The sequence below is a fragment of the Desulfosalsimonas propionicica genome, from assembly GCF_013761005.1.
GTDB classification, from domain to species: domain Bacteria; phylum Desulfobacterota; class Desulfobacteria; order Desulfobacterales; family Desulfosalsimonadaceae; genus Desulfosalsimonas; species Desulfosalsimonas propionicica.
The window spans coordinates 1-54,758 of record NZ_JACDUS010000016.1 but is presented as its reverse complement, the minus strand read 5'-3'; the positions used below and the strand labels follow the sequence as shown (position 1 = coordinate 54,758).

The 54,758-nt window shown below is 52.1% G+C and carries 57 protein-coding genes, 3 tRNA genes and 1 riboswitch; of the genes, 33 read left to right on the top strand and 27 right to left on the bottom strand.

Features of this window, described 5'->3' with window-relative positions; all coding sequences use genetic code 11:
• Positions 1–43: 43 nt before the first annotated feature.
• Positions 44–568, bottom strand: coding sequence for a hypothetical protein (locus HNR65_RS16990; protein WP_181552724.1), 525 nt, complete (start codon positions 566–568; stop codon positions 44–46).
• Positions 569–995: 427 nt separating this feature from the next.
• On the opposite strand from HNR65_RS16990, the gene HNR65_RS16985 reads away from it, so the two are divergent.
• The 6 genes from HNR65_RS16985 (at position 996) to HNR65_RS16960 (ending at position 9,041) form a co-directional block, all read left to right on the top strand.
• Complete coding sequence (locus HNR65_RS16985) at positions 996–1,403, top strand: hypothetical protein (RefSeq protein WP_181552723.1); 408 nt, start codon at positions 996–998, stop codon at positions 1,401–1,403.
• Positions 1,404–2,011: 608 nt separating this feature from the next.
• Entirely contained in the window at positions 2,012–4,765 is a 2,754-nt protein-coding gene (locus HNR65_RS16980; RefSeq protein WP_181552722.1) for a UPF0182 family membrane protein, read from the top strand.
• Between the two features lie 30 nt (positions 4,766–4,795).
• Complete coding sequence (locus tag HNR65_RS16975) at positions 4,796–5,932, top strand: epoxide hydrolase family protein (protein ID WP_181552721.1); 1,137 nt, start codon at positions 4,796–4,798, stop codon at positions 5,930–5,932.
• Positions 5,933–6,244: 312 nt separating this feature from the next.
• Positions 6,245–6,348: riboswitch (cyclic di-GMP riboswitch) on the top strand.
• Positions 6,349–6,577: 229 nt separating this feature from the next.
• The gene (locus HNR65_RS16970; protein ID WP_181552720.1) at positions 6,578–6,964 is read left to right on the top strand and encodes a cache domain-containing protein; all 387 of its coding nucleotides are present in this window, start codon (positions 6,578–6,580) and stop codon (positions 6,962–6,964) included.
• A 204-nt stretch (positions 6,965–7,168) separates the two neighbouring features.
• A complete protein-coding gene (locus HNR65_RS16965) occupies positions 7,169–8,692 on the top strand; it encodes a DUF2867 domain-containing protein (RefSeq protein ID WP_181552719.1) in 1,524 nt (507 codons plus the stop codon).
• A 112-nt stretch (positions 8,693–8,804) separates the two neighbouring features.
• Positions 8,805–9,041 carry a MoaD/ThiS family protein gene (locus HNR65_RS16960; RefSeq protein WP_181552718.1) on the top strand — a complete coding sequence of 79 codons (237 nt, stop codon included), beginning with the start codon at positions 8,805–8,807 and terminating at the stop codon, positions 9,039–9,041.
• Positions 9,042–9,144: 103 nt separating this feature from the next.
• On the opposite strand, the gene HNR65_RS16955 is transcribed toward HNR65_RS16960, so the two are convergent.
• From HNR65_RS16955 to HNR65_RS16940, 4 genes are all read right to left on the bottom strand, one after another.
• Positions 9,145–9,627, bottom strand: a complete 483-nt coding sequence (locus HNR65_RS16955) for a universal stress protein (RefSeq protein ID WP_181552717.1) — start codon at positions 9,625–9,627, stop codon at positions 9,145–9,147.
• Between the two features lie 430 nt (positions 9,628–10,057).
• Positions 10,058–10,414 (bottom strand): hypothetical protein, encoded by a 357-nt coding sequence (locus HNR65_RS16950; protein WP_181552716.1) that lies wholly within the window; start codon positions 10,412–10,414, stop codon positions 10,058–10,060.
• A gap of 473 nt (positions 10,415–10,887) precedes the next feature.
• Positions 10,888–11,649 (bottom strand): protein-L-isoaspartate(D-aspartate) O-methyltransferase, encoded by a 762-nt coding sequence (locus HNR65_RS16945; RefSeq protein WP_232364819.1) that lies wholly within the window; start codon positions 11,647–11,649, stop codon positions 10,888–10,890.
• A gap of 41 nt (positions 11,650–11,690) precedes the next feature.
• The gene (locus tag HNR65_RS16940) at positions 11,691–12,134 is read right to left on the bottom strand and encodes an ApeP family dehydratase (RefSeq protein ID WP_181552715.1); all 444 of its coding nucleotides are present in this window, start codon (positions 12,132–12,134) and stop codon (positions 11,691–11,693) included.
• A 240-nt stretch (positions 12,135–12,374) separates the two neighbouring features.
• Here HNR65_RS16940 and HNR65_RS16935 point away from each other — a divergent pair, with 240 nt between their 5' ends.
• The 7 genes from HNR65_RS16935 to HNR65_RS16905 are packed head-to-tail and all read left to right on the top strand — an operon-like array spanning position 12,375 to position 18,478.
• Complete coding sequence (locus HNR65_RS16935; RefSeq protein ID WP_181552714.1) at positions 12,375–12,803, top strand: DarG family dialkylresorcinol biosynthesis protein; 429 nt, start codon at positions 12,375–12,377, stop codon at positions 12,801–12,803.
• A 41-nt stretch (positions 12,804–12,844) separates the two neighbouring features.
• Complete coding sequence (darH, locus tag HNR65_RS16930) at positions 12,845–13,846, top strand: BtrH-related acyltransferase DarH (RefSeq protein WP_181552713.1); 1,002 nt, start codon at positions 12,845–12,847, stop codon at positions 13,844–13,846.
• 29 nt (positions 13,847–13,875) lie between these two features.
• Entirely contained in the window at positions 13,876–14,595 is a 720-nt protein-coding gene (locus HNR65_RS16925) for an ABC transporter ATP-binding protein (RefSeq protein ID WP_220128432.1), read from the top strand.
• Entirely contained in the window at positions 14,592–15,875 is a 1,284-nt protein-coding gene (locus tag HNR65_RS16920) for an ABC transporter permease (RefSeq protein WP_181552712.1), read from the top strand. The genes HNR65_RS16925 and HNR65_RS16920 overlap by 4 nt, the downstream gene beginning before the upstream one ends.
• 25 nt (positions 15,876–15,900) lie before the next feature.
• The gene (locus HNR65_RS16915; protein ID WP_220128431.1) at positions 15,901–16,173 is read left to right on the top strand and encodes a phosphopantetheine-binding protein; all 273 of its coding nucleotides are present in this window, start codon (positions 15,901–15,903) and stop codon (positions 16,171–16,173) included.
• Positions 16,170–17,378 (top strand): beta-ketoacyl-[acyl-carrier-protein] synthase family protein, encoded by a 1,209-nt coding sequence (locus tag HNR65_RS16910; protein WP_181552711.1) that lies wholly within the window; start codon positions 16,170–16,172, stop codon positions 17,376–17,378. The genes HNR65_RS16915 and HNR65_RS16910 overlap by 4 nt, the downstream gene beginning before the upstream one ends.
• Positions 17,372–18,478 carry a beta-ketoacyl synthase chain length factor gene (locus HNR65_RS16905; protein WP_181552710.1) on the top strand — a complete coding sequence of 369 codons (1,107 nt, stop codon included), beginning with the start codon at positions 17,372–17,374 and terminating at the stop codon, positions 18,476–18,478. The genes HNR65_RS16910 and HNR65_RS16905 overlap by 7 nt, the downstream gene beginning before the upstream one ends.
• Before the next feature lie 128 nt (positions 18,479–18,606).
• Here the strand turns inward: HNR65_RS16905 and HNR65_RS16900 are convergent, their stop codons facing one another.
• A complete protein-coding gene (locus tag HNR65_RS16900) occupies positions 18,607–20,760 on the bottom strand; it encodes a monovalent cation:proton antiporter family protein (protein WP_181552709.1) in 2,154 nt (717 codons plus the stop codon).
• A 522-nt stretch (positions 20,761–21,282) separates the two neighbouring features.
• Here HNR65_RS16900 and HNR65_RS16895 point away from each other — a divergent pair.
• Positions 21,283–21,438 (top strand): hypothetical protein, encoded by a 156-nt coding sequence (locus HNR65_RS16895; RefSeq protein WP_181552708.1) that lies wholly within the window; start codon positions 21,283–21,285, stop codon positions 21,436–21,438.
• Positions 21,439–21,478: 40 nt separating this feature from the next.
• On the opposite strand, the gene HNR65_RS16890 is transcribed toward HNR65_RS16895, so the two are convergent.
• Positions 21,479–21,661, bottom strand: a complete 183-nt coding sequence (locus HNR65_RS16890) for a hypothetical protein (RefSeq protein ID WP_181552707.1) — start codon at positions 21,659–21,661, stop codon at positions 21,479–21,481.
• Positions 21,662–21,786: 125 nt separating this feature from the next.
• Here HNR65_RS16890 and HNR65_RS16885 point away from each other — a divergent pair, with 125 nt between their 5' ends.
• The 11 genes from HNR65_RS16885 to HNR65_RS16835 all read left to right on the top strand — a co-directional run bounded on the left by HNR65_RS16885 (position 21,787) and on the right by HNR65_RS16835 (position 32,215).
• Positions 21,787–23,799 (top strand): PAS domain-containing hybrid sensor histidine kinase/response regulator, encoded by a 2,013-nt coding sequence (locus HNR65_RS16885; RefSeq protein WP_181552706.1) that lies wholly within the window; start codon positions 21,787–21,789, stop codon positions 23,797–23,799.
• 324 nt (positions 23,800–24,123) lie between these two features.
• Positions 24,124–25,290 (top strand): tyrosine-type recombinase/integrase, encoded by a 1,167-nt coding sequence (locus HNR65_RS16880; protein WP_181552705.1) that lies wholly within the window; start codon positions 24,124–24,126, stop codon positions 25,288–25,290.
• Positions 25,268–25,945, top strand: a complete 678-nt coding sequence (locus tag HNR65_RS16875; protein WP_181552704.1) for a hypothetical protein — start codon at positions 25,268–25,270, stop codon at positions 25,943–25,945. Before HNR65_RS16880 ends, HNR65_RS16875 begins: the two co-directional genes overlap by 23 nt.
• Positions 25,946–26,033: 88 nt before the next feature.
• A complete protein-coding gene (locus tag HNR65_RS16870) occupies positions 26,034–26,234 on the top strand; it encodes a helix-turn-helix transcriptional regulator (protein ID WP_181552703.1) in 201 nt (66 codons plus the stop codon).
• 3 nt (positions 26,235–26,237) lie between these two features.
• A complete protein-coding gene (locus HNR65_RS16865) occupies positions 26,238–28,712 on the top strand; it encodes a DUF3987 domain-containing protein (protein WP_181552702.1) in 2,475 nt (824 codons plus the stop codon).
• On the top strand, positions 28,709–29,350 hold the full coding sequence (locus tag HNR65_RS17875; RefSeq protein ID WP_220128430.1) for a ParB N-terminal domain-containing protein: 642 nt from the start codon (positions 28,709–28,711) through the stop codon (positions 29,348–29,350). Before HNR65_RS16865 ends, HNR65_RS17875 begins: the two co-directional genes overlap by 4 nt.
• 71 nt (positions 29,351–29,421) lie before the next feature.
• Positions 29,422–29,721: a hypothetical protein gene (locus HNR65_RS16855; RefSeq protein WP_181552701.1), complete on the top strand. Its 300-nt coding sequence runs from the start codon at positions 29,422–29,424 to the stop codon at positions 29,719–29,721.
• Positions 29,708–29,884 (top strand): hypothetical protein, encoded by a 177-nt coding sequence (locus HNR65_RS16850; RefSeq protein ID WP_181552700.1) that lies wholly within the window; start codon positions 29,708–29,710, stop codon positions 29,882–29,884. The genes HNR65_RS16855 and HNR65_RS16850 overlap by 14 nt, the downstream gene beginning before the upstream one ends.
• 420 nt (positions 29,885–30,304) lie before the next feature.
• A complete protein-coding gene (locus tag HNR65_RS16845) occupies positions 30,305–31,408 on the top strand; it encodes a phage major capsid protein (RefSeq protein ID WP_181552699.1) in 1,104 nt (367 codons plus the stop codon).
• Positions 31,409–31,647: 239 nt separating this feature from the next.
• The gene (locus tag HNR65_RS16840) at positions 31,648–31,953 is read left to right on the top strand and encodes a P27 family phage terminase small subunit (RefSeq protein ID WP_181552698.1); all 306 of its coding nucleotides are present in this window, start codon (positions 31,648–31,650) and stop codon (positions 31,951–31,953) included.
• Between the two features lie 7 nt (positions 31,954–31,960).
• Positions 31,961–32,215 (top strand): hypothetical protein, encoded by a 255-nt coding sequence (locus tag HNR65_RS16835; RefSeq protein ID WP_181552697.1) that lies wholly within the window; start codon positions 31,961–31,963, stop codon positions 32,213–32,215.
• Between the two features lie 595 nt (positions 32,216–32,810).
• Here the strand turns inward: HNR65_RS16835 and HNR65_RS16830 are convergent.
• A tRNA-Arg gene (locus tag HNR65_RS16830) sits at positions 32,811–32,887 on the bottom strand.
• A 20-nt stretch (positions 32,888–32,907) separates the two neighbouring features.
• A tRNA-His gene (locus HNR65_RS16825) sits at positions 32,908–32,983 on the bottom strand.
• Positions 32,984–33,308: 325 nt separating this feature from the next.
• On the opposite strand from HNR65_RS16825, the gene HNR65_RS16820 reads away from it, so the two are divergent.
• Both HNR65_RS16820 and selB read left to right on the top strand, forming a co-directional pair.
• The gene (locus tag HNR65_RS16820) at positions 33,309–33,482 is read left to right on the top strand and encodes a hypothetical protein (RefSeq protein ID WP_181552696.1); all 174 of its coding nucleotides are present in this window, start codon (positions 33,309–33,311) and stop codon (positions 33,480–33,482) included.
• A gap of 13 nt (positions 33,483–33,495) precedes the next feature.
• Positions 33,496–35,418 (top strand): selenocysteine-specific translation elongation factor, encoded by a 1,923-nt coding sequence (gene selB / locus HNR65_RS16815; RefSeq protein ID WP_181552695.1) that lies wholly within the window; start codon positions 33,496–33,498, stop codon positions 35,416–35,418.
• 35 nt (positions 35,419–35,453) lie between these two features.
• Here the strand turns inward: selB and hemW are convergent, their stop codons facing one another.
• Both hemW and HNR65_RS16805 read right to left on the bottom strand, forming a co-directional pair.
• Positions 35,454–36,593 (bottom strand): radical SAM family heme chaperone HemW, encoded by a 1,140-nt coding sequence (gene hemW / locus HNR65_RS16810; protein ID WP_181552694.1) that lies wholly within the window; start codon positions 36,591–36,593, stop codon positions 35,454–35,456.
• On the bottom strand, positions 36,593–37,759 hold the full coding sequence (locus tag HNR65_RS16805; RefSeq protein ID WP_181552693.1) for a radical SAM protein: 1,167 nt from the start codon (positions 37,757–37,759) through the stop codon (positions 36,593–36,595). Before HNR65_RS16805 ends, hemW begins: the two co-directional genes overlap by 1 nt.
• A gap of 26 nt (positions 37,760–37,785) precedes the next feature.
• Between HNR65_RS16805 and mltG the strand changes: the two genes are divergently transcribed.
• A complete protein-coding gene (gene mltG, locus HNR65_RS16800) occupies positions 37,786–38,796 on the top strand; it encodes an endolytic transglycosylase MltG (protein ID WP_181552692.1) in 1,011 nt (336 codons plus the stop codon).
• Here the strand turns inward: mltG and tsaD are convergent.
• Positions 38,786–39,790, bottom strand: coding sequence for a tRNA (adenosine(37)-N6)-threonylcarbamoyltransferase complex transferase subunit TsaD (tsaD, locus tag HNR65_RS16795; protein WP_181552691.1), 1,005 nt, complete (start codon positions 39,788–39,790; stop codon positions 38,786–38,788). The two genes, mltG and tsaD, sit on opposite strands and share 11 nt — an antisense overlap.
• A 277-nt stretch (positions 39,791–40,067) precedes the next feature.
• Positions 40,068–41,129: a phosphoribosylformylglycinamidine cyclo-ligase gene (gene purM / locus HNR65_RS16790; RefSeq protein ID WP_181552690.1), complete on the bottom strand. Its 1,062-nt coding sequence runs from the start codon at positions 41,127–41,129 to the stop codon at positions 40,068–40,070.
• A gap of 355 nt (positions 41,130–41,484) precedes the next feature.
• On the opposite strand from purM, the gene alaC reads away from it, so the two are divergent.
• The 5 genes from alaC (at position 41,485) to HNR65_RS16765 (ending at position 45,099) form a co-directional block, all read left to right on the top strand.
• On the top strand, positions 41,485–42,651 hold the full coding sequence (gene alaC, locus HNR65_RS16785; RefSeq protein WP_181552689.1) for an alanine transaminase: 1,167 nt from the start codon (positions 41,485–41,487) through the stop codon (positions 42,649–42,651).
• Between the two features lie 10 nt (positions 42,652–42,661).
• Positions 42,662–44,002: a homoserine dehydrogenase gene (locus HNR65_RS16780; RefSeq protein WP_332309043.1), complete on the top strand. Its 1,341-nt coding sequence runs from the start codon at positions 42,662–42,664 to the stop codon at positions 44,000–44,002.
• Between the two features lie 14 nt (positions 44,003–44,016).
• Positions 44,017–44,634, top strand: a complete 618-nt coding sequence (gene thrH, locus HNR65_RS16775) for a bifunctional phosphoserine phosphatase/homoserine phosphotransferase ThrH (protein WP_181552688.1) — start codon at positions 44,017–44,019, stop codon at positions 44,632–44,634.
• Positions 44,635–44,653: 19 nt separating this feature from the next.
• A complete protein-coding gene (locus HNR65_RS16770) occupies positions 44,654–44,983 on the top strand; it encodes a DUF167 domain-containing protein (RefSeq protein ID WP_181552687.1) in 330 nt (109 codons plus the stop codon).
• Between the two features lie 39 nt (positions 44,984–45,022).
• Positions 45,023–45,099: transfer RNA gene (locus tag HNR65_RS16765), tRNA-Met, on the top strand.
• Positions 45,100–45,299: 200 nt separating this feature from the next.
• On the opposite strand, the gene HNR65_RS16760 is transcribed toward HNR65_RS16765, so the two are convergent.
• The 14 genes from HNR65_RS16760 to HNR65_RS18070 form a co-directional block, all read right to left on the bottom strand.
• Entirely contained in the window at positions 45,300–45,743 is a 444-nt protein-coding gene (locus HNR65_RS16760) for a hypothetical protein (protein WP_181552686.1), read from the bottom strand.
• A gap of 11 nt (positions 45,744–45,754) precedes the next feature.
• Positions 45,755–45,958, bottom strand: coding sequence for a hypothetical protein (locus HNR65_RS16755; RefSeq protein ID WP_181552685.1), 204 nt, complete (start codon positions 45,956–45,958; stop codon positions 45,755–45,757).
• Positions 45,959–46,215: 257 nt separating this feature from the next.
• Positions 46,216–46,512 (bottom strand): hypothetical protein, encoded by a 297-nt coding sequence (locus HNR65_RS16750; protein WP_181552684.1) that lies wholly within the window; start codon positions 46,510–46,512, stop codon positions 46,216–46,218.
• A 153-nt stretch (positions 46,513–46,665) separates the two neighbouring features.
• The gene (locus HNR65_RS16745) at positions 46,666–46,920 is read right to left on the bottom strand and encodes a hypothetical protein (protein ID WP_181552683.1); all 255 of its coding nucleotides are present in this window, start codon (positions 46,918–46,920) and stop codon (positions 46,666–46,668) included.
• A gap of 9 nt (positions 46,921–46,929) precedes the next feature.
• A complete protein-coding gene (locus HNR65_RS16740; RefSeq protein WP_181552682.1) occupies positions 46,930–47,256 on the bottom strand; it encodes a P27 family phage terminase small subunit in 327 nt (108 codons plus the stop codon).
• A gap of 235 nt (positions 47,257–47,491) precedes the next feature.
• Positions 47,492–48,664 carry a phage major capsid protein gene (locus HNR65_RS16735; RefSeq protein WP_181552681.1) on the bottom strand — a complete coding sequence of 391 codons (1,173 nt, stop codon included), beginning with the start codon at positions 48,662–48,664 and terminating at the stop codon, positions 47,492–47,494.
• Between the two features lie 416 nt (positions 48,665–49,080).
• On the bottom strand, positions 49,081–49,320 hold the full coding sequence (locus tag HNR65_RS16730) for a hypothetical protein (protein ID WP_181552680.1): 240 nt from the start codon (positions 49,318–49,320) through the stop codon (positions 49,081–49,083).
• A gap of 212 nt (positions 49,321–49,532) precedes the next feature.
• On the bottom strand, positions 49,533–49,709 hold the full coding sequence (locus HNR65_RS16725) for a hypothetical protein (protein ID WP_181552679.1): 177 nt from the start codon (positions 49,707–49,709) through the stop codon (positions 49,533–49,535).
• A complete protein-coding gene (locus HNR65_RS16720) occupies positions 49,696–50,001 on the bottom strand; it encodes a hypothetical protein (protein ID WP_181552678.1) in 306 nt (101 codons plus the stop codon). Before HNR65_RS16720 ends, HNR65_RS16725 begins: the two co-directional genes overlap by 14 nt.
• 58 nt (positions 50,002–50,059) lie before the next feature.
• Positions 50,060–50,341: a J domain-containing protein gene (locus tag HNR65_RS16715; RefSeq protein WP_220128429.1), complete on the bottom strand. Its 282-nt coding sequence runs from the start codon at positions 50,339–50,341 to the stop codon at positions 50,060–50,062.
• Positions 50,338–50,736, bottom strand: coding sequence for a hypothetical protein (locus tag HNR65_RS16710; RefSeq protein WP_181552677.1), 399 nt, complete (start codon positions 50,734–50,736; stop codon positions 50,338–50,340). Before HNR65_RS16710 ends, HNR65_RS16715 begins: the two co-directional genes overlap by 4 nt.
• On the bottom strand, positions 50,721–53,114 hold the full coding sequence (locus tag HNR65_RS16705) for a phage NrS-1 polymerase family protein (RefSeq protein ID WP_181552676.1): 2,394 nt from the start codon (positions 53,112–53,114) through the stop codon (positions 50,721–50,723). The genes HNR65_RS16710 and HNR65_RS16705 overlap by 16 nt, the downstream gene beginning before the upstream one ends.
• A 1-nt stretch (position 53,115) precedes the next feature.
• On the bottom strand, positions 53,116–53,319 hold the full coding sequence (locus HNR65_RS16700) for a helix-turn-helix transcriptional regulator (RefSeq protein WP_220128428.1): 204 nt from the start codon (positions 53,317–53,319) through the stop codon (positions 53,116–53,118).
• Positions 53,320–53,454: 135 nt separating this feature from the next.
• Positions 53,455–54,345, bottom strand: a complete 891-nt coding sequence (locus tag HNR65_RS18070; protein ID WP_220128427.1) for a tyrosine-type recombinase/integrase — start codon at positions 54,343–54,345, stop codon at positions 53,455–53,457.
• Positions 54,346–54,758: the final 413 nt, after the last annotated feature.

The window sequence follows — 54,758 nt, the reverse complement described above, 5'->3', positions numbered from 1 at the left end:
TCTCGGGCCGCCGCCGGTCCGACCGATGTGCTTGAGTCTTCGATCAACTATCTGGGAATTTCAGTCTATCCCGGCATCTACCGGATGACCCAGTTTTTTTTGCAGGTCCGGATTGGCTTTGCATTCCGAAATTGACTGAACCAAAAAAGTGGTCCTTTTTTTCCACCAGGCTTTGCCGGTGCAGTTTGATATTTTCAATGGTGTTACCCATAATATCAGCAATTCCGGACAACAGTCTCATTCGCTCCCGGTTGGAACCCCTTGCGCAATCGCTCCAAATGTCCAGTACCTTTATCAACTGCTTTTTGGATACCGTGAGAACAAAGAGCAGCGTTCCTAAAAGTATTTTGGGGCTAAGATGTTCCCCGATGAGATGCATTGTGCCCGCCGGATCCTGTCCAGCGGATCGAATTTTTCTCAAATAAACATTGATGCCTTCGTCAAAGTCTGATTTCAGATGGTGCCGTAAACAGTTCAAAATCAAGGCTTGCGCAATTTCGAAGAATGCAGCGTACTTAGCCGTACGTGAAATTCTGAGGTTTGCCAGGAATGGGGAGGGATCTCGCATTTTCCATCTCCTGGAACACAGTTGATCAAAAAATGCGCCGATGGGTCTATTGAGGCCTGTTGCAAAAATGAAGCATCAGTCCGGCGACAGAATTGACCATTTTTAAGATCAAAAGCATTTGGGATGTTCTAAACCTATATCCGCAATCTCAATCTGTCAAAAAATGGCTGGTGTACTGATGTTTGCAAAAATATGTAGATATTCGTAGTTATTATCATTTTGTTATGCTCTATGGCATGAACACACAAGATGGAAGAAAAATAAACCCGAAAGCAAAGGAATAGATCCGTATCCAAACACTTCTCGTGATACTGGATGTGGTAATTATTTGGTGTAAACACTTCTGACCAACCTGTCCTTTTTGTCCGAAATTATCCGGGGTCCATCACCATAATCGATATTGCCCGGGGCACGTCCCAGGGGATTTTTGCCGTTTTTGCGTGTGTTACCGGACTCGTTATTTTTCTTCCTGAACAGCGGGAGGTTCCAAAAAATTTTCAACAATTCTGAGCGCTTCAATCGTCTGGACCTTCCTTATAAATCCATACAATCTCCAGCAATCATTGATGGACAATTTTTTGACCATCCGGATACAGGCTTTTTCATCCGTTATGTGCACAAACGCTTTGCTGTTCTCTGTGTTTTCTTCTTTATGAATAATCTTGGAATAGATGATCGATCGTGCAGCCAGGCGTGTTTCGTGCTCAATGTCTGCCTTTCGGGGGTGAAAAATATAAGACAGTGTCAATTGGTCGCCCGGGCTGTAAAGCTGCTGACGCGGCCCGGCGTCTTTTGCTACCAGACGGTCCAGGAAAACCGGCTTCACCCGGTGTGAATGGGACAAAAGTTTAAGGGTCTGGCAAATCATCACCGACACCCATCTTTGGCCATTATGGGGGCCGTCGGTCAAGGCCGTGCGATGTCGTGATCGATTCATCACATCCGGGTCCACCGGTTCTGTTCAGACCTTTTTCGGACCGCGATTTTTCTTTGAGGTTACGGATTTTATTGATGAAACATACTGGGCCGGGCGGGTCCGCGGAATCAATGCCACCGGGCATCGGGTGGAAAAAATGTCTCATAATAAATGTCAACTGGTGTTTGATATGCCTGTTTTGATGGCGCCATATTGGCTTGTCTGCGTTATTGCCGTTCGGCGCATTCGAGATTTGGCAGAAAATCATACCCGGGCTGCGTTGTTTCAATTTTGAACTGAATTGTTTTGAAGTTAAGCCATATTCAGTATTTAAGAGAATCAGGCTATTGAAACCAATGGGAATCAGAGCAGTTAACAATTTTCTATTTTGCGGAATGAGGTTATTTGCAATTGAGATTTGAAGAAAATCGGAAGTAATTTACAAATCTTTGTAAAAAAGTTATGCTTGATGTTATTATTTTGGAATAAATCAAAAAAAACAGCCATAAAACAACGGGTCTTTGCTGATGACAAATTTTTATACAACCGGTGATATGGGGGGAGGCACGCCGCAACGACCGTTTCGTCTGGAAGATATTAATTTTCCCAGGCTTACACGGTTCGTCCGGCTCATATTGCTTGGGCTGGTTGTGCTGGGCGTCTTAATGGGTCTAAACTGGGCGCGGGGATTTTATACTGACTGGCTCTGGTTTTCCAGCCTCGGCCATGAGCAGGTGCTGTTTGTCCGCATAACCACGCAGATATGGCTTTACCTGATTGCAGTGCTGGTTTTTGTCGCTCTGGCGGCGCCCAATTTGTATGCGGCTTACAGAAACACTGCTGATTATCAATGGCGGCAGGGAAAGGAACTGTCCCGGGAAGGCTATAAGAGCGCCCGGCGGCTGATTCTGTGGGTCGGCATACTCGCTATCGTGCTCGGGGCCATATTGCTGGCGGTTTATTTTTCCGCTCACTGGGAGGCTTTTCTGCGGTTTTTTAATGGAGCTTCTTTTAATGAGGCTGACCCGGTTTTCAAGCGTGATCTATCCTTTTACGTCTTTGGACTGCCTGTTTTAAACTTTCTGAGAAGTTGGTTGTTGGGCGTGTTTGTCGTGATCATTCTTTTTGTCGCGGCTTTTTATTACCTCACAGCCAACCTCAAGGGTGAGGCTTTTTCCTTTGAAGGCAGCATGAAAACGCACCTGCTCATACTCGGCTCTTTTATTTTCTTTTTGATTGCCGCAGGCCATTGGCTCGGGAGATACGATCTTTTGTTTTCAAAGACCGGCACGGTTTTCGGAGTCGGTTACACGGACGACAATATTATCATTCCGGCCCGCACGATTTTGACTTTTATTGCAATCGGCGCCGGCGGCACGCTTCTGGCCGCCACCCGTTTCGGAGGATACCGCTTGATTGCCGCAGGTATCGGAGTATGGCTTGCGTTAAGCATTCTGGGCATAGCGGCCCTGCCCGGCATTGTCCAGCGGCTGCAGGTGGAGCCCAGTGAACTGGCCAGGGAAAGGGAGTATATCGCCAAAAACATCGAGTTCACTAGAAAGGCTTACGGGCTTGCAGATATTGCGGCTAAAAGCCATCCTGCACGCGGCGAGGTCCGATCTGAAACAATTGATGAAAACCAGGGCACCATCCAGAATCTGCGATTCTGGGATGAGGGCCCGTTGCTGCAGAGTTATAATCAAATCCAGTTTTTCAGGCTTTATTACGATTTTTTAAGTGTGCAGACCGACCGCTACATGATCGACGGGGATCTTCGCCAGGTAATGCTCTCCACCCGGGAGTTGTCCTCGGAGAAGCTGCCCCCGGAGGCCCAGCGCTGGGTCAACCGCTATCTCCAGTTCACCCATGGCTACGGGGTCGCAATGAGCCCGGTAACAGAAGTGGCACAAGGCGGCCGCCCGAATTTCTTCCTTCGGGATCTGCCCCCCACTGGAAAGGTCAAGCTTGAGCGCCCGGAGATTTATTACGGATTAAAAAGCCTTCCGTTTGCCATTGTCAACAGTGACATGGAAGAATTCAATTATCCCGCACAGGAGGGTCCGGTTTATACCCATTACCAGGGGAAAGGCGGGGTTGAACTAAGCTCTTTTTTCAGGCGGCTTTTGTATGCCTGGCAGTTCAGAGATCTCAATATTTTGATTTCCGGGGAAATCAATGAAGAGAGCCGTATCCAGTACAAGCGAACCGTGGCCGAGCGCTTTACCAAAATCTCCCCGTTTTTAAAGCGCGACGGGGAGGCCTATACAGTGGTGGCAGACGGCCGGCAGTTTTTTATCCAGGATGCATACACCACAACCGCCCGTTATCCCTACTCCACAGCCTGGCAGGGACAGTTCAACTATATGAGAAACAGTGTCAAGGCGGTTGTTGATATGTATAACGGCAATGTGGACTACTACGTTTATGACGAATCGTGTCCCATTATTCAGACATACAGGGAAATATTTCCCGGCCTTTTTAAATCAGCAGATCAAATGCCCGATTTCCTGCAGGATCATGTTCGCTATCCCATGGATCTTTTCAGCGTCCAGACCCGGATGCTGCTCCAGTACCACATGACCGATCCCGTGGTGTTTTACAACAAGGAAGATCAATGGTCGGTACCGCAGCACGCCGCCTCCGGACAGAGCGAAACACTGAGGCCGTATTATATCGTGGCGCGGCTTCCCGGAGAGAAAAAGGAAGAATTTCTTCTGATCCAGCCTTTTACGCCTGACAAGCGCCACAACCTGGTAGGATGGATGGCCGCAAGAATGGACGGCGAAAAGATTTTGTATGAGTTTCCCGCCGGCCGACATGTGGACGGTCCGAGGCAGGTGGAGGCCAGGATCGACAACGATGCGGTGATATCCGAGCAATTCACCCTTTGGGGGCAGGTGGGCTCCGAGGTCATGCGCGGCGATATCCTGGTAATTCCGCTGGGGCAGAGTCTGCTGTATGCCGAACCGGTGTTTTTAAAGCCCGAAGCCCTTGAATTCCCGGAACTGAGGCGCATTATCCTTGCCGACAGCCGCCGGGTGGTTATGCACGCGAGTCTGGAAGACTCTGTTGACGCGCTCGTGGGGAAAAAGGCCACGGTGGCACCCCCTGTTAAGGAAGATGCGAATCTGAAGGAATATAAGGCAGGTATCAAACCGGACGATGAGGCTATTCCCGCCGAAAGGCTGAAATCCGTGCGTAAAGGGCTCCAGGATGCAATCGACAGGCTGCAGGAAGTGGCAGACCAGTTAAACCGTATGGAGCAAGCACGGGAAAAGTAAAAATGGAGTTGAAAACCATGGACAAATGCTATGAGTGAGATTGTTCCCTTTGCCATCGAAGCAAGTCATGCGGAGTTGGAAGATCTGGGAAAAAGGCTTGCACTGACCCGATGGCCGGATAAGGAAACACCTGAGGACTGGTCGCAGGGGATTCCGCTGGAATATATGAAAAAAATCCATGACTATTGGATGAACAATTATAATTGGGGCGCCAGGCAATCCCGGCTTAATCGATGGCCCGGTTTCAAAACAGTTCTTGACGGGCTCGGCATCCATTTTCTGCACATCAGATCCAGGCACGAAGATGCCCTGCCTTTGATTCTGACCCACGGCTGGCCCGGCTCTATTGTCGAATTCCAGAAGGTTATCAAACCCTTGACCGACCCTGAAGCCCATGGCGGTTCGGCAAGGGATGCATTCCACCTGATCTGTCCCACGCTGCCCGGTTTTGGCTTTTCAGATAAACCAACAGCACCCGGCTGGAATATAGAACGCATCGCAACCGCCTGGAATGAATTGATGCTGCGGCTGGGCTATAAGCGTTATGTCGCACAGGGCGGCGACTGGGGCTCGATGGTGACGGCCGCCATTGGAACCCAGAATCTGGGCAACTGTATTGGCCTGCACATGAACATGCCGATGGCGCGCCCTGACCCTGACACCATGGAAAATCTTTCTGAATTGGAACAAGAAGCCATGGCGGCCATGAAGTTCTATAAAAATTACGATTCAGGGTATTCCCAGCAACAAAGCACCCGGCCCCAGACGCTCGGTTACGGCCTTGCCGATTCGCCCGTGGGCCAGGCCGCATGGATTCTGGAAAAATTTTATCAATGGATGGATTGCCAGGGCCATCCGGAAAATATTCTGACGCGGGATGAGCTGCTCGACAATGTCATGATGTACTGGCTGCCCAACGCCGGGACATCTTCTGCGCGTATTTATTGGGAAAGTTTCGGCAATATTGATTTCAACACTATCGAGCTGCCGGTTGGCTGCAGCATTTTTCCAAAGGAAATTTTCAAAATATCCAAACGTTGGGCAAAAAAACGGTTCCCCAACCTGATTTATTTCAATGCACTTGAGAAAGGCGGTCACTTTGCTGCCTTTGAGCAGCCGGAACTGTTCGTCGAGGAAATCAGAACCTGCTTTCGCACCCTGCGCTGACCGTTTTTTCAGTCCCTCCGCATTGCTTTATTTACGGTCAATGTCAAGGACGTCGTCGCTTTTTCCCGTTTGCGTAAACGCCAAAATCTTTGCAGCCGCAGCGGGTTGCACCACGCCGGCGAGGCAGTACTGCCACTCTAAGTCCTGCTGAATTCCTTAAAGCGACAGGCCACATTTTCGCCGCACCATAGGTATGACCACCGATGTCCCTGATGCTTCGATCAACATTGCAGGAATTCCAGATTATCACGGCATCTACCGGATGACCCCAAAAAAATTTGACACGTATATTTTTAAGAATCATATTTATTAATATGATAAAGCCAAACCAATCGTGAGGTTGGGACGGAAAGTTTCGGGTCTTACCGACACCTGTTTTCCTTGGACTTCTTTTTCGAGACAGCCGGGCTGCCATTAATAGTGGTGGTTCGGCTTTTTTTGTTGGAAACCGCTTAAGGGCAGTTACCTGGTGAAAACGCAAACCATATCCAATTAGGTTGTATTCATGAATCCATCCCGACATTTCCCGGATGTACCAGCCAGTTCCTATTACCAAGAACGCAAAGGAGGAGATAGAACCGACGGCACGCGTTATGCGGACAACGAAAGAAAAACCGTTTGGACCCATCAAAAAAGGAGAAGAACATGAAAAGAATCGTCATCGTACTGCTCGTTTTGTTCTGTTGCTTGTGTCTGGCCGGCAATGCACTGGCCGGGGGCAAGGAAGCGGCCAAAAAGAACGTCGCAGAAGTGGTGGCTGCCATCAATGGCGGCAAGGACGCCAAGACGGTCAACGCCAATGATTATGATCCCTACGTCTTTATCCTGGAAGAAAACGGCATGCTGGTGGTGCATCCCTCCCTTGCCGGAAAGAGCCTGAAGGAAGTTGCCCCGCCGGTATATGAAGCGATTGCTGCCGCTGTAAAGGAGGGCAAAGAAACCGCCGACTATATGTGGAAGGACGCTATGAAGCACTCCTACGTCCAGAAAACGAACAACAATCTGATCGTGGGAAGCGGTTACAGCGAATAATGTCCATTAATACAGGTTTGGGACAAAAAAGGGCGCCGGTTCGCGCCCTTTTTTTGAGTCCTTGGGATAATACGAAAGACGCCGGAAAAATGTTGGCAGATTGAAGTTGCGTGTTTTATGTTTTGTAGAGGACTCCTCCGGCTGGAATCTTCGCGCCCGGCAACTGGTGGGAACGCCCGCCGGCCACTGAAGAAAGGTTTCTGAATGAAAAACAAACCGATTCTGGTCACCGGCGGTACTGGCTATGTGGGCGGCCGCCTAATCCCGCGTCTCCTGAAGTCCGGCTACCAAGTGCGGGCCATGGCGCGCTCCCCTGAACGTCTCTTATGTAGGGGCTGGGGGCGGCATCCCTCCCTGAAGGTCGTCGCCGCCGACGCCCTGGACCGGCAGGCCTTCATCGACGCCGCCCGTGGCTGCGGAGCCGCCTATTACCTGATCCATTCCATGAATGCCCACAAGGGAAAGTTCGCCGCAGCGGACCGCACAGCCGCCGAAAACATGGTGGCCGCAGCTGGGGCCAACGATCTGGAGCGCATCATCTATCTCGGCGGACTTGGGGAAAAGAGTCACGAAGCCTTGAGCCGGCATCTCAAATCGCGCCACGAGGTGGAGCAGATCCTCCAGGCCGGGACAGCGCCGGTGACCAATCTGCGGGCTGCCATGATTCTGGGGGCAGGCAGCGCATCATTTGAGATGATGCGCTACCTCGTGGACCGGCTGCCTGTCATGATCACCCCGCGCTGGGTGCAAACGCCCTGCCAGCCCATTTCCATCCGCAATGTTCTGGATTACCTCGAGGGCTGCCTGGAAGCGCCGGGCACGGTGGGAGAGACCTTCGACATCGGGGGGCCAGACGTGGTGACTTACCACGATTTGATCGACATCTACGCCGAGGAGGCCGGCCTCCGCAAGCGGATGATCATGCCGGTGCCGGTACTCACCCCCTGGCTGAGCGCCAAATGGGTTCATCTGGTCACCCCTGTGCCGGCCTCCATAGCCCAGCCCCTGGCTGAGGGACTAAGCATCCCGGTGATCTGCAGCGACAACCGTATTCAGGAGATGATCCCGGTGGAACTGGCGAGCAGCCGCGAGACGATCCGCAAGGCCCTGGAGCGGGTGCGGCAGGAGCAGGTGGATACCTGCTGGTTCGACGGCCGAGGGGAAATGCCCCCGGAATGGACCACCTGCGGGGATGCCGACTATGCAGGCGGCGCCGTGCTGCGCGTAGGTCAGCGGATCATCCTGGCCGCTTCAGCGGAAGCGGTCTGGGAAACGATTCGCCGCATTGGTGGAAGCAGCGGGTATTATTTTGCCCAGCCCCTGTGGCGTCTACGGGGAATGATGGATCGTGCCGTGGGCGGACCCGGGCTGCGCAGGGGGCGCCGTCATCCAGAGGAACTGCGCGTGGGCGACGGTCTCGACTTCTGGCGCGTGGTGGCCGTGGAACCGCCCCGGCGTCTGCTTCTGCTGGCCGAGATGAAGGCCCCCGGGGATGCCCTGCTCGAATTTGTGATCAATCCTCAGGGTCCCGACCGGGTGGCGGTGGACATGGTGTCGCGATTTCTGCCCCGCGGCATTGCCGGACTCGGATACTGGTACGCGCTCCTGCCGGCCCACTGCTGGTTATTCAAAGGCATGCTGCGCGCCGTGGCCCGGCGCACCGGCAATCCGATCCTGGAGGATGTCCACAAGATCCCCGTGGAGGATCCCGTGGTCTGCCGGTTGTGATCTTCTATGGGCAGAAGCGGAACAAAGCAGTGCCCGAACCCCACGGGGAACGGGTTATGCAAAGGCACGGAAAAACCCAGCAAAATCAAACAGGTGCTAAAGGAGAAACCCCATGAAAATTCATCTCAAGTGCTTTGCCACCCTGGCCGAGGGAGATATCTGCGATTTTCGCGACAGCGTTCAAAACGAAATCACTGAGGGCGAAACAGTCAATGCCCTCGTTGAACGGCTCGGGCTCCCCAAAAAAGATGTCAAGGTTATCTTTGTCAACAGCAAGGTGGCCGGCTTCGACACGGTCCTTAAGGACGGCGATCAGGTAGCCCTCTCACCGCCTGTGGGCGGAATGTAGTGCCCACAAACAGACTGCGGATCTGATTCGTGGGCATAGCCCCTGTATCAAGCGCATACAGGCCTACTGAAAAAACAACTGTCTTGACATTAACCGGTTACACTTACCCTTTCGCTTCGGTGGCTCGCACCATAAATACCGGCACGCTTGCGGAGCGAAAGAGTTTCTCCGCCATGCTGCCCATTACCCAACGGGTTATCCCGGAATGGCCATGGGTTGCCATAATAATAAGATCGATATCATTTGAGTCGGCGTAATCAGCCAGGTTTTCCGCAACATCCCCGATCAAGACCTTCGTATGTACAGTGGTTGTTTTTTGCGTGAAATGTTCGGCGACCTTTTCAAGGTAATCTTTGACTGAAGCCTCTCTCTGTTTTTCTTTTTCCCGCCAGCCTTCCTGGACCTGGCGTATAATCTCGCCATCGAAAGTGTTATCCAAAGTTCTAAAATCGGGATTAACAGGTTCCATCCCACGTACTAAAAGAACATCACTGATATTAAATCCTTTGATGAAAGCCTCCACATGGGGCAGCACGCACTCGGCAAGTTGTGAACCATCCAACGGAACCATAATTTTTTTATACATTTTATGCGTTTCCCTTTTTGTTTAAATGAAAAGATCGCTTGGCGGGATTGAATTTTAAAAATATCACCGAATGTTTCGTTTCCTTCATACGTTGCCCATATCTTCCTAAAGACCCCTTTTCTTAATATAACATTTCATCCGATAAATTCAATTTTTCCGCGGCTACAGCGGATATGAACAGATAACACCGAATTATGCCACTGTGCGGTATTGATATTGAGGTTGCGAATTTGACAGACCATTTCGGTTCTAAAAATAATCGCGTCAGCAGCATCGTTTTCCAGAATGATCCACTGACGGGGCCCTTGGCCAGGCGAAATGTCTTTTTCAGCACTGCAGCATCACAGGGATTCACAAACGATGGATCAGAGCTGTTCTTGATGAAATTGAAAAGAATTTTCAGCAGGTTTTTACCGAGTTCCTTTTCTGATTATGGACCGCAGCTTTTCTTTGGAATCAATGTGCCGGTAAAACAGTTGGCCGCCGGGCCCAGAATGGCAGGATTTGATGCTACCGCCTTCCTTAGATGGTCCCGGACATAATAAGGCAAGGTTGAGTGAAAAAGAAAGCGCTTGAAATCGGATTCAACCTTGTGCCTGGATATTTCCCATGCCTCGGCAGCGCGCATGAACTGGTCGTATTCCGAAGTTTCAGTCATCCTGGCCAGAAAAAAAAGCATTTCCTGTTCAGTGGGCTTGCGCGTTGCATTTCTGCGTTTTTCCAGCACGTGAATGGCGATAAGAAAACCTGCCATTGCCGAGGCTGCGATTAAGAATTCAGCATTCATTGCAATCTATCTTTTTCGATTTTCAAGTTTTTAACCAATACCAATAGATAAAACAGGCGTTGTTTCGGAAGTATCAATGGCCAGGAGTCTGTGGCCGGGCGGCTTTGCGACATGTTACAAAGCAATTGGGTTTTGACATGCATCAGGTGTTTTAAATTGGCCGGTCCATGTTTTGCGTGGACACGAACAGAGCTGCGGCGTATGTGGCAAAACCCTGCGATAGCTCATTGCTTTTGCCAAAGGAAAACCTCCGCCTTTCAGGGCTGACAACCATGACCAGGTTAAAACACTGCATGAAAAGCAAGCAGACTCTATATCATAGCAATTGTATTATTTCATGTCCCACTTGAGATTCATTTCGTTTGGGCATCAAGAAAAAACCTTATAAAAATTTTCATCAAATCGATTTGTAAAATTTTAACCCCCTGAAAAATTGAACCGCTCTGCTTATTTCCGTATTTCAGTCCGGGCATTTAGTAGGTTCTGCCCTTTTCGTCCACCATGGGAACAAAACGAACCGGAAGAATTTGCTTTTCAATGAGTTGTCCCTTGTTTTTTTCAAAAAGTACAAGATTCTGATCATAGTTCTGGCCGACCGGAATCACCATGCGCCCGCCACCGGCAAGTTGCTCTTTTAAAGGTTCGGGCACCTTTTCCGGGGAGCAGGTAACCACTATGGCGTCAAAAGGCGCATGCTCGGGCCATCCCTTGAAGCCGTCGCCTGTTTTGACATAAACGTTTTCACAGCCTGTCTCTGACAAGGTTGTGCGTGCCGATTCAGCCAGGGACTCAATAATTTCTATGGTGTAGACCTGCTTAGCAAGTTCTGCGAGTATTGCCGCCTGGTAGCCGGAACCAGTGCCTATTTCCAGAATCCGGTCGTTTTTTTTCGGTTCGATGCTCCGGGTCATCAGGGCAACGATATAAGGCTGGGAAATGGTCTGATCTTCTCCGATGGGAAGGGGGCGGTCCTGGTAAGCATACTTTTTCAGCCTTTCAGGAACAAATCTGTGCCGCGGGACCTTTTCAAATGCGGCAAGGATTTCCGGGTTCTCAATTCCCCTCGCCCTGATTTGCTGCCGGATCATTTTCATCCGCTGCTGCCGGAAATTATCCTTGTTTTCTTTGCTGGAAGCCTTTGTATCGGCACCGAAAGCAGGAGAGCCGTCTGTAATAAAAAAAACAACCGCAAGAGCAGAAATCATCAAGGTCAGAATCGTTGCGGATTTTTTCATGTTCGTCTCACTCGGTTTGTGATCTCAATCGGCCGAACCTGTCAACAGGGACAACAAAATGGGTCCGCACCTAATACTCCAATTTCAACATGGCCCAGCGTCCGCGCCTTTGTTTGAACAGTGCCTTCCAGGACCGTATAATTATCAACGCCGTAGAGGGGTTTTACGATAGTGGTCAGGAGGGTATGAAAGGGGATGCGGCCTGCGTAAAAGTCCGCATTTTTAATTTCTGCCAGAAGCCCGCTGCCGGTGCCGCTGCCGCCCTCACAGGTAGCGGTTTTCCAGGAAAAAAGGGCAGCCGCAGTCTGTGCGACAATTTCGATTATGACCAGGGAATCGACGGATCCTTGCCGGAAAAGAGGCCATTTTTCTGAAACCACAGTTTGGGTGACAGCCTTTTCGAATGTGATATCAACGATTTCATCAATCAGCTGCATTCTGTCCCGGTGGGGAATCAGGGTTTTCACTGAGGGCGGGTATGCCATGGCAGTCCTCTGATGTCTTCAAAATGATTTCAGGCAGTAAAACAAAAAAGTCCAAACCGGTCAATGATAAATAAGAAGCCCTGATTGCCTCAGGCCGTTTATTGCCCTGCTGCGGGCGCTGCGTCCTTTGTTTGGCGCCAAATATCCCTTGACAGACAAGCTTGCCTGAATCTATTTTTATCGGAGTTATAGTAAAAGAATTGCCTGCCAAAGCTTTTATTCTTCGGACGGTGCATTGGGATGAAAAAAGATAAGGTGCCTCAGGACGACGATAATCTGATGGAAGGGCGGAGCAGAGAGCTCTGTTACGCTGTTGATGAAAACGGCCGTTATGTAAGCGTGTTAAGTTCCGGGTGGGAGCCAAAAAATACTGCATTGCTCCAGGCCTGGGAACAGATAGGTGAAGAAGCAAAAAAGGCCTTTGATTCGTTTAAGGCGGGCCGGGTGAGTCCGCTGGGCTTTTACATGGCCAGGGGGATGTTTGACGTCTCCCTTCTTTCCGCGTATACAAAAATTCCAAAGCGCAGGATCAGGTCTCACCTGGTACCGAAGAATTTCCGGCGCCTGGATGCGGAGACCCTCCGCAAGTATGCAGAAGTCCTGGACATTTCAGTGGATGAATTGGTGAAGGGGCCTGAAACGGCCAAAATTTTTCCTGGAGAAAAATAAAGCGGATCTCACCCAGGATTTGCCTCAAAGAAGGGCGACGCATGACAATTGAATTAAAACACAGCCAAACCGCTCATTGTGAGAACGGTGCCGCCATAAACCTTTTGCGATACCACGGCCTCGACATCAGCGAACCCATGGCTTTCGGAATCGGATCCGGCCTGTTTTTTACCTACCTGCCGTTTATCAAGATGATCAACATTCCTGTTACTTCTTTCAGGCCGTTGCCCGGAATGATTTTCAAGCGCCTTGCCAACACCCTGGGCGTGGAAATATTCCGGAAAAAATTCAGGGACCCGCAAGAGTCCATGAAAGCCCTTGACCATGCACTCGACCAGGGCATTCCGGTGGGTCTGCAGGTCGGGGCGTTTCACCTGACCTATTTCCCGAGACCCTACAGGTTTCACTTCAATGTTCATAATATTGTTGTTTACGGCCGGGAAAACGGACACTACCGGATCAGCGATTCGGTCATGGAGGAGCCGGTATCACTTACCTGCGAAGAATTGATGCGTGTGAGATGGTCCCGCGGCGCCTTCGAACCCCGGGGACGGATGTACTTTCCCGTAAAAATCCCCGACCGGATCGATCTGCCTTCTGCCGTGATCAAGGGAATCCGCCGTAACTGCCGGGAAATGCTTACTATTCCTTTCCCTTTTTTCGGGGTCAAGGGTATCCGTTATGTTTCCAGGAAGATAAGGAAATGGCCCAAGAAGCTCGGTGAAAAAAAAGCCGACCTTTACCTGGGAAATTTCATTCGTATGCAGGAGGAAATCGGGACCGGCGGAGCGGGTTTCCGTTTTGTTTACGCCGCTTTTCTTCAGGAGGCTTCTGATGTGCTTGACAAGCCGCGCCTTATGGAACTTTCCCACGAGATGACCGAAGACGGCGACAGATGGCGGGCCATGGCCACCATTGCCGGAAGAATCATCAAAAAACGAAACAGCGGGCATGAAACCTACGAGGCAGTTTCGGCCATTCTTTGGGAAATTGCGGACCGGGAACAACATATCTTTTCCGAGCTTAAAAAAGCCGTTTCATGACCAGCTCCCCGATAATACAGGTTTCCGGATTGCGCAAGGTTTATAAAGGGTCTTTGAAACCGGCTGTGGACCAGCTCAGTTTCGCTGTAGAGGAAGGTGAAATATTCGGGCTTTTAGGTCCCAACGGCGCGGGAAAATCCACGACCCTCATGATGCTTTGCGGTCTTTTAAAAAGCGATGCGGGCAGCATCCGGGTTTTCGGCCTTGATGCCGGGCGCAGCAGCAATGAAATCCGCCGCCGGATCGGCGTCGCACCGCAGGAGATCGCATTGTTTCCGGCCCTGACGGCCTGGGAAAACCTGGTCTATTTCTGCCGGATGTACGGAGTTAAAGGCGCTGCCATACGTCCTGCCGTAAGGGGTTTGCTTGAGGAATTCGGCCTTCTTGAAAAAGCTGATGTACGTGTGCTCCATTATTCCGGAGGCATGAAAAGAAGACTGAACCTGATTGCGGCGCTGCTGCATCGCCCGGGCCTGCTTATTCTCGACGAACCGACATCGGGCGTGGATGTGCAGTCACGCACCATGATTCTCGATTACATGAGGCGGCTTCGGGATAAGGGCGTTACCATCCTCTATTCATCCCATCTGCTGGGAGAAGCAGAGCAGATATGCTCGCAGCTTGCCATTATCGACGAGGGCCGCCTGATCGCCGGAGGAACACTGTCTCAGATGCTGGCCGAAAACAACGAGAGCGAAAGCCTTGAACAGTTATTTCTGAATCTGACGGGAAAGGGCATACGCGATTGAAGGTTCTGGCCACTATCTGGAAAGAATTTCTTCTCCTTGTCCGGGACCCGGGCAGTCTGGCCCTGATTCTTCTTATGCCGCTGATCCTGGTGATCGTCATGACCAGTATTCAATCCAACGCCTTTCGCGCGCTCCGGCAGACCCAAATCGACATTTTGATAGTCGACAAGGACCGTGATGCCTTAAGCGCGGCCATTGAGAGCTTGTTGCAGGATTCGCCCAACATCAACCTGATCCCAAAATCAGAAGGAAAGACTTTGACCCGGGACCAGGCAAGGCAGCTGGTGCAGCGGGGAAAATATCAGGCAGCGGTCATTGTTCCCGAAAACGCAACAGCTTCCCTGCAAAAAAAAATACAAAGCGCAGCTGATAACATTTTTTCCCGCCATGGTTCCGCTTCACAACCTGTGGACAAAAAAGATGACCCCCCGGTGAAGTTGGAGATCCTCTTTGAACCCACGATCAAGGCCGATTACAAGCAGACCGTGGCTGCGACACTGGAAAAACGGATCGCCGGTGTCCAGCTTGAGTGGTTTGTCCGGGCCATGCAGGCGCAGCTCGGCAGCACCGGAAAGCAACCGGAAAGTACAGCCGATTTTTCAGAGATGATACGGGTGGACCAGGCGATTGCTTCCAAAAAAAAGCGCCCGGAAATTGAGCTTAGCGCTGTTCAGCATAACGTGCCGGCCTGGTCCATGTTTGCCATGTTTTTTATCCTGTTTCCCCTGGCGGGAAATTTCATCAAGGAGCGTGAAGACGGCAGTATGCTCCGGCTTCGCCTGATATCCGGCTCCCATACGCCCGTGATTTCGGGAAAGTTTGTCTTTTATCTGTTTGTCTGCCTGGTGCAGCTGGCTTTAATGATCTGTGTCGGTCTTTACCTGATGCCCCTTATCGGTTTTGGCAAACTGGAGCTGGGAACAAACCCGTTGGGCATCGTTCTTACAGGTCTGGCGGTTGCAATGGCTGCCACGGGATATGGCCTGCTCATTGCCGTTTACTTTAAAATGCCCCAGCAGGCCCTTTCTTTCGGCGCCATTTCAGTGGTGATTCTGGCAGCCCTGGGCGGCGTCTGGGTGCCGGTATTCGCCATGCCCGATATTATGCAGCACATCAGTCCCTATTCCCCTCTGAACTGGGGGCTTGAAGCATTCAATGATCTTTTTCTGCGAAGTGCCGGAACATCTATGATACTTCCGGATTTGATAAAACTGACAGTATTTGCGCTTGCCGCGTTAACGGCAAGTATCCTGATTCACAGATTAAGAAATGTGGGTTGATACGCAATAAATAAACAGAAAGACAATGATGCACACGACTATTGAAGATCTGATCCCCCAGCTAAAATCACAGATACTGGAACGCCTGGATATTGATTACATGGATCCGGAGGAACTCGATGAAGAAATGCCCCTGTTTGGTGAAGTCACCGGCCTGGATTCCATTGACGCCCTGGAGCTGACCGTCATGCTGGAGCAACACTACGGCATCAAAATCACGGATTCGAAAGTGGCACGAAAGATCATGGTTAACGTCCGGACCCTCGCGGAATATGTTTACGAGAACGGTCAGATATGAATCGTCGCGTCTTTATAACCGGTTATGGTATTATTACCGCCATTGGCAGCAATGGCCCGGAGAATTTCGCCTCCCTGAGGAATGAAAGAAGCGGATACGGAAGACTTGATTTCCTCCAAACGGTTCATCGTGATGAGATTTACTGCTGTGAAATCAAATTGTCCGACGATGCGTTGTGCCGTTATGCAGGGGTTCCGACAAAAGCGGGTTTTTCCCGCACAACGCTTCTGGGCCTTATTGCGGCACGCGAAGCCATTGATTCCGCGGGGCTTACGGAAGCCGAAACGACCAGTGCGGGTCTTGTTTCGGCTACAACCGCCGGCGGAATCCGGGAGCTTGAAAGCTACTACTACGAGCTGCAGGACCCCGAAAGCACCGGAGACTTTCTTGCGTTTCTTGATACCGGAGATCCCGGGGAACACACGGAACGCATGGCCGATATCCTGAACATGAAAAGGTATCTCGCCACGGTCAGCACGGCCTGTGCGTCAGCTGCCAATTCCATTATTTTCGGTGCACGGCTGATCGCAAACGGGCTGGCCGATATTATGATCTGCGGGGGCAGCGAGGCTTTGAGCAAAGTCACCATCAACGGTTTCAACTCTCTTAAAATTCTGGACAGGGATTTGTGCAAGCCTTTTGATCACAATCGCAACGGCCTGAACCTGGGCGAGGGTGCCGGTTTCCTTGTTCTCGAAGCCGAAGAGCGGCTGGGGCATCCGGGGAAAAAGGCCATTGCCGAACTGTGCGGCTATGCCAGTTTAAATGATGCCTTTCATCAGACCGCTTCTTCCCCGGAGGGGACGGGAACACTTCAGGCGATGCGGAAAGCCCTGGCCATGGGCGGGATAGCCCCGGAAGATGTTGATTATATCAACGCTCACGGCACGGGCACAGAAAACAATGACCTGTCAGAAGGTCTGTCTGTCCGGGCGCTTTTCAAGGATCAAGTGCCGCCGTTTAGTTCCACAAAACCTTACACCGGGCACACCACCTCTGCGGCCGGCAGCGTGGAGGCGGCGTTTTGTCTTATGGGATTTGAGCATGATGCAATATTTCCCAATCTCAACTTCAGCCGGCCCATGGAAGAGCTTGGCATACGGCCGGTAACGGAATTGCGGCCGGGCGCAGGGCTCAGATATATTCTTTCAAACTCGCTTGGTTTCGGAGGGAGCACCACATCGCTGCTCTTTGCAAAATGCTGATCAACGGCAACGGCCCAAATATTTATATCAACGGTGCGGGCGTTATTTCGCCTCAGCAGACATACGACAACGAAGCATTTCTGCCGGAGGTCACCGAGTATGGCGGCAATGTACTGACCTGCATTCAGCCGAATTTCAAAGATTACATCAACCCTTTCCAGATGCGTCGGCTCAGCCGTATGCTGCGCATGGGACTTTCTGCCGCCACTATCTGTCTTCAAAACGCCCGGCTGGAAACACCGGATGCCATTATAACCGCCACGGGTTACGGTTTTCAGGAAGACATGGGAAAATTTTTACTCGAAATTCTGCAGCAGAATGAACAGCAACTCACCCCGACTTATTTTATGCAAAGCACCTATAATGCACTTTCCGGTCTCATCGCCCTGACGGTCAAGTGCATGGGGTATAACAACACTTATGCCGGCAGAGGCTTTGCCTTTGAAACAGCCGTACAAGACGCCATGCTGCTTGTCCGGGAAAAGGAAGCAGAAAATGTTTTGGTCGGTTCTTTTGACCAGGCCCATCACGTCCAGTACAGCGATTATGCCAGGCTGGGATATGTAAAAAAAGAAAAGACAAGCAATCTGAAACTCTTTGAAAGCCGTACACAAGGCACCCTCCAGGGCGAAGGAATGGCGTTTTTCACGGTTTCCGGTCAGGCGTTTCCCCACTCCTGGTGCCTGCTGCAAAGCCTCCACACTGTTTACCGACCCGCGGATTTTCCGTTTTTGTGTGAAGAATTAACCGATTTTCTGCAGGCCAACGGGATCGGGCCGGAAGATATCGATGTTTTTGTAAACGGGGCAAGCGGCGACATTGTCCGGGACAAATGGAGCATGGAACTCCGGAAAAAATTTTTCAGCCATGCCGCTGAAGTGCTTTTTAAACATTTAACAGGCGAATACGCCACGGCATCTTCTTTCGGCGTCTGGCTCGGGGCCAGGATATTGAAAACCCGCACCATCCCCGAGTCCGTCCTGGCCGATCCAGCCACGTCCGGTCGTCCGCTTCGGACAGTTCTTGTCTGCAACCATTTTCTGGACAGAAATTATTCCTTTTTTCTGCTTACGGGTCGAACCCCGTCTATATCAACCTAAAAAACCTTCCTTCCATTTGCCGCCCCGGAATCAAACCGATTCAGGAAAATGAATCCTGGCGCAATCCAGGCATATGCCGTGGCTCCATTCCGCCTGAGAATGTTTTGAAATAAGAGACATCCGAGCCGCTAAACAGGGGCCAGACTCTTGAGTTCTTTGATAGCGCTCGACCTGCCGATAACAATCAGACAATCCCCCCCCTGCAAGTGCTCCGCAGGGTTGATCGTTGTGATCTGATCCTGTCCTCTGCGAATGCCGACCAGGTTTGCGCCGAATTTTTGCCGGAAATGAAGCTCCGCCAAAGATTTGCCTGAAAGGTCCGAATTCTCCGACACCTGGATTTCGGCTATTTCAAATCGGTCTGTGTCTTCTGCATCTCTTTGCGCTTCAAGTTGATTGAGCATGGTTTCAGCCTCCTTCAAGCCCTCTGGATCTCCCATGAGGAGCAGCCGATCGGCCGGGAAAACACTGAAATCCGGCTTCGGCTCGTAAAAGGTGCGCCCTCCCCGACTGACCGCCAGGACAGATATGCCTGAAGCCGATAACGGAAGTTCTCGTATGGTTCGCCCGGCGGCCGAGGCATCCGAACGAATACGCAACTCGAGAAACGAGACAGGCCAATCTACGCTTTCCGGAAGAAAATCCATCGCATAAGTCAACGCATCGGCCGCTTGTTCCGTTGCATCCTGAAAAGGCCGAAATACCAAATTGGCGCCAGCTCTTTCAAACTCCGCAGCTTCCTGGCTGTTTGTCGCCGTCAAGGCCACCTTTCCCGTATAACCTTCTTGCTTGAGATTCTGGATAAGTGCCAAATTCATCTCTTCGGAACCAACGGTGCTGATAACCCATCGCGCCTTTTTCAATGGCAATTGTTCATGCATCTCCGGGTCCGCCATATCCCCGTAAAGAACAGGCACCCCTTTCTTGCGCCAGTTATCTAAACTGCCGGGGTCGAAGTCGATTCCCACGATAGATTTTTTTCGTCGCAGAAGGTTTTCCATCAGCCCGCTGCCATAGTTGCCCAATCCCACTAAAATGACGTCGACTGGTCTTGTTTCCGCAAAGGTGTCTATGTCCGTCTCCCGGTAAGGATTGCGCCTTTCAAAAATCTTCAATAGAGAGGATAGAATACGATAAAGGGGATAGGAATAGAGGATCATGTAGGTGGACAGGAATATGGTCACCACCCCCACGAGGGTGATCAATCCCATCGTTTCTTCGTTAATGTGGCCGATACTCAGTCCCAGTGCCGCTACGATAAGGGAAAACTCGCTGATTTGGGCCACCGTGAGACCGGCAAGAAAACCGGTGCGGCGACGATATCCCATGATTCCCATAATGGCCAGAACAATGAGCGGATTGCCGAGAAGAACAAAGAGGGAAAAAACAAGGGATGCACCCAATTGCGAGCCCACCATGGACCAATCCAATCGAGCGCCAAGATCGATGAAGAAAAACAAAAGGAGAAAATCCCGGAGGCCTGTGAGCCGTGCGCCAATCGCATCCCTGAAGGCAGTGGACGCCAGTGAGACACCGGCCAGAAATGCGCCGACCTCCTTACTGAATCCCAACAGATCACTTCCCGCTCCGAGAATAACCGCCCATGCGATTGCGAACAGCGTCAACAGTTCCAGGGAATGCGCGAGTCGCCGGGTCAGGTAAGGAGTGACATATTTCATCAGCAGGGCAACCGCACCCAGCAGTCCCACACCTTTTGCGCCAATCGTCAGAAACGAGACATAACCCGGACTCTCCCCGCCAACAGATGCCCCCAATGTCGTCAAGACGACCAGAGCCAAAATGGCGGCGATATCCTGAACAATTAGAAAGCCAATAGCAATCTGGCCATGGAGAGAGTCGATTTCTTTTTTGTCCGACAGGAGCTTTACGATAATGATCGTGCTTGAAAAAGTAAGCGCAACCGAAACATAAGCCGCACTCAGATAAGACAGGCCCATGGCAATGGCAATGATAAACCCGATAAAAGACGTAAACACGATCTGTCCGAGGCCGGTCGCCAGGGCGACGGGACCTGTGGTACGGATCAGATTCAGATCGAGTTTCAGCCCGACAATAAATAACAGAAGGGCTATGCCGATATGGGCCAGAAGCTCAATTTGCTCATAACTATGTATAATGCCCAGAACCGAGGGACCAGCCAGAATGCCAGTTGCCAGAAACATGATGATCAACGGCTGCCGCAATTTTTGCCCGATGATTCCGGTAAGCGTTGCAATGCCCAAAATAGCGGCTATTTCCACAAATTCATTTCCAGCAATCATTTTCTACAACTCCTTGGTCTTCACATAACGCCTACTTGATATGCGAACGGGGGGCGGCAACACAACACGCACTCCTTTCAAAGCGGCAATTGGAAAACGGGTTCATCCAATTGATATAAGCGCATCTTCACAGATCGTGTCCAGAATTTTTAGCGTTTTATCCGTAATACATAATATATCCGGTTTATATCGTCAGTCAAAAAGTGGCTTATGAGCCGGGCGGAGGTTAAGCGAATATGTTTTATTGATCCTTCACCGGGCCGGAATCCATAGATGCGGAATAATCAGACGCGCATATGCCCATAGTGCAAAAACTGATCAATTGCCGCCCACTCCATAGAGCCAGCCGACAATGATGGCCCCTGCACCTATAAGCACAACAGAATCTTTATGGCCGCATGAGCTCACTACCAGGAGCCGGCGCAATTTGAGCATCCAATACAAGAAATTTGTTAAAAATCCGTACTGGCCCTGTATACCCGGCTATAAAACACCGGCTGATAAAACACAAAGGAGCAATCTATGAAGGTTCTGGTGACCGGGGGGACGGGGTTTACGACCAATCGGGGCTGGGATCTCCAGCGTGCCAGAAATGAGCTTGGATTCAGGCCACGGGTCAGCCTCAGCCAAGGCCTTGTTCAGACCATGAAGTGGTACCAGGGCCGGGGGCTTTTATAAGGCCTGCCAAAAGTTCGAATCCAACCCGCCCTGTTTTCAATCATGTACTGCCATTTACATCAACCCCGAGTTGTGTCCTTTCCAGCCTGAAGCCAAGCAGCCCATCCCTGCCCGTGGTCATTGTTTTCAAAATTTTGGAAAAAACGAAAAAAAACAGGCAGGCTTTGTCTTCAGCGAAAACACCTACATTTTTTAATAAGCGTTCGATTTTATATGCATTCATCTTTATCCAAGAATAGGTGTATAAAAAAAGATAACATTGGGGTTGTAAAACTATGAAATTTTGTAGTAACTCTTTTTTGCATACATATCCTTGTTTTGATTTTACCCTTTCTGTCGGAGCATATGATGGATTCAAGCCCTGATTGCAAAAATTCCCAGCAGCAAATCCAGCGCCTGCAGGAGGAAAACAATGCCCTCAAAAAACAGGTAAAAAATCTCAAAGATCAGCGGGACACCTATCGCCAGCTCATCGAAAACCTCAATGAAGTCCTGTATCTCACTGATTTCGATGCCACAGTGACCTACATCACACCCAATGTGGAAAAAATCAGTGGCTACAGGCCTGATGAAATCATCGGCCGCTGCTATATCGACTTTGTCTGTCCCGAAGACCTGCCCAACCGGCTTGACTTTTTTGAAAAAGTCGCCTCAGGCAAGGGGGTGGCAACGGAATACCGCTACCTGACCAAAGACGGCGGGTATGTGTGGGTGATGTCCAACGCCCGGGGCATTTTCCAAAACGGAGAAATCACCGGCATTCAGGGAATGCTGGTGGATATTACCGAACGAAAAAATATGGAGCAGGCCCTTCAGGAAAGCGAACAAAGATACCGAAACATCCTTGAAAGCATCGAGGATGGATTTTATGAAATTGACATGGACCATAAGATCCTGTTCTGCAACCAGGCCCTTTGCAGGATACTTGGCTGTTCCAGGGAGGAATTGATTGGAATGCCGGCCAAAAATTTCATGGATCAAAAAAACAGGAAAAAAATCTCCCGGGCCGTGATGTCTGTGAACAAAACCGGCGAACCCTGGCGATTTATCGATTGGGAATTGATCGGAAAAGACGGCTCGATCCGCCATATCGAAAGCTCTCTTACCCTTGTAAAAGATGACCAGGCAAGCCCTTTGAAATACAGGGGCATCGCCCGGGATGTGACCGAACGCAAAATCGCCGAGAAAGAAAAACAACGCCTTCAGGCCCGGCTTCGCCACGCCCATCAGATGGAAGCCATCGGCACCCTGGCCGGCGGCATTGCCCATGATTTTAACAACATCCTTTCATCGGTTATCGGGTATGCCGAGCTTACGAAGGATCATTTGGAAAAAGACTCGCTGCCTCATCAGAACCTGGCCAGGATAAACGAGGCCGGCCTGCGGGCCAAAGACCTGATTCGACAGATCCTCACCCTTGCCCGGCCGATAGAAGAAGACGCCCGCCCTGTTTCTGTCGTCTCTATGATCAAAGAGGCCCTGAAAATGCTTCGCTCCACCCTGCCCTCGTCCATTGACCTGGTGGAAAACATTTCCGATAATAACCTGATGATCAATGCAGATCCCACCCAGCTTCACCAGATAATCATCAACCTGGCCACCAACGCCAAGCATGCCATGGAAAATGGCGTGGGGACAATGACAGTAACGATTGAAGCCACCCGCTTTGACAATAGCATCCAAAACAGAAACCCCGGTCTGAGACCGGGGGACTATGCTCATATCGCAGTAAGCGATACCGGTGCCGGCATACCCGAAAAACACATCAACCGCATATTCGAGCCCTATTTCACCACCCGGGAAAAAGGACTGGGAACGGGCCTGGGTCTGTCCATTGTCCACGGAATCGTCAAAAGCCACAACGGATACATCGAGGCTGAAAGCCGGGTGGGCAAAGGATCAACCTTTCATGTATACTTTCCGCTTATCCGGGGAAAGAAACCACAACCCGGGAATTTAAATAAAACAGCCCTCCCGCGGGGTTCGGAATGCATCCTCCTGGTTGACGACGAACTGCCCATTGTTGAAATGGAACAGCAAAGCCTGGCGAGTCTGGGCTATACGATCATTGCCCGCACCAGCAGCATGGAGGCGCTGCAGGCGTTTAAGGCACAACCCGGAAAAATCGACCTGGTGATAACGGATATGACCATGCCGACCATGACCGGCGACATGCTGGCAAGGGAGTTCAAAAAACTGCGGCCTGAAATGCCCATTATTTTGTGTACCGGGTTTAGCGAACACATTGAGAAAAAAAACGGCAATCCGGAAATTGACGCATTTTTGCTAAAGCCGGTGCTCAGGGACAAAATGGCCGGGACAGTTCGAAAGGTGCTGGATGGGGCCGGAAACGAATCCTGAGCATTTCAGATTTTTAAAGCCAAAATGGACTTAAAGCTTTTAAAATAATAGGGAAACAGAAATTCTGATGGCACCGTAAAAAGTCTGATTTCAGATGCCTGAGTTGCTGGCGCGCCCGGCAGGATTCGAACCTGCGGCCTACGGATTCGAAGTCCGTGAAATTCTGCTTTCTGCCATTTTCTATTTTTTCCTGCCTAATACTTTAAATCCCTGAATATCAAGAAATTAGAGCTTGACCCGGCTTTTACCCTTTGCTATCCATTACCCATGTTTTTGATTCTGGGGGGTGGAAATAAGGGTGGAAAAATTTTGAAGGGGGCAAGCATGGCTGACACAAAAAGAAAAAAAACAGACCGCACCGGCGTTTATTTTCGTGACGTCACCCGACCGGGTGGCAAGGGCATTGAAAAAATGTATTACGTCACTTTCAAGCGGGGTGACAAAAAGCTGGAAGAAAAGGTGGGTGGTCAGTATCGCGACAATATGACCCCTGCCAAGGCCGCCCGCATCCGAACTGATTTGATCGAGGGCCGCCGGTTGACCCGGAAGGAAGAAAAGGCAAAGAAGGAAGCACAGAAAAAGGCCGAAGCGGGCAAGCCTACCATGCAGCGGTTGTGGCAGGAATTTGAAAAGGCAAAGGCAGACAACAAAAGCATCCGGGATGATCGTTACCGCTGGCAAAGCCATTTAAAGCCGGTGTTTGCAGATAAAACCCCTGGTGAACTCGTTACCCTGGATATTGACCGGCTGCGGCGAAATCTTCTGAAAAAAAAGAATCTGGCACCGGCCACCGCAAAACAGGTGCTTGTCTTGCTAAAGCGCATTATCAACCACGGGGTGAAGCGTGGCCTATGCCCTGCCCTTGATCCCGGGCGCCTTCATATTGAAATGCCGAAGGTGAACAACGAAACCACGGAAGATTTAAGCCCTGACCAGTTAAAAAAACTTATGAAGGCAATCGAAAAGGCCGAGGACTGGCGGGGTGCCGGGATTTTAAAATTGGCGTTATACTCCGGCATGAGGCGCGGCGAACTTCTGGCGTTACAATGGCAGCACGTTGACCTTGACCGGGGGTTTATCCGTATCGTTGACCCCAAGGGTGGCCGGGATGAATCCATCCCTATCAATCAATCAGCAATCGAAACCTTGAAGAACCTGCCACGGACAAAAAGCCCATACGTTTTTCCAGGCCGGGGTGGGCGCAAAGCATCCGATTTGAAAAAGCCCATACAGGCTATTAAGGAAGCCGCAGGGCTGCCGAAAAACTTCAGGCCATGCCACGGGCTGCGGCACGTCTTTGCATCGACCCTGGCCAGCAGCGGCAAGGTGGATATGTATGTTTTGCAAAAATTGTTGACCCACAAAGACCCGAAAATGACAGCGCGCTATGCTCATTTAAGAGATTCGGCGCTCCGGGATGCCTCCGGGGTTATGGACAACGCTTTCACCAATACTGATGAGGCCGAAAATGAAGAAGCAAACCGAGGGTAAGCGATTCACGAGAATTGAACGGCAAGAGCTTTCTATGGATGACCTGGCCGGGGTGCCTTTCCCGGCAGCCTTGAAAAAGATTGATGAGGCCCGGCAGGTGGCCGAAACCATCCTGGATGCCCGTGGTTTGCCGATCGAGCCGAAAACATCATGGAAGCGCGCGGACGGGGTGGAGATGCACGGCTTTTTAGATGGGCATATTGCGGAGCTTTACCCAAAAGACAGCCCGGAGTGGTACGCTGCAAAAATCATTGTTGCCTGCCACCGGCTGCAAAAAGCCACCGGGAACCAGGTCGCGGAACTTGCTTTCCAGGTTGGGCAGTTGACGGCGTACGCGCGCGTTTATCAAATGACTACCCAGACCGATGCAAAGGGTGGCAGCAGAAACAAGCGCCAAGCCTGGGCCGATGCCCTGGCAAAAGAGCTGTGTCATTTAAGCAATGAAGAAATTGCATGGGAACTTGAAGATAACGAGGATGTTCAGATTGAAGCCGAAGGAATCCGTTATGACATTTTAATGGAAGAGGACCCGGAAAACCTGACCAAAGATATTATAAAAGCTGTGCCCTTAACTTCTAAGCGCGCCCCTCGAGAAATACGCCTTAGCTCTTTTATGCGGCGCTATATCCAGCCTGCCAGAAAAGTTTCAAAATAATTTCATTTTTTCCCGGACGCCAAGCGGCTTAGTGTCCGGGACGCTTATTAGAGTGCATTCAAAACCTTAAACAAAAGGAGAATGCACCATGAGCAGACCGGAACGAATCATTGTTTCTGAACGTGAAGCCGCCCATATGCTGGGGCTATCCGTCAAAACCCTCCAAGCAAGACGCCACCGTCACCTACCGCCGAACTATTACAAGATGGGCCGAAGTATCCGCTACAAGGTGGCCGACCTGCTTGCCTGGATCGAAGAAGGCAAGGTTGAAACAGAGGCAAGGGGGTGATTCATGCTTGAAAAAGAAGAAGCCCGGCGCGGGGCGGCGACCGGGCAAGGACAAGAAAAAAGCTACAACCATAATAGGCAAGCGCGGTTTACAAGTCAAGATATTATCAAGGCCATTGAGCGCTACCACAGCCAAAAAATCAGCACGTTTCCGTTATCAAAAGATAAGACCCCTCTGGTTGAAGGATGGCCGGACCGCGATTTTTTACTTGAAGAACACGACAGGCAGGGCGTGGCCGGAATCGGAACCTGCCCCGGACGCTGGCCGGTGCCCGTGATGGTATTTGACATTGACGGGCCACAGGGGCGCGAATCCTGGCAGCGATGCCTTGAACAATACGGACCCCTGCCACCCACCTTTAGCGTAACCACAGGGCGCGATGGCGGCGGCGAACACTTCTATTATAGGACACCGCCGGGCCTTTTTGTCAAAAGCAATGCCTCAAAATTTGCCCCTAAAATTGATTTACGCGGCACCAGAGGACAGGCGGTCTTACCACCCACAACCCACCGGAGCGGGAAGCGGTACGCATGGCGCTTTGACGGGCAAACCTGCGAGTGGATAGACCCCGAAAAGATCCCGATGCTACCTGCCCCCTGGTTGCAGGCCCTTATTGATACCGGCAGCGCATATTATCCGGGCCAGCAACAAGACCGCAGCAGCGAGCGCAGAGAGTTTGCCGGGCATAGCACCGCATATGCCTTAAAAGCCCTGGAGGGCGAAATCGCAAAGGTTCAGCAGGCGGAAAAAGACACCCGGAATAATTCTTTAAATGATGCGGCTTTCAGGCTGGGCACCCTGGTTGCAGGCGGGGAACTTTCCCGGAACCTGGTTGAACAATCATTGCTTAACGCGGCGCTTGATGCAGGGCTGCCGGAACGGGAAGCGAAAAAAACCATTGAAAGCGGATTGAAAAGCGGGGAACGTAAACCCCGGCAGGCACCCCGGAAGGATAGCGGCGGCGAACGTTCACAGAGCAGCACTGCGGAACCAGACGCGGACCCGGAACCCCTGCCGGATGAACTGCTACCCGTGGCACCGTTTGATTTTGCCTTATTGCCGAATTCATTGCGCCCGTGGGCGGAAGATATTTGCGAGCGGATGCAATGCCCGCCGGATTTTATCGCAGCCGGGATAATGGCAGCACTGGCCGGTTTGATAGGCCGAAAGGTGGCAGTCAGGCCGCAGGCCCGGACGGATTGGACCGTGGTTTGCAACCTATGGGCGTTGGTAGTGGGCAGGCCCGGTGTTTTAAAGTCACCGGCGCTTGAACAGGCCCTTGCACCAGTAAAGCGGCTTGCAGCAATGGCAGCCGAACGGCACGAGCAGGCCGAAGCCGAATACCAGGCCGAAGCAATGGCCGCAAAGCTGAAAAAGGAAGCAGCCGAAAAGCAGGCCCGGAAGGCCCTGGAGAAAAACCCGGACGCGGACCTTTCTGCACTTTTTGCAGTAGGGGAACCTGCCGTTCCACAGCTAAAAAGATATATTGCCAACGACACAAGCCCGGCAAGTTTAGGCGAATTGTTACGGCAGAACCCCAACGGGCTGCTTGTTTTCCGTGATGAAATTGTAAGCCTGCTTAAAAGTTTGGATCGCGAAGGACAAGAGGAAGGGCGCGGCTTTTACTTGACCGCGTGGAACGGAGACAGCCCTTATACCTTTGACCGGATCGGACGCGGGTTAAACCTTCATATCCCGGCGGTTTGCTTGTCAGTATTAGGCGGAACGCAGCCGGGGCGCTTGTCTGAATATATCCGGCAGGCTGTTAAGGGCGGCGCGGCGGATGATGGATTGATTCAGCGGTTTGGCTTACTTGTCTGGCCGGACACCGGCGGCAAGTGGCAGGACGTGGACAGGTGGCCGGACACGGACGCGAAAAATCAGGCTTTTAAAGTGTTTGATCGCCTGGACAGGCTGAACCCCCTGAAGATAGGCGCAGAGCAGGACACAGACCAGGACGGTGCACCCGATGGGCCGCCTTACCTGCGGTTTGAACCGGCGGCGCTTGAGCTATTCCAGGAATGGCGGGCCACCCTGGAAAACCGATTGCGCGGAGAACTGCACCCGGCGCTTGAAAGTCATTTTGCAAAATACCGCAAGCTGATTCCTTCCATTGCTTTAATAAACCACCTTGCAGACAACGGCACCGGGCCAGTATCAGAACAAGCCACCCTGCAAGCCCTGGCGTGGGGCGAATATTTAGAAACCCATGCACAGAGGGCTTATGGTTCAGTATCGCAGCCGGAAATAACGGTTGCCACGGCTATACTGGGCCGCATTAAAAAAGGCGATTTAAAAACCCCGTTTACCAAGTGGGAGGTTTGGCGGCCTGGGTGGGCAAAGCTCACTGATAAGGATCAAGTCAAAGAGGCCCTTACTTTGCTTGAAGCATACGGCTGGATCTTTCGGGAAAGGATCGAGGCCACCGGGGGCAGGCCGAAAACCGTTTACCATGTCAATGAAAGGGCGAAGCTATGACCTACCTTGAAAAATTGAAATCGAAAATAAGCCCACCAGGGGAACTGCAAAAACCGCAAAAAGGTTTTGAACCGGAAAATACGCCTACTGCCCCTACTGCAAAAACTGCAAAAACCCCTTTTTACACTTTTTGCAGTACACGGGGGAGGCGTTTTTCTGGCAATCAAGATCCGGCACAAAACAAAGGCGGAACCTTTATTGTGGTTGATGACCTGGACCCCCATGCTGTTACCGGCATTGTGCCGGAAATGGATGCAGAAACCTTTGCAGGATTCAAGGCGGATATTCAGGCTAAGGGTTTACTTGAGCCAGTTGTTTTATTCCAGGGGGAGATTCTGGACGGACGGGCGCGTTATCGGGCTTGTAAGGAGCTGGGCCGCCCCGTGGTTGCCCGCAAGTGGGAAGGTGGTATGGACCCCGTGGACTTTATCCGGGCTGTAAATCTTTTGAGAAGCCACAACGTGCAGGGGCAAGGCACCGGGTTAAAAATTGAACCTCTGACCACCTGCCTCCACGGGAAGCCCTGCCCGCACTTGGACGCACCCGGCGGCGACAAACGCCCGGCGTGCCTGGAGGCGATGGACTTTATTTTCGATATGGGCGCCTGCCCTCTGAACAAATGGAAGCAACCTTATTGAAAAACCCCTTGCACACCACTACATATTGTGGTATAAAATGTATTAAATACAATATATAGAAAGGGGATAATATGAATCAAAAATTTCAAATAGTTATGAAACCAGACACGCACCGGCGGCTGAAAGCATTGGCAGCCATAAGCGGCCTGTCAATCGGCGACACCCTTCACGCCCTGCTTGATCGGCTCGAGGAAAAAGGCCGGACGGTTCAAACCCGCCTGGCGGATGCCGGGCTGACCTCTTATGCAGAGCAAATGCCCCTAAGTCTTGGGTTGATGAAGGACAGCACCCTGGCAAGCCTGTTACGGGAGCCGCCTGAAGGGTTAGCACAAAAGCCCGAATGGGGACCGGCAGGCAATGAAGAACGGTAACATCATAGAGGCCCGCACCCAGCACTTGCTTGATGCCCTTCGCGCATACAACATTGATCCGGCGCAATACCTGGAAGGCGTGGTTCACCGGCTGGATGCAGAGCAGGCAGAGCAAAGGCTTAAGCGTAAACGCAAGAGGCAGCGACAATATGCGGACGGATAACCCCCCCATGCTCGCATCTTCCCAGCGGGGGCGGAGTGAACCGCACGGGTATCCGAGCTTTAACGTTAACTCACTAAAAACCCGGCGTGTATTGTGCGCGCAGGCGCGCGCGTTATAAGGGAAATCGGCTTATGTTGACTGAATTTTTGAACAAACGTTTTGACAAGCGCCCAACCAAAACAGACCTTGAACGCCGACTCCGTGCGCGTGGTTACAGCAGGAACGCAGCGAAACGGGCTGTGCATGAAGTAGCAGAGATTGACCAGGGGTTGTTTAAACCTCCCGTCAATAAGAGCGGAAAAACGCCGAGTCCGTGAAGGCCGACGCAATGCGGTTCAACGGCCTGCGTTGAGGCAGGAATCGGGTTTGGCGCTCGTTTATAACGACACAACAAAAAACAATACGAAAGGATTAAATACTATGAGCACAGAACTATCAAGAACAATTGAAGAGCTGGGTAAGTCTTTTGAAGAATTCAAGGCGGCACAGGATGAACGCCTTGCACAGGTGGAGCTTGCGCAGAACAGGATTCCAGCACCCGGCAATGGTCCTGTGGAGCCGGAAAGCGGGTTTCTGCCTTCCAAGTTTTGCGTAACCCTGGAAGGACAACGGATTCCTGTGCTGGAAAAAAGCCAGAAACTTAGCGACTATTTCCGGCCGCAGGAAGGAGAGCAGGATTTTTCCCTGGGCGATTATGTAAAGGCTTCCATGGGCCTAAGGTCAAAGGCCGTGACCCGTGGCCCTGAAACCGTGCCCACCGCAGTTTCGATGAACATTATTGATGCCGTGCGGACAAAATCAAGGGTTATGCAGGCCGGCAGCATGACAATCCCAATTGAAGGCAAGACAAACCTGCTCCGGATTGAAGGCGACCCGACCGTTTTTGAGCATTCCGAAGGCGTGGAGGACATTTCCGAATCCGAGCCGAGCTTTACCAACGTGGAGCTTGATCCGGGCGCCCTGGTTGCAGCCATTCCGCTGACTATGGAAATCGTGCAGGACTCTTTAAACCTGGATGCGGCGCTGCAAACATCGATTACCGCAGCGATGGCCCGAAAGCTGGACAGCACCGCACTTTCAACCATCCTTGCAGATACGGACATCCCGACCAATGCCGGGGAGTCTCCGGCCGTGGCCCGCGATACCGAAACCTGGAGCGGGGTGCTTTCCGCTGTGGGAGATATGTTGGCCTTGGATATGGATGTGCCCACCGCGATGATCGCAAATGCGGCCGACTATATCGCACGGGCTGGACAGCAGGCAGACAGCGCCGGGAATTGGCTTGGCGCGCCTCCAATCCTTTCTGGCATGGCCGACTTGCAGACCACCGGCATTGATGCTGGAAGGAGTGTTTTGGGAGGTTTTAATCTGGGCTTTGCGGTTGCCGTAAGACACGAGCTGCGCCTGGAGGTAATCCGGTTCGCTAAGCACAAAAGCGCAACCCATGTGCTGGTTGCTTATGCGCGTATGGCAGGCTACGTGATCCAGCCCAACGCCTTGTTTATCCAGGACAAGGATGGATAGCTTTATTAAGATCCGCCTGGCTCCGGGGCGGCAATACCGGGCTATTTTCAATGGCCGCCCTCCCGGAGGCGGTTTGCAATATCCGGGGCTTCGCTCGCGGACGGACCGGCTGCCGGAATGGTGGCCGGTTCGGACCGTGGGGGGCGGGGTTAAAGACCATGACCCAAAACCTGAAAACCGGATAGGCACCGCAAATATATTTATTCGAATTGTTTCCTTTCAAAAAATCGAGGCGACCAATGAACTTATCAAAAGAAGCACAAACATGGAAAGAACGGCTTGAAGCGGAGTACGACTTGTCAGACAGCGGCGCTCAGGTGCTTCTACTGACCATGTGCGAGGCGTTTGACAGGCTGCGGAAGTGTCAGGTTGCAATTAAAAAAGACGGCCAGGTGGTAAAAGACCGCTTTGACCAGGACAAGCCCCACCCGCTGCTTTCTGTGGAAAGAGACGCAAGGGCGCAGTTGATGCAGGCGCTTAAACAGTTGAATCTTGACCTGGAAGTAACCCCGCATCCAGGCCCCGGCAGACCACCCGGAAAGTGAGGGAGATATGGCACTAAAGCGAAAACCCCGGACCCGTCAAGCAATGCCGCAGCACGTTAAAAACCTTTTCATGCTGGGAAGCGGCGCGAATACACAATACACACCACAGGAAATCAAGCAACTGTGGCAAAAGCACGGCAGGCAGTTTTTAAAGCACCTTGACGGCCTGGACCGCGAAACCAGCCCATTCCGGATGTTTCCAATGATTTTCAGTCTTTTAAATTCGGATGAAACAAGAGAACGTGCGAGGTTTGGCCTTTGAGTAAAAACCCACCGCGTTATCCCGATTGCAGATTTTACCAGCAATGCCTTAACCGGGCAGCCCGATCACTTGATGGCGTACTTTCATGTGAAGCCTGCCCCGAGTACACACCCGAACCCTGCAAAACAGATCCCTATGACGCGGCCTGCTGCAAATCGCTTTTATCTGCTATTGTTCGCCCGGAAACCTACGACGACCAGACCCCGCAGCGATTGATTCGACAATTCCTTGACGCGCACAGCAATTTTGAGGAACCAGACCACACCGGAACCCGCACGGCACGCGCGTGAAGTCCTGAGAGGCCACAGAATCGACGATCTTTTTTTCAGAAGGGGGTAACCCCTCTGGAAATTTCTGGCAACTGGCAAGTGTATATCGATGGCAGACAACAAAACATAGTTAGCTTGACATGGCCGCCCTGGAGATCCGGGACGGCTTTTTTTATTGCAAAATAATCCGGGCCGGTTTAAGCCGGGTGGAAATTTGGGTGGAATTTTCAATCAGAGGTCATAGGGTGGAAATACGGGTGGAAATCATTTTTCAGGAAATAAAAAAGGCAGCCATGAAATCAATCATAACTGCCTGTTTTTATTGCTGGCGCGCCCGGCAGGATTCGAACCTGCGGCCTACGGATTCGAAGTCCGGCGCTCTATCCAGCTGAGCTACGGGCGCATTTCCGGGAGAGGATAAAATGGGGTGAGTGATGGGACTTGAACCCACGGCCCCCAGGGCCACAACCTGGTGCTCTGCCAACTGAGCTACACTCACCATATCTGACCTTAAACTCCATTCACCTAACAAAATAACACCGCTGATGCAAGCCATTTTTCATGGCCGGGAGCCGGCCGGTCAAGAAAGGCCCGCTAAACTTAATGATTGACCGTATACGGGTTTTTGATTACATATTTACTTTAACGCAAACATTGATGGCACCGTAAAAAGTCTGATTTCAGATGGTGCCGTAAAAGTTCAAGATCAAGGCTTGCGCAATTTCGAAGAATACAGCGTACTTATCCGTACGTGAAATTATGAGAAATTGCGCGTAACGCAGATATTGAACTTTTACGGGGCCATCAAAATTAAGGAGGTCATAGTGAATCCGGCCACAAAGGCGATTGTTCGAATTGTTACCGGCGGCATACTGGCCGTTGTGCTCTCCCGGCTGTTTTTCCCGGAATCCGGGCTGGTATTTGCCGCAGGCCTGTTTGTGGCCCTTGTGGGCGCAGCCTATGGCCTGGAATGGATCCACAACAGAAACAAAGACTAACAGGTACCCTGCATTGAAACAGATCATCCTCGGCACGGCCGGACATATTGACCATGGAAAAACCAGCCTGATCAAAGCGGTTTCCGGAACGGATACGGACCGGCTGAAAGAAGAAAAGCGCCGGGGGATAACCATTGAACTCGGTTTTGCCGCCATTGATTTGCCAAGCGGACTGCATATCGGTGTGGTGGATGTGCCCGGCCATGAAAAGTTTGTGAAAAACATGGTTGCCGGAGCCACCGGCATTGACGTGGTGGCTGTCATCATTGCCGCAGATGAAGGCGTGATGCCCCAGACCCGCGAACACATGGAAATCTGCAGTCTGCTGGGCATCCGCTACGGTTTTGTGGTGCTTACCAAGACTGACATGGTTGACGAGGAATGGCTGGAGCTGGTCACCGAAGATGTCACCGATTTCATGGCAGACACATTTCTGGAAGACTCGCCCATTGTTCCGGTTTCCTCTGTTACCCGTGACGGACTTGACCAATTTATTGAGACCCTGGACCGCTACTGCATGGCCCTTCCGGAAAGAACAGCCACCGGCATTTTCCGGCTTCCCATAGACCGGGTTTTTTCCATGAAAGGATTTGGCACCGTGGTTACCGGCACCCTGGTCTCCGGACATGTGGAGCTGGGCGAGCAGGTGATGGTCTATCCGTCTGGCATCACAACCAAGGTCCGTGGCATCCAGGTCCATGACCGGTCCGTGGAATCAGCCGAAGCCGGCCTGCGAACGGCCATCAATTTCCAGGGCGTTGACAAGTATGCGGTCAACCGGGGCGATGTGCTGGCCCGGCCCGACACCCTGATTCCCACATACATGATTGACGTGGAACTGCACCTGCTGGAAAGCAATGAGCGGCCCCTGAAAAACCGACAGCGGGTACGATTCCATATCGGCACCTCTCAGATGCCCTGCCATATTGTTTTGATCGACCGCGACGTGCTCGAACCCGGGGAAACGGCCCTGGTGCAGGTGCGGCTGGAAGGACCGGTTGTATGCGTGCGCGACGACCGCTATGTGATCCGCAGCTACTCGCCTGTGCGGACCCTGGGCGGGGGCCGGGTTTTAAATCCTGCACCGCCCAAGCACAAACGCTTCCGAAAGGAATCCATGGAGCGCATCGAGCGGCTCTGCGACACGGATCCGCAATCGCTTATCGCATCCCACATCGAAATGGCCGGTTTTGCGGAACGCTCCTTTGCCGAGCTCAAGGTGCTCACCAGCCTGTCAGACAAGGCCCTGGACGCGTCTTTGAAAAAACTGCTCTCTGACCGGACCATTATCCAGACCGAGCGCAGCCAGCGCCGATTTGTTCATCAGTCTGTATTTGAAACCTTCCGAAAGGATGTTACAGAACTGCTTTCAGCCTATCACAAGCGCCACCCCCTGAAAGCCGGCATGTCCAAGGGTGAGCTTCGCTCCAAGCTGCCCGACATTGAAACCCCCCGGCTGTTTAACCAGATGCTCCATCTTTTGCTGAAAACCAACGAGGTGGTCCAAAACGATGACAGCGTGCACTTAGCCGGCCACCAGGTCACCCTGGAAACCGATCAGAGCGATCTGAAGGAAAAAATTCTCGGCATATATGCGGAAAAAGGCCTCCAGCCGCCCTACTTCAAGGAACTGGTTCAGATGCTGGAAACCGATCCGGCAAAGGCCAAAAACGTACTCATGCACCTGGTGGACGAAGGCCGCGTGATCCGGGTCAAAGAAGAGCTGTTTTTCCATGCCGGCGCCATCTCTGATTTAAAGGCCCGGCTCATTGATTTTCTGCAGCAAAACCAGGAGATCAATCCCGGAGCGTTCAAGGAAATGACCGGTGCATCCAGAAAATACACCATTCCTCTGTTTGAATACTTTGACTCCGAAAACATTACCATCCGGGTCGGCGACGTGCGCAAGCTGAGAAAAAAAGCAACAGCCCGGTAAGCCTTCCCCGGTGGCCGACAGACAATTGCTTTCATTCAAATCACCCCGGCCATTTCCGCGGCAATGCTGTCGAGAAACAGCATGCCCCGGGAAGTCAGGCGGCAGCGGTTATGGCTGATGCGCATGTGGCCGGTTTCTTCAAAACGGCGGATCACGGATCCAAACATCTGCCCGAAATCACGATTAAAACGTTTTTCCAACAGGGCCACATCAATGCCGTCTGACTGGCGCAGGCCCAGGTAAACGGCTTCTATCATCATCTGTGAATCTGTGAGCCGTTCGGATGCCGCCGTGGGCAGGCGCCCGGCGGAAAGATCCCTGATATAGCGGCTCAAATCCGCATGATTCCAGAACCGCTCCGGCTCTGTGTAGGAGTGGGCGGCCGGGCCCAGGCCGAGATAGGACGCATTGTTCCAGTATTTCTGGTTGTGCCGGGAGCGTTTGGCCCTGTGGACCGCAAAATTGGAGATCTCGTAGTGCTGATATCCCTTTTCGGCAAAAAAATCCTGTGCCTGCACAAACATGGCCGATACACGGTCTTCTGACAGGGGTTTGATCCGGCCGGCATCCTTGTCCGCTGAAAGCCGGGTGCCCGGCTCGTAGGTGAGCATGTAGCAGGAAACATGAGCGGGACAAAAGCCTGCCGCCGCCTCCAGATCCTTTTGCCAGGAATCCCGGCCCTGCCCGGGCAGGCCGTATATCAGATCCAAGCCAATATCCGAAAAACCGGCCTTTTCTGCAGCCCGGAGAGCATCAGCCGCCTGGCGGGCGCAATGAATCCGTCCAAGAAATGAAAGATTGGCGTCATTAAAGGACTGGACCCCGATATTGATGCGGCTGACCCCGGCTGACCGGTATTGGGCCAGGCTCCGGGCCGCAAGGGTGCCGGGGTTTGCCTCAAGGGTGATTTCCGCGCCGGGCAGAATGTGAAAGTGTTTTGCTGCGGCTTCAAGCACGCGCCCTGTGCGCCCGGGCCCCAGAACCGAAGGGGTGCCCCCGCCCAGGTAGATCGTATCAAAGAACGCGTCTTTAAAACCAGCCGCCTGCATCTGCATTTCCGCAATCAGGGCGTCCATATAAACGTCCACGGCCGACAAATCCGCAATGGAGTAAAAATCACAATACCGGCACTTGCGAACGCAAAACGGCACGTGAATGTAAAGGCCCGGGAGCATCAGATAAACCGCTTCATCATCTCGTCGATAAACGCATCCACGTTATCCGGGGTAATGCCGTTTTTGGAACACAAATCCTGGAGCTGGGACCGAACCCCGGCGGTTTCCAGATCATCTGTGCTGCGCAGCTGCCCCAGCCGCCGGCCCACCTGGTAAAGCATCCGGTCATGGGGGGACATGGCCAGAAAAGCCTCGATGACCCCGGTCATCCGCTCCTTATCTTCCGGCAAGGTTCCCTGGATATCCTCAAACAGGTTCAGGATATGATCGCTTCGAACCCGGCTGGCAATGCCCTCCAAATTCTGCAGAAAAAGCAGGATTTCCTCTGCAGCCTCAACATCGGTTAATTTTTCAAACCGGCCTGCCTGATAATCTTCAAACAAGGGAACGCTGCCGGGAATGGCCAGGGTGCGCAAACGAATATAATCCGGATTGATCTGGTTTAACGCGTCTGCGGTCTCCAGGGCATGGCTGCGGGAAAGCGCCCTGCCCCCGAGGCCGGGCATCACGTATTCGGAAAGTTCAATGCCTGCGGCCACGGCCTTTTTTCCGGCCTTGACATGCTGTTGCTGGGTGGTGCCTTTTTGCACCATTTTCAAAACCGCGTCGCTTCCCGACTCCATGCCGATGTGTAAACGATTTAATCCGGCTTTGGCTATGGCCTTTAACCGGTCATCTGCGATGCGGGCCACTGTATGAGACCGGGCATAGGTGGTGATCCGAATCACTCCGGGAAATCGCGCTTTCAAATGCTGCAGTATTTCGATCATCTCCTCCGGGGAAATGATCATGCTGTTGGCATCCTGTAAAAACACCGACTCCATGCCCGCGGCATACCAATTCAGGGCCGCGTAAAAAGCCTGGCGCGCGGAATCGGAAAGCCCTGAAACATAGGCATCCAGATCCGCCCGGGAAACCTGACCCGCAGAATCGCTCATGCTCCGCAATACCCGGACATGTTCATAAACAGCATCAATGTCTTTTTTGACGTGTTCCACAGGCCGCAAAGAAAATTTTTCTCCCTTGTAAACCGGACAGAACGCGCACTTGTTCCAGGGACAATTGCGGGTCACCCGGATCAGCAGGCTGTGGGCTTCGCTGGGCGGACGGATCGGGCCCTGCTCAAAACCCTTGTATTGCTGTTTTTGTGTTGATTTGCGCTTCAATTTATGTTCTCCTCTATGTTGATCCCATGAAAAAAAAACTGCTGCTCATACTGATTCTTTTTCTTGCTGCCGCATCTGTAGCCGCGGGCCTGTTTGCCCGTCATATGGCCCGCTATGCACAGATGCCGGTCAACCCGTCCCTTGACCGATCCGTGAAACTGGTCATCAAACCGGGCCAGAGCTTCAAAGATGTCACGGCCATGCTCCGGGAAAAGGGTCTTATCAAGCACCCCACAAAATTCCGGATTCTTGCAGTTTATCAAAAAGCCACCACCCGGATCAAGGCCGGGGAATACCGCATCCCGGGCTCCATGAGCCCAAACCGGATCCTCCGGCAATTGGGCGAAGGCAGGGTACATCTGCACCGGGTGACCCTTCCCGAAGGTCTGACCATCCATGAAACCGCCCAAAGGGTGGCCGATGCCGGACTGTGTGAAAAATCCGAATTCACCAGGGCGGCCACAAACCCTGAACTGGCACGGCAGATGGGCCTTTCCGCAAAAACCACGGAAGGCTATTTGTTTCCGGAAACCTATTATTTTGAAAAGCCCGTTTCCGCAGAAACCATTGTGCGGACCATGGTCCGGCGGTTTCAGGGCGTGTTCTCGGATCAATGGAAGCAGCGGGCCGACGAGCTGGGCTTTTCCGTCCACGAGATCGTCACCCTGGCCTCCATTATTGAAAAGGAAACCGGAGCACCTGAAGAACGAAAAACCGTATCCTCGGTATTTCACAACCGGCTGGAAAAGGGGATGCGCTTAGACAGCGACCCCACGGTAATCTACGGCATTGAAGACTTTGACGGCAACCTGACCCGAAAACACCTAAGAACGCCCACTGCCTACAACACATACAAACGCAAGGGGCTGCCCCCGGGACCCATTGCAAACCCCGGCCAAGCATCGCTTCATGCTGCCCTTTACCCGGCAGACACCCCTTATCTTTATTTTGTGGCGGATTCAGAAAACAGTCATTATTTTTCCACCACATTGAAAGAACACAACCGGGCTGTGCGCAAATACCAGCTTAACCGATAAACCGGACCCGGGAATACACATCATCATCGAGCCGGCCGCAAAAGCTTTGCGCCCCCAGCAGATGACAGCCCGCAGCCGCGATCATGGCCGCGTTGTCCCCGCACAATGCCAGATCCGGAACAAACAATTTTATCCCATTATCTGCGGCCAGATCCGCGGTCTTGCGGCGCAAACACGCGTTTGCCGCCACTCCGCCCACGATGGCGGCATGGCCGCAGCCGTGGGTTTTGGCCGCCAGGATCAGCTTGTCGGCCATTACATCCACGACCGCTGCCTCAAATCCCGCGGCAATGTCTGCCAGGTGCTCCCGCCAGTCCCCATGGGTTTCAAGGTGGCGCTTAACCGCACTTTTAATACCGGAGAAGCTGAAATCAAAGGCCTCCCTGTCCAGATAGGCCCGGGGGAAACGGTACTTTTCCGGATTGCCTTTGCCTGCCAGATCAGAAATCACCGCACCGCCGGGATACCCCAAATCCAGCATTTTCGCCACTTTGTCAAAGGCTTCTCCTGCGGCGTCATCCCGGGTCTGGCCCAGGCATTCGGACCGGGTATGGGAATGCACCAGATAGATGCTGGTGTGCCCGCCCGAGGCCAGCAGGGCTGCAAACGGAAATTTCGGGGCGGGCCGGCAAAAAAATAAGGAATTTAAATGCCCTTCCAGATGGTTGACGCCCACCCATGGGATATTGCGGGCATAAGCCCAGGCCCGGGCAAAACAGAAACCTACCAGCAGCGCCCCCACCAGACCGGGACCCTGGGTAACGGCCACCGCATCAATATCTGCAGGCCGGGCCCCGGCTTCATCCAGGGCCTGGTCCACCACCGGGGCAATGGCTTCAATGTGCTTGCGCGAAGCCAGCTCCGGAACCACGCCGCCGAACCGATGATGAAGCTTTACCTGGGAGGCCACCACTGAGGAACATATTTCAATGCCGTCTTTGACCACCGCAGCCGCGGTTTCATCGCAGGAGGTTTCTATTCCGAGTATTTTCATGAGGAAAGCAGGTCCGTAGATTTGATGGCACCGTAAAAAGTCTGATTTCAGATGGCGCCGTAAAGTGTTCAAGATCAAGGCTTGCGCAATTTCGAAGAATGCAGCGTACTTAGCCGTACGTGAAATTCTGAGAAATTGCGCGTAACGCAGATATTGCACTTTTTACGGCGCCATCAGATTTGGGGTCAGCAGATAAAAAAAAGGCCGGTTGCCGTTTGATCCCGGCATTCCCGGCCTTGCTGTATGCGTTATGCGCTTCCGGGTTTTCAGGCACGGACTAGGCCGAAGCCCACCGGAACCGTTCCTTGTCGGATTTGCGGCGCTGAACCACTTCGCCGACGATCCAGGCCTTTTCATTCATGGCCGCAAGCCGGTCAACCACTTCCTGGGCGGCCTTGGCAGGGACAACCGCCACCATGCCCAGCCCGTTGTTAAACGTCTGCAGCATCTCGGCGTCATCCACGCGCCCGGCATCCTGGAGAAACTTAAAAACAGGCGGCACTTCCCAGGAATCCTTGTAAAGCACCAGGCTGCATGCAGAGGGAATCACGCGAAGCAGATTTTCAGCAATCCCGCCGCCGGTAATATGCGCCAGTGCGTGGATGGGCAGATCCTTTAGGAGGCGCAGCAGGGTCTCCGTATAAATCCGCGTGGGCGTCAGAAGCTCCTCTCCAAGGGTTTTTCCCAGCTCCGGCACGTAATCGTCAATCTTTAGGTTCAGCGTATCAAAACAGATCTTTCGCACCAGGGAGTAGCCGTTGCTGTGAAGCCCGGATGAAGCAAAGCCCACCAGTTTATGACCGCCGCGGATTTCTGAGCCGTCAATAATCCGGTCATTGTCCACCACGCCCACGGCAAACCCGGCCAGGTCATATTCGTTTTCCCGATAAATGCCCGGCATCTCGGCGGTTTCCCCGGCGATCAGTGCGCACTGTGCCTGGCGGCAGCCCTCGGCAATGCCTTCGACGATCTGTTTTCCAACATTGACATCAAGGCTGCCCATTGCCAGGTAATCCAAAAAAAACAAAGGCTTGGCCCCCTGGACCACAACATCATTGACGCACATGGCCACCAGGTCAATGCCAACAGTGTCATGCTTATCCATCATAAAGGCGATCTTGAGCTTGGTGCCCACCCCGTCGGTGGAACTGACCAGTACCGGGTTCTGATAATCGCCGGTTTTCAGCGAATAAAGCCCGCCAAAACCGCCGATTTCCCCCATTACACCCGTTCGCGGGGTCTGTGAGGCGATTTTCTTGACTGCATCCACAAACTCGTTTGCCTTTTCGATATTCACACCTGCTGCGGCATAGGTGGAAGATCCCTCAGAACTTGACATCTTGTATTATCCCTGTATCCTTCTTGGATTTCGGTAGGTTCTTAAAAAAGACATTCCGCTTCCCACGGCAGCCTGGAACAAAACTTTCCGCAAAAATCCGCAGAAAATTTCCAAAAAAAACTGCAAAAATTGATGGCACCGTAAAAAGTCTGATTTCAGATGGCGCCGTAAAAAGTTGACGTTTACGGGGTTGCTGAAAACATTTCAGAAAAGTGCGGCCGATAACTTAAAAAGTATAACTTGATATCTGAAATGCAAATAAAAGTCAAAACAAAATTTTTGACAACCCCGCCAATGTGGTGTATTCAAACACAACATCGTCCTTTACACAACGGGTATTACAAACGAGGTGAACATGAAACCATTTGCCAGATTAAACCGTCTGCCGCCGTATGTCTTTGCCGCTGTCAACGAACTGAAAATGGAGCTGCGGCACGCGGGTGAAGATATCGTGGACTTGGGTATGGGCAATCCGGATCTCGGAACGCCCGACCATATTGTGGACAAACTCGTGGAAGCCGCCCAGAAGCCGCATAACCACCGTTATTCCGCATCAATGGGCATTAAAAAGCTGCGAATGGCCATCGCGGACTGGTATAAACGCCGGTATGACGTTGATATCGACTACGAAACAGAAGCCATTGCCACCATCGGGGCAAAAGAGGGGATCTCTCACTTGATGCTGGTCACGGTCGGGCCCGGTGACGTGGTGCTTTCCCCCAACCCCACATATCCCATCCATCCCTATTCAGCCATTATCTCAGGGGCGGATGTACGCTACGTGCCCCTGGGGCCGGACACGGATTTCTTTGAAAACCTGGTGACCGCCACCAAGCATACCTGGCCCAAGCCCAAGGTCATGGTGCTGTGCTTTCCGCACAATCCCACGACTGAAACCGTGGATCTCGATTTTTTCCAGAAAATCGTGGATTTTGCAAAGGAGCACGATATCCTGGTGATCCATGACATGGCTTATGCGGACATCGTGTTTGATGGCTACAAGCCGCCAAGTTTTCTGCAGGCCAAGGGCGCCAAGGATGTGGGCGTGGAGTTTTTCTCCCTTTCCAAGAGCTACAACATGCCCGGATGGCGGGTGGGTTTCTGCGTAGGCAACCAGGAAGTGGTTGCGGCGTTAAAACGCATTAAGAGCTATCTGGACTACGGCATTTTCCAGCCAATCCAGATCGCCAGCATCATCGCCCTAAACGGCCCCCAGGAGTGCGTAACCGAAACCTGCGATATTTACAAGTCCCGCCGGGACGCACTGATTCAGGGCCTTGCCCGGGCCGGCTGGGAAATCTCCCCGCCAAAGGCCACCATGTTTGTCTGGGGCCGGATTCCCGAACCTTTCCGGAAAATGGGGTCCCTGGAATTTTCCAAAAAACTGATCCGGGAGGCACGGGTGGCGGTTTCGCCCGGGGTCGGATTCGGCGAATACGGAGACGAATACGTCCGCTTTGCCTTGATTGAAAATAACATGCGCATCAAACAGGCAGTCCGGGGCATTAAAAAGGCCCTTTAAAGGCAGGTTCATGAAACACATGAAGCAGATCCATATCGGAATTATCGGACTCGGAACCGTGGGCACCGGCGTCGCCCGGCTGCTTGTGGAAAACAGCGACGTGATCAGCGCCCGGCTGGGCGCTGAACTGGTTTTCAAAAAAGGCGCGGATCTCGACATTGCGCGGGACCGGGGCATGAACTTTGCCCCGGGCGTTCTGACCACGGACCCCTACGAAGTGATCAATGACCCGGAAATCGACATTGTCCTGGAAATGATCGGGGGAATCGACCTTGCCCGGCAGTTTATTTGCCGGTGCATTGAAACCGGCAAGCACGTGGTGACTGCCAACAAGGCCCTGCTGGCCTCCCATGGAAACCAGCTTTTCCGGCTGGCGGCGGAAAAAGGCGTGGCTCTGGCTTACGAGGCCAGCGTGGGCGGGTGCATGCCCATTATCAAAACCATCCGGGAATCATTGGTGGGAAACCGCATCCAGGCGGTTACCGGAATTTTAAACGGCACCTGTAATTACATTCTCACCCGGATCACCCGCGAAGGCATGTCCTTTGAGCAGGCTCTGGACCTTGCCAAAGCCGAAGGCTATGCCGAGGCCGATCCGTCTTTGGACGTGGACGGGTTTGACACGGCGCACAAACTGGCCGTTTTATCGGCCATTGCATTCGGCATGGAGATCAACTACGATGATATCCACATTGAAGGAATCTCGGAAATCACCCCCATGGACATTGAATTTGCGGCCCAGTGCGGATACGCCATCAAGTTGCTGGCCATCACCAAGTTTGACGGCCAAAGCGTCGAGGCCCGGGTGCATCCCACCATGATTCCCCTTGAGGACATGCTCTCCAATGTCAGCGGTACCATGAACGCGGTGACTGTTTCCGGAGACGCGGTGGGCGACATGATTTTATACGGCCACGGTGCCGGGATGATGCCCACTGCCAGCGCTGTGATCAGCGATGTGGTCGACATTGCCCGCAGCATTGTGGCCGGCGGGGCCATGCGGGTGCCTGTACTTTCCTTCCGGATGGAGCAGATCCGAAAAATGGCCGTCAAGCCCATGGATGAAATTTTCACCCATTATTATTTCCGCTTTTCAGCCATGGATCAGCCGGGCGTCCTGGCCAAAATCGCCGGCATACTCGGGGACCATGACATTTCCATCAAGTCGGTTCGACAGACCGAACGCAAACTAAATGGTGCGGTGCCCGTATACATTCTGACCCACCAGGCCTGCGAGGCCCAGGTCAAAAAAGCCCTGGCCAAAATCGCTGAACTGGAAGTCATCCCCCAGCCGCCGGTTCTCATCCGCATGGAAGCGCCCGAGGAAGAAAAAGCCCAACAGCAATCGTGAAGGATAATAGATTCATGCAGCACATGCTCTGTTCTGACCTGGAAGGGGTTTTTGTGCCCGAGATCTGGATCAATGTGGCGGAAAAAACCGGCATTGAAGAACTCCGGCTCACCACCCGGGATATTTCCGACTATAACGTGTTAATGGACAAACGTCTTTCCATACTCGACGCCCACGGCCTGACCTTAAACGACATTCAGGCGGTGATCGCGGAAATCGAACCGCTGCCCGGGGCCCTGGAGTTTCTGGACGCAATCCGGGCAGAGCACCAGATCATTATTGTATCAGATACGTTTCTGGAGTTTGCCGGGCCCCTGATGGAAAAGCTTAAGCGCCCCACCCTGTTTTGCAACTGCCTGAAGGTCGCTGACACCGGCCGGATCACCGGCTATGAACTGCGGCAGGAAAACGGCAAAAAAAAGACCACCCGGGCACTGCAGGATCTGAATTACCGGGTCATTGCATTTGGTGATTCCTACAATGATATCAGCATGCTGCAAACGGCAGACAATGCCTTTTTGTTCCGGCCTCCGGAAAACGTGGTCCAGGAGTTTCCCCAAATTGCCGTGGCATACGAATACGATCAACTCGCAGCCCTGATCCAGGAAGCGATATCTTCCTGCCATTCTTAAAAAACCGGAATTCGGGCCGATGCTGCACTTTCAGACAACCGGCCAGGGCCTTGTATTCAAGGTGCACATCCAGCCCCGGTCCGCAGCCAACCGGATCGCCGGGGTTCGAGAGGATGCGGTGAAAATCCGCCTGACCGCCCCGCCCGTGGACGGGGAGGCTAACCGCGCGTGCATCAAATTTCTGGCAAAGAAGCTAAATGTTGCCAAATCGGATCTGGAAATCATTTCCGGGACAAGCAGCCGTTCCAAAAAAATCCAGGTGCGTCTGGCAGATGACAAGACCCGCGCCAAAAGGGCCGATCAAATCCAAAAAAAGATTTGTGCCCTGGCTGGTAAAAAAGATGCTTGACAAGCGTGTTGCAAATCGCTATAAATTATAATTCAACATTGCGGGGTGGAGCAGTCTGGTAGCTCGTCGGGCTCATAACCCGAAGGTCAGAGGTTCGAATCCTCTCCCCGCTACCAATAAAATCAAGGGTTTAAAAAGGTCGCTTCGGCGGCCTTTTCCTTTTGTCCTAACCCATGCCTAACCAGAAGCATAAAAAAACCGCCCCAGGTTTCCCCAGGGCGGCCATTGCTTCACGAGCGCGTGCGTAGTGTTACATCATGTTCAGGAACCGGTTCCTTAACATGGGCGCCCCTGCATCTCACGCGCGCGCGTAGTGTTACCCCCTCAGCTCCGCCGGAATACGCCGCACGCCTTCCCAGTAGCATCCGCTTCCGGTGGCATGGGTAAAACCATCAAAGGCGGCTGCGCGCATGGCATCGGCTTTTGTCCGGTGGCCCCCGCCCCTGGCATCAAGCATATTGCCGTCATCATTGCAGACGTGATAAAGGCCGGTGGGTTCGGCAAAGATCCGGGCGGTTTTGCGGGCTTCAACGTCCAGCGGCTTTTCAACATGATGATGATATTGGTTCTGATACTCCTGATCCCACGGCAGGGCGGCATATTGATTGTGGATCTTCTCCATGTATTCGGCCTGATCCCGGTCCAGGGTTATCCCCATTGCCCCCTCCGCGTAATCCATGAAATAATGCGCGTTCACCTCGCCGTCATGGTTTCCAGCGTTGTCCATTGCTGCCTCGTAAATTTCAAATAAAGTCGTCATGGTGCACCCCCTTATTGCCTGATTGTAATCTCATGGCCCGGAAAATTCTCAACGAGCGCCTTCTCCAGGGCATCGGCCTGGTCAGCCGTAAAATCATCAACATTGACCGGAAACCATGCTTTCATGGAGTCGTCAACGGTCATGCCGTTTTCTGTTACTTCGCAGTACCAGCCCACGGTGTCGCCCTGTGTGTCCCAATGGCAATAGATCCCCATGTTTCCCCCTTTCAAATATAAAACGCACTGGCAGTCCTACGGCTCGAAAACGGGCCGCCCGGTCCTTGCGGATACCGGCTACCAGTGCGCGTAATTTTTTTTGATCGCATAAAAAAAGACCATTGACGGAGGTCCTTCCGGTTTTCGATTTTAGGATAGATCAACCATATCAGGTGTTCACAGAAAATCAAGGGATTTTTCAAGGGGGCACACCCTTACTCTGCCCCCGATCGTCCAAATTTGAGGCTCTCAGGGCTTCACGCGCGTGCCGTACGGGTTCCGGTGTGGTCTGGTTCCTCAAAATTGCTGTGCGCGTCCAAAAAATGCCGGACAAGTTTTTGTGGTTGCTGCTCGCTGTATTCTTCGGGGTATGTTATCGTGGCCACAAGTGCTTTGCAGCAGGCCGCGTCATATTCGTCATTTCGGCAGGGTTCCGGCTCGTACCGGGTGCAGCCCTCGCAGGTGAAAACCTCATTTGCTTTTGCGGCCACGTCAAGGCAGCGGTCATAATGCCGGCAATCCGGTTTCCGTTTATCGGCTAAAACACGGCTCAAGTGCATTCTCCTGGTGGTAGAGGCAGGCGTTTAAAAAGGCTTCATTGATATGGTGTTTCTGGAAACATGAATTGCATAGCGGCACCGAGTAAACCCGGCCATTAGGCTTGAAATAAATCTTGAAATCGGTTTCCCCTCCACAGCAGGAGCAAGTCAAGCGTTCAGTTTTTTCCATTCCCGTTCCTCGGTCGTTCCCAAAAGGTTGAATATCATGGGCTTGCGCTGAAACTCGCTTTGCCGTTCATCATACGGTGGCAGGCTTTGAAGGAATTGCCTTCCGTACTTTTGCCACAACTCGCGGATTTCCTGCGGTGTGTATTGTGTGTTGCAGCCTGATCCAATCAAAAAAAGCCGCCTGACATGGTCCGGCATTGCTTGACGGGTCCGGGGTTTGCGTTTTAATGCCATGTTTCCCCCCTATCGCCCCGGTGGTCTGCCGGGGCCTGGATGCGGGGTTACTTCCAGGTCAAGATTGAGCGCTTTTAGCGCCTGCATGAGCTGTGCCCTGGCGTCCCTTTCCGCAGATAAGAGCGGATGGGGTTTATCCTGGCCAAATCGGTCTTTTACCACCTGGCCGTCTTTTTTTATTGCGCCCTGGCATTCGCGCATTCGGTCAAAACTTTCTAACGCCGTTTGCAGCAGCAGGCGGCCCGCCTCGTCTGCAATGTCATATTCGGCTTGCAATTTTCGCCACCATCCGGCGGCCTCTCGGGATAATGTTTTGGGTGTTTTGGGTGTGGTCATGGTGTCCTCAAAATTTTTAAAGGCGGAAATGAATTTCTATATGCCACGAGTATGGCAGCGGTTTTCAGGTTCTGGGTCATGGTCTTTAACCCCCTCCCCCACGGTCCGAACCGGCCACCATTCCGGCAGCCGGTCCGTCCGCGAGCGAAGCCCCGGATATTGCAACCGCCTCCGGGAGGGCGGCCATTGAAAATAGCCCGTTACTATACCGCCACGGAGCCGGGCGGATATGTCATCAGCTTTCGCTGCATCTAATAAGTTTAATGGCATTGTCATCAAGGACGCACGCACCTACTCTTTTGCGCAAATAAAAGCGACATTGCCCGGGCACGGTAATATTATCATCCACTGTTACCCGAAGGCCGAAGGAATCGGCAACCAGATAGCCCCGGTTGAAATCCCCGAAGGCCACAGGAAAAGCGTCCGCGCCCACATCGGGCATACCAACGTCATCAATGAAAACCCGGTATCCGCACAGTGTGGCCGGTTGGCCCACCACCAGGCTATCAGTCCACAGATAACGCCCATCGCCGTCCTTGAAGTTCCGAATGACGCCGGCAGTAGCGGAGTTCATCAGCCATACAGCGTTTTTGCGGTAAGGTGCCCGCAGGGTATAAACGGTGTCATAAAGCACATCCGCCGGATAGTGCGGGGGGCTGCCGGTTTCCATTGTACCGAATCCATCAGCCACGCCGGTGGGAATATACTGCAATTCTCCGGCGGTTCTCCCCGGTGAATCATTATCACCCACAGCCTCGGGGGTTCCGTCCAGAAAACCGGTAGGCTTGTTGCTGCCATTGCCATTGACAAAAGCATCACCTTCCTGAATGGAAAGTTCTTCACTTCCGCGCTCACGCAGCCACTGGCCCACGTCAAAGTGAATATCCATCATGCTTTCCTCGCTGGCTTTCAGAAGCGCGTACACGGTCCCGAAGGTAGGCGCGCGCTGTGACAGCTGCGGGGTGTCGGTTTCGTTGCGGGTGCCGCCTTCGCCCACCCAGCCGCTTGAAATGCCGCCAATGTCCAGGGGATATTTGAAATCGCTGGATGCAGCGGTCACAACTTTTGCAATCTGCCGGATGGGGGAAAGCTCCCGGAGCTGCTGAAGCAAAGGCTTTGCAATAACTTCCGGCACGGCATACCCGCCTGCAGGGTCACTGCCGATGGTGACAGCCTTTTCCTGGAGTTCTTCAACCATAGCCTTTGCCCTTGCTGAACCGGGATTGCGAAGCCATTTGACAAAGGCGTCCTGGTGTTCCTTCTGCTCGGCGGTCATGTTGGTGTTGCCGGGTGCCGGGATGCGGTTCTGATTCAGTTCCACCTGTTCGAGCCGCTGTTCGTATTTTTCCTTGAACCCCCGGAAGGACTCACCCAGCTGTTCGATGGTTTCTTTAAGTTCTGTACTCATGATATAATTTCCTTTCTTATTGTTTTATTATTGTGTGTCGTTATATTCGAGCGTCAAACCCGATCCCTGCATCAGCGCAGGCCATGAAATCGCATTACGTCGGCCTCATGGACTCGGTTTTTCGCTCTTATTGACGGGAGGCTTTAAAAGTTCCCGGTCAATCTCTCCCACCTGGTGCACAAGGCGCTTTGCCTCGTTCCGGCTATACCCTCGCGCACGGAGTCGTTTTTCAAGCTCAAGTTTGGTCGGGCGCTGGTCAAAACGTTTGGTTAGGTATTGCGTCAACATTGCTTTTGCTCCCAGGGCAACAAAAAAGGCGGCACAACGTGGGCAGGATTTCTCCTGTCGTGGCCCCACGATGGCCGCCTTAAATGCTGTCTCTCCGGGGATCAGCCGAAGATTAGCCCGATATGTAATTAAATTTTAGTCGTCAACCCCCCCAGGGATTCATTCCACTCCTCAAAGGCATTGATTTTGTCCATCTGCCCCTTAGAGATAACGCCGTCTCTGTAGGCATGGTGGAAATCAATATCATCCAAAATCTTATGCTGGACGTAATGGACCTTTTCCAGTTCTTCATCTGTCAACTGCTGCCAGTCGGCAATTTCAGGCTTCATGGCTTCGTTAATGCTTTTAATGATTTCGTTTATTTCCATTGTTTTCTCCTTAAAAATCACCCCTGAAATTTTCTCAAAACTGCGCGTGAATGGCTGCGTATGGTTTAACTCGGCCCCGCTGGGAAGATCACAAGGCCGCCCACCCCTTCGCGCACGCGCGCACAACACGCTCCCTTTTTTTGTGTGTTAGCATTAAAGCTCGGATACCCGTGCGGTTTAACCAGGCACCTTGACAAGATGCGAGCAGGCCCCTACCCATCAGCATATTGTCGCTGCCTTTTGCGCTTTTTTTGTAACCGGCGCTGCGCTGCTTCTGCATCCAGCCGGTGCACCACGCCTTCCAGGTATTGCGCTGGGTCAATGTTGTATGCGCGAAGGGCATCAAGCAAGTGCTGGGTGCGGGCCTCTATGATGTTACCATTCTTCATTGTCTGCCGGCCCCCATTCGGGATCTTGCTTTAAACCCTCCGGCGGTTTTTGCAGCAGGCTTTTAACGGTGGCATCGGCCATCAATGCCAGGTTTAGAGTCGGTTGCCGCGCATAAGTAGTAAGGCCCTCACCCTGGAATAGCTGCCGTCTGCATTCGGCCTGCTGCTCAACAAAATTAACCAGGTCTTGAAGTACGTCCCCAACTGGCTTATTCGCTTCAGCAGCCCATATCTTTAACTTGTGAGCGTCCTCCGGAAACATGCGAATCCCAGTGAATTTTTTCTCCGCCATCGGTATCTCCTTTAAATGTAGATTTATTAAACATGTTAAACATATATAACAAAAAAAGTCAAGCCATTTTTGTTAGCTCTGCATAAAAATCATTTATTGCCTGCATCGCCGCTGTGTCGCCACCTTTGTCCGGGTGATATTTCATTGATAACCGCCGGTAAATCGTTTTTATAGTGGCCTGCTCCGGCAGGATTTCCCTTTCCGGGTGTTCATCCAGGGCCTCAAACACAGAGGAGCGAAGAGGCTCCCGGAGATTCACGTTTTTCACAAGCCATCGGAGGTAATCTTCCGGGATCTCGTCAACCTCAAAACCTCGGTATTTGCCAAATGGCATTTTCATTTAAACCACCACCCTTTAGGGCATTGTTCAAGATCGAATACAGGCTCACCACCTATCCGGCAGACCGGGCGCTGCTCTCCAGGTGCCTGAAGATCCGCACAGGTTTTGCCATGCAGACATTCGGCCATAGGTTCAATTTTTAAGTTTAGCCCTGCCTCGTTGCTAATGTTGCTAATATTGCTAAAGTTATTGTTTCTATTGAAAATGTTGCTTGCTAAAGGTTTGCTAATGCTTGCTAAAAACTCCTGCTCATCAACATGGGTGCCAGAATCATTAGCAGACTTTAGCAACTCGTTAGCATTTACAACTTGTTGCTTTTCTTCTGCATTAGCTTCTTTAGCAACTTTAGCAGCTTGCTCTTTATTAAATGAAAATTTCTTCATCGAATGATCCATGATTCCCTGGCGGTTTTTCCGTCAATCTCAGACTTGTGTTTCCCTTCCTTGTGGATCAAGTAATAATGGTTCACAAGGACATTGACGGTATCTCTGGCTTGCTGTGCTGTCCGTAGCTTATTCGGCCCGTACTGGTAAACATCGGGAAGGCAGACCCGTTTCAGCCCTTTATCCTTTAACCATTTGAGCAATTCTTGTGCTCTTAATAACTGCTGGTCAGGCTGTGCCATACCACGAACGCGGATTCGTTCATTGAGGTAATACTCCACAAGTGTGGTGGCAGCCTCAACGTGGTCCAGGTCAATCACCCTGGCTTTAGGATTATCAAACAGAGTGAGCACGCCAGCGATCCTGAGGCAGTGCTCTGGTGCCTTGTTTGCGAATCCCGGAATATTCTCAAAGGTTCCATCCTTGCCGCTGTTAAACTCCACAGCCTGATAAAACTCGATCCAGTACCGCTTCGCCTCTGTTGTCAACTCCAGGTCCGCCGGTTCCAATTCATTGAGTACCTGGCCTGTTTTCTTGTCCACCTTCAGAGGAAGATCCCGGCTTAAAAGTTCGCTAACCCGGCTGTGGAACCGCTTCATTTCTTCAGATTCCTGGAGGTTTTCTTCCTTATATATGCGGGTGCCAACCGTAGGCGCTGGAAAGGCCACAAGGAAGCGGGAAAGTAAGCCCTGGTCCTGCAACACAGGGTTGTTGAAAAAATCCCCGGCAACCTGGTCCTGCATCATCAGGTGAACGGTCAACCGCCGGTCATAAAGTGAAAAGGACTCAGACCCGGCCCGGATACGGTCAATCCTTGCACCATCCCAAAACTTTGAATACCCGGCTGCTGAATACAACTGTTTCTCTGAAGTCATTGAAAACCCGCCGGAAAACAGACCACCTTCATCTGCAAACAACCCCAGGGTTGGAAGAGAACGCTCAAACAGCTTGACAAGCCCCTCAAAGGTCGGATCTGTGGTAAGCCTTACAGGATTAAATGGTCTTTCCGGTTCACTTTTGCGGAGGGTTGCTAATTGCTGACTTTGTTCATCCAGGGTTAATTTTTTGTTGCCAGTGATCTTTTTTTTCTGGTTCTCATACGCTTCATGGGCATCAGAGTAAGCCTTGTAAGCCCGATGGTATTCCCGGAGTTGTTCTTCCTCCCATTGCCGGATTTCTGCTGTGGCGGTCTTGTCTGCTTCAGACTTCCGCCCCCCTGTGGAGCAAATGGAAATGAAATATTCCAGAATCGGAAAGCGCCGGCCATCAATTTTAATGTTGGCAAACGGCTGAACGCACAGCGTTGCGGCTGCTAATACCGAATGAACGCAGACAGCATCCGGGGCTTGAACCACATCCATGATCTTTTTTGCAGCCGGTCCGATAATCGGCCCCAGGGCGTCCACAGGATAAGGCTCTGCTGATACACTTTCCCTGGTCAATGGCAGCGGGTCCGGCGGGTCATTCGGATCTATCCCGGCAGACTGCCCACCATCGGACCGGCCCTGGTGGTAGGTTTCGGAGGTATCGGAAATGGCGTTGTCAATGGTTAGCTGTCCGTAGGTGCGGCCATCGGACTTGTGCTTTTTATCCCATTTCGGCCTGTATAACCCTGACTGCCGGAAAACCGCATCAATCCGCTGTGGATCTCTGTCCAGCCAAAAAGCTAAGTAATAGCACAGGGCGGAATCCGCCTCCGATTGCGAATTATACCCGGCGGTATCTCCGTTATATAAAGCCCGGATCTTATCCCCGTTTTTAGAGGCAAATGCTTTTTCCAGGATCTCGGCATCATCCTGTGGCGGATCTGAGGCTTTTTTCTGGTTTGATCCCGGCTTATACCCGTTGCCAAAAATTTTAGCATGAAGCGCGTCCACAGCGTTTTGCCGGGGTTCAATCGGTTTCGCCTTCCCCCCGAAGGGTTGAAATAGGTGTCCAGTAATGGTAAGGAAGCGGCCTTCTTGATAAACTTCAACATCGCCCTTTTTCCGGCCATCCGGTGGGAGTCCTGCCTTCACAATAGAACGGAGTCCGGTCCCCGAAGGACTTACTTCCGCATAACTTTCCAGGGAACCAATTATTTCAGTCGCCCAGGACTCAATCGCGCCCCCAGGCTCAAGACAATGATCAAGATCCCATCCACAGAAAGGATCATCAGCTGCCAATTCAAACCCCACGCCTGTGTATTCGCCGGACTGATACGCTTTCCATGCCGTTTCAAAATCGCCCCAGGTGCCCGGATCGTCTGCTTTAGCGTTTCTGCCGGTTTTGGGATCATAAGGAACCTTTGTCCACTTGTCGCCGCGCTTTTCAGCCTTCCAGCAGACCCACTGCGGATATTGCTTCAACTCATCAGGGATGTTTTTCTTAATAGGCTTTAGCCAGTTCATATCAACCCCTCGAATCTATGGTTTCCACGCGCTGACCATCTGCCAGCTTGTCAAGATCCGGTGTTCGGTAAAAGACCCGGTTCCCAACCTTGTGGTAAGCGGGTCCGCGTCCGTAGCATCGCCAGGCCTCCAGGGTTTTCCTGGAAACCCGCACGCCGATTGACTTTAAATACTCGGCAGCCTGTTCAGTTGATAAGTTCTTCATAATACGATCTCCTTTTTGTTTATCATGTTAAACACCAACCTTAAAAAAATATACTTCTGCTATCTGTTGTTTATCATGTTAAACACATTAAACATAAAAGTCAAGCATAAAATCTAAAAGAACATCAAATAAAATCTAACCCTCTGATTTCTCGTTTTTATTTTTTTTTGACTTGGTAGGTTGCAGAAGTTCCGCCGCTCTGGTGCTGGCCTTCTGCTTTGAATCCGGCAGGAATGAAGCGTATCTGCGGGTCATTTGGTGAGATTTGTGGGTAAGAAGTTCTCCGATCATATCAAGGGTAAACTCCCCGGAGTTCGCCAGGGTCACAGCGAAGTGGTGCCGCAGCCCGTGAAATATCCTGAATTTTTCAGGCAGCCCGGCCTTTTCCTTGATCCGCTGCACAGCCTTTGAAGTGGCACGCTTGTGGCCGCCCCTCCCCGGAAATACATAGCTCCAATCCGGGTGCAGCCGGTTCCGGTGTTCCAGTTGTTCCAGGAGGATCTCTTCTGCTATCGGATTCATAGGCAGCTTGACGGTTCTGCCGCCTTTGGGATCTGATAACCGGATCAACTTGTGGTCAAAATCAAGATCCTGATCTTGCAGCCCGAATATTTCGCCGCGCCTCATGCCGGTAAACATTGCCAGTTTAAGCATCCGGGGTGCCTCACTGGTCGGCCATGCGTCCATCTGCTCTTGAAGGCGCTGCATTTCCTCTGCCGTTAAAAACTCTATAACCTCGTTATCCTTTTTCGGCATCGGCATTATGAAATTCAAACGCGGGCATAAACCTGTTTTGGCCCCATAATTCACAATCCGGCGGAGAAGCTCCAAAACGTTCCAGACCGTACCGGGTGAACGATCTGCCAGGGCCTTTTTGATTTTAGCCACATCAAGGATGGTAAGCTCACTTACTTTTCGATCACCCACAAGCGGGGTTATATGAAGCTCAAAACGGTTTATATCCGCGTAATAACCCCGGAGCGAGTCCTCTTTTTCTTCAAAGTATGACTTGCCGATCTGCTGCACAGTCCTGGTCAGGTGAATGTTGTCGGCCCGGATCTCTTTTGCCGTTTTAACAGCTTCGCCATGCCGGGCCTTCTTGACGCGCTCGGCCCGGATCTCGGCTGCGATCTGCGGAGTGTAACCCTCGGATCTCCAGCCCACCTTTTCCCATTTCAGCTTTCCATCAATTTTATAATTGATCCAATAACAGAGATCCGGTTTTCCTTTAACCCTGCCCTGCCCTGTGTAATAATAAACGCCAGGCCACTTGTTTCTGTCCACGCGAAAATATTTTGACGGCATGATTTCCCCACAGGCTTTGGGTTGCGTTATCAGATAAACGATTCATCCGGGAAATGCCGGGATGGATTCGTGAATAAAATATAATCGGAGCTTGAAGTACCAATTATCCCTGAATCCATATGCCTGACGTTTGA

What these genes read in the sequence shown, in the direction of transcription:
- HNR65_RS16990 (WP_181552724.1), bottom strand. Translation starts at nt 568, where the DNA reads ATGCGAGATCCCTCCCCATTCCTGGCAAACCTCAGAATTTCACGTACG.
- HNR65_RS16980 (WP_181552722.1), top strand. Translation starts at nt 2,012, where the DNA reads ATGACAAATTTTTATACAACCGGTGATATGGGGGGAGGCACGCCGCAA.
- HNR65_RS16975 (WP_181552721.1), top strand. Translation starts at nt 4,796, where the DNA reads ATGAGTGAGATTGTTCCCTTTGCCATCGAAGCAAGTCATGCGGAGTTG.
- HNR65_RS16970 (WP_181552720.1), top strand. Translation starts at nt 6,578, where the DNA reads ATGAAAAGAATCGTCATCGTACTGCTCGTTTTGTTCTGTTGCTTGTGT.
- HNR65_RS16965 (WP_181552719.1), top strand. Translation starts at nt 7,169, where the DNA reads ATGAAAAACAAACCGATTCTGGTCACCGGCGGTACTGGCTATGTGGGC.
- HNR65_RS16960 (WP_181552718.1), top strand. Translation starts at nt 8,805, where the DNA reads ATGAAAATTCATCTCAAGTGCTTTGCCACCCTGGCCGAGGGAGATATC.
- HNR65_RS16955 (WP_181552717.1), bottom strand. Translation starts at nt 9,627, where the DNA reads ATGTATAAAAAAATTATGGTTCCGTTGGATGGTTCACAACTTGCCGAG.
- HNR65_RS16950 (WP_181552716.1), bottom strand. Translation starts at nt 10,414, where the DNA reads ATGAATGCTGAATTCTTAATCGCAGCCTCGGCAATGGCAGGTTTTCTT.
- HNR65_RS16945 (WP_232364819.1), bottom strand. Translation starts at nt 11,649, where the DNA reads ATGAAAAAATCCGCAACGATTCTGACCTTGATGATTTCTGCTCTTGCG.
- HNR65_RS16940 (WP_181552715.1), bottom strand. Translation starts at nt 12,134, where the DNA reads ATGGCATACCCGCCCTCAGTGAAAACCCTGATTCCCCACCGGGACAGA.
- HNR65_RS16935 (WP_181552714.1), top strand. Translation starts at nt 12,375, where the DNA reads ATGAAAAAAGATAAGGTGCCTCAGGACGACGATAATCTGATGGAAGGG.
- darH (WP_181552713.1), top strand. Translation starts at nt 12,845, where the DNA reads ATGACAATTGAATTAAAACACAGCCAAACCGCTCATTGTGAGAACGGT.
- HNR65_RS16915 (WP_220128431.1), top strand. Translation starts at nt 15,901, where the DNA reads ATGATGCACACGACTATTGAAGATCTGATCCCCCAGCTAAAATCACAG.
- HNR65_RS16910 (WP_181552711.1), top strand. Translation starts at nt 16,170, where the DNA reads ATGAATCGTCGCGTCTTTATAACCGGTTATGGTATTATTACCGCCATT.
- HNR65_RS16905 (WP_181552710.1), top strand. Translation starts at nt 17,372, where the DNA reads ATGCTGATCAACGGCAACGGCCCAAATATTTATATCAACGGTGCGGGC.
- HNR65_RS16900 (WP_181552709.1), bottom strand. Translation starts at nt 20,760, where the DNA reads ATGATTGCTGGAAATGAATTTGTGGAAATAGCCGCTATTTTGGGCATT.
- HNR65_RS16895 (WP_181552708.1), top strand. Translation starts at nt 21,283, where the DNA reads ATGAAGGTTCTGGTGACCGGGGGGACGGGGTTTACGACCAATCGGGGC.
- HNR65_RS16890 (WP_181552707.1), bottom strand. Translation starts at nt 21,661, where the DNA reads ATGAATGCATATAAAATCGAACGCTTATTAAAAAATGTAGGTGTTTTC.
- HNR65_RS16885 (WP_181552706.1), top strand. Translation starts at nt 21,787, where the DNA reads ATGGATTCAAGCCCTGATTGCAAAAATTCCCAGCAGCAAATCCAGCGC.
- HNR65_RS16880 (WP_181552705.1), top strand. Translation starts at nt 24,124, where the DNA reads ATGGCTGACACAAAAAGAAAAAAAACAGACCGCACCGGCGTTTATTTT.
- HNR65_RS16875 (WP_181552704.1), top strand. Translation starts at nt 25,268, where the DNA reads ATGAAGAAGCAAACCGAGGGTAAGCGATTCACGAGAATTGAACGGCAA.
- HNR65_RS16870 (WP_181552703.1), top strand. Translation starts at nt 26,034, where the DNA reads ATGAGCAGACCGGAACGAATCATTGTTTCTGAACGTGAAGCCGCCCAT.
- HNR65_RS16865 (WP_181552702.1), top strand. Translation starts at nt 26,238, where the DNA reads ATGCTTGAAAAAGAAGAAGCCCGGCGCGGGGCGGCGACCGGGCAAGGA.
- HNR65_RS17875 (WP_220128430.1), top strand. Translation starts at nt 28,709, where the DNA reads ATGACCTACCTTGAAAAATTGAAATCGAAAATAAGCCCACCAGGGGAA.
- HNR65_RS16855 (WP_181552701.1), top strand. Translation starts at nt 29,422, where the DNA reads ATGAATCAAAAATTTCAAATAGTTATGAAACCAGACACGCACCGGCGG.
- HNR65_RS16850 (WP_181552700.1), top strand. Translation starts at nt 29,708, where the DNA reads ATGAAGAACGGTAACATCATAGAGGCCCGCACCCAGCACTTGCTTGAT.
- HNR65_RS16845 (WP_181552699.1), top strand. Translation starts at nt 30,305, where the DNA reads ATGAGCACAGAACTATCAAGAACAATTGAAGAGCTGGGTAAGTCTTTT.
- HNR65_RS16840 (WP_181552698.1), top strand. Translation starts at nt 31,648, where the DNA reads ATGAACTTATCAAAAGAAGCACAAACATGGAAAGAACGGCTTGAAGCG.
- HNR65_RS16835 (WP_181552697.1), top strand. Translation starts at nt 31,961, where the DNA reads ATGGCACTAAAGCGAAAACCCCGGACCCGTCAAGCAATGCCGCAGCAC.
- hemW (WP_181552694.1), bottom strand. Translation starts at nt 36,593, where the DNA reads ATGCTCCCGGGCCTTTACATTCACGTGCCGTTTTGCGTTCGCAAGTGC.
- mltG (WP_181552692.1), top strand. Translation starts at nt 37,786, where the DNA reads ATGAAAAAAAAACTGCTGCTCATACTGATTCTTTTTCTTGCTGCCGCA.
- tsaD (WP_181552691.1), bottom strand. Translation starts at nt 39,790, where the DNA reads ATGAAAATACTCGGAATAGAAACCTCCTGCGATGAAACCGCGGCTGCG.
- purM (WP_181552690.1), bottom strand. Translation starts at nt 41,129, where the DNA reads ATGTCAAGTTCTGAGGGATCTTCCACCTATGCCGCAGCAGGTGTGAAT.
- alaC (WP_181552689.1), top strand. Translation starts at nt 41,485, where the DNA reads ATGAAACCATTTGCCAGATTAAACCGTCTGCCGCCGTATGTCTTTGCC.
- HNR65_RS16780 (WP_332309043.1), top strand. Translation starts at nt 42,662, where the DNA reads ATGAAACACATGAAGCAGATCCATATCGGAATTATCGGACTCGGAACC.
- thrH (WP_181552688.1), top strand. Translation starts at nt 44,017, where the DNA reads ATGCAGCACATGCTCTGTTCTGACCTGGAAGGGGTTTTTGTGCCCGAG.
- HNR65_RS16770 (WP_181552687.1), top strand. Translation starts at nt 44,654, where the DNA reads ATGCTGCACTTTCAGACAACCGGCCAGGGCCTTGTATTCAAGGTGCAC.
- HNR65_RS16760 (WP_181552686.1), bottom strand. Translation starts at nt 45,743, where the DNA reads ATGACGACTTTATTTGAAATTTACGAGGCAGCAATGGACAACGCTGGA.
- HNR65_RS16755 (WP_181552685.1), bottom strand. Translation starts at nt 45,958, where the DNA reads ATGGGGATCTATTGCCATTGGGACACACAGGGCGACACCGTGGGCTGG.
- HNR65_RS16745 (WP_181552683.1), bottom strand. Translation starts at nt 46,920, where the DNA reads ATGGCATTAAAACGCAAACCCCGGACCCGTCAAGCAATGCCGGACCAT.
- HNR65_RS16740 (WP_181552682.1), bottom strand. Translation starts at nt 47,256, where the DNA reads ATGACCACACCCAAAACACCCAAAACATTATCCCGAGAGGCCGCCGGA.
- HNR65_RS16735 (WP_181552681.1), bottom strand. Translation starts at nt 48,664, where the DNA reads ATGAGTACAGAACTTAAAGAAACCATCGAACAGCTGGGTGAGTCCTTC.
- HNR65_RS16730 (WP_181552680.1), bottom strand. Translation starts at nt 49,320, where the DNA reads ATGGAAATAAACGAAATCATTAAAAGCATTAACGAAGCCATGAAGCCT.
- HNR65_RS16725 (WP_181552679.1), bottom strand. Translation starts at nt 49,709, where the DNA reads ATGAAGAATGGTAACATCATAGAGGCCCGCACCCAGCACTTGCTTGAT.
- HNR65_RS16720 (WP_181552678.1), bottom strand. Translation starts at nt 50,001, where the DNA reads ATGGCGGAGAAAAAATTCACTGGGATTCGCATGTTTCCGGAGGACGCT.
- HNR65_RS16715 (WP_220128429.1), bottom strand. Translation starts at nt 50,341, where the DNA reads ATGAAAATGCCATTTGGCAAATACCGAGGTTTTGAGGTTGACGAGATC.
- HNR65_RS16710 (WP_181552677.1), bottom strand. Translation starts at nt 50,736, where the DNA reads ATGGATCATTCGATGAAGAAATTTTCATTTAATAAAGAGCAAGCTGCT.
- HNR65_RS16705 (WP_181552676.1), bottom strand. Translation starts at nt 53,114, where the DNA reads ATGAACTGGCTAAAGCCTATTAAGAAAAACATCCCTGATGAGTTGAAG.
- HNR65_RS16700 (WP_220128428.1), bottom strand. Translation starts at nt 53,319, where the DNA reads ATGAAGAACTTATCAACTGAACAGGCTGCCGAGTATTTAAAGTCAATC.